This window comes from Curtobacterium sp. MCSS17_006 (genome assembly GCF_003234215.1).
GTDB classification, from domain to species: Bacteria; Actinomycetota; Actinomycetes; order Actinomycetales; family Microbacteriaceae; genus Curtobacterium; species Curtobacterium flaccumfaciens.
Map to the genome: position 1 here is coordinate 1 of NZ_QKSO01000009.1, position 57,671 is coordinate 57,671.

At 71.0% G+C, this 57,671-nt stretch carries 45 protein-coding genes, 1 other RNA gene and 1 pseudogene (1 of these 47 running past the window's edge); 16 read left to right on the forward strand and 31 right to left on the reverse strand.

The window, feature by feature from the left end; genetic code table 11:
* Positions 1–467, reverse strand: a pseudogene (locus DEJ21_RS09990) (hypothetical protein); the annotation flags it as partial.
* A gap of 23 nt (positions 468–490) precedes the next feature.
* On the opposite strand from DEJ21_RS09990, the gene DEJ21_RS09995 reads away from it, so the two are divergent.
* The 4 genes from DEJ21_RS09995 to DEJ21_RS10010 all read left to right on the forward strand — a co-directional run bounded on the left by DEJ21_RS09995 (position 491) and on the right by DEJ21_RS10010 (position 5,893).
* The gene (locus tag DEJ21_RS09995; protein WP_181435844.1) at positions 491–1,072 is read left to right on the forward strand and encodes a DUF3000 domain-containing protein; all 582 of its coding nucleotides are present in this window, start codon (positions 491–493) and stop codon (positions 1,070–1,072) included.
* On the forward strand, positions 1,069–2,406 hold the full coding sequence (locus DEJ21_RS10000) for an HRDC domain-containing protein (RefSeq protein WP_375342396.1): 1,338 nt from the start codon (positions 1,069–1,071) through the stop codon (positions 2,404–2,406). Before DEJ21_RS09995 ends, DEJ21_RS10000 begins: the two co-directional genes overlap by 4 nt.
* A 128-nt stretch (positions 2,407–2,534) precedes the next feature.
* Positions 2,535–3,752: a thiolase family protein gene (locus DEJ21_RS10005; protein ID WP_027465475.1), complete on the forward strand. Its 1,218-nt coding sequence runs from the start codon at positions 2,535–2,537 to the stop codon at positions 3,750–3,752.
* A 2-nt stretch (positions 3,753–3,754) separates the two neighbouring features.
* Complete coding sequence (locus DEJ21_RS10010) at positions 3,755–5,893, forward strand: 3-hydroxyacyl-CoA dehydrogenase NAD-binding domain-containing protein (protein WP_111093910.1); 2,139 nt, start codon at positions 3,755–3,757, stop codon at positions 5,891–5,893.
* A gap of 144 nt (positions 5,894–6,037) precedes the next feature.
* Here DEJ21_RS10010 and dxs read toward each other — a convergent pair whose 3' ends face one another.
* From dxs to dut, 5 genes are all read right to left on the reverse strand, one after another.
* Positions 6,038–7,975 carry a 1-deoxy-D-xylulose-5-phosphate synthase gene (gene dxs / locus DEJ21_RS10015; protein WP_111224481.1) on the reverse strand — a complete coding sequence of 646 codons (1,938 nt, stop codon included), beginning with the start codon at positions 7,973–7,975 and terminating at the stop codon, positions 6,038–6,040.
* A 150-nt stretch (positions 7,976–8,125) separates the two neighbouring features.
* A complete protein-coding gene (acnA, locus tag DEJ21_RS10020; protein ID WP_111224482.1) occupies positions 8,126–10,942 on the reverse strand; it encodes an aconitate hydratase AcnA in 2,817 nt (938 codons plus the stop codon).
* Between the two features lie 128 nt (positions 10,943–11,070).
* Positions 11,071–11,874, reverse strand: a complete 804-nt coding sequence (locus DEJ21_RS10025) for a DUF3159 domain-containing protein (RefSeq protein WP_111224483.1) — start codon at positions 11,872–11,874, stop codon at positions 11,071–11,073.
* Between the two features lie 32 nt (positions 11,875–11,906).
* On the reverse strand, positions 11,907–12,629 hold the full coding sequence (locus tag DEJ21_RS10030; protein ID WP_027465470.1) for a DUF3710 domain-containing protein: 723 nt from the start codon (positions 12,627–12,629) through the stop codon (positions 11,907–11,909).
* The gene (gene dut / locus DEJ21_RS10035) at positions 12,626–13,117 is read right to left on the reverse strand and encodes a dUTP diphosphatase (RefSeq protein ID WP_111224484.1); all 492 of its coding nucleotides are present in this window, start codon (positions 13,115–13,117) and stop codon (positions 12,626–12,628) included. The genes DEJ21_RS10030 and dut overlap by 4 nt, the downstream gene beginning before the upstream one ends.
* Before the next feature lie 63 nt (positions 13,118–13,180).
* Between dut and DEJ21_RS10040 the strand changes: the two genes are divergently transcribed.
* Positions 13,181–13,612 carry a DUF3093 domain-containing protein gene (locus tag DEJ21_RS10040; protein ID WP_110859581.1) on the forward strand — a complete coding sequence of 144 codons (432 nt, stop codon included), beginning with the start codon at positions 13,181–13,183 and terminating at the stop codon, positions 13,610–13,612.
* Between the two features lie 135 nt (positions 13,613–13,747).
* On the opposite strand, the gene DEJ21_RS10045 is transcribed toward DEJ21_RS10040, so the two are convergent.
* The gene (locus DEJ21_RS10045; protein WP_017886098.1) at positions 13,748–14,047 is read right to left on the reverse strand and encodes a DUF4193 domain-containing protein; all 300 of its coding nucleotides are present in this window, start codon (positions 14,045–14,047) and stop codon (positions 13,748–13,750) included.
* Positions 14,048–14,345: 298 nt separating this feature from the next.
* Here DEJ21_RS10045 and sepH point away from each other — a divergent pair, with 298 nt between their 5' ends.
* The gene (gene sepH, locus DEJ21_RS10050) at positions 14,346–15,374 is read left to right on the forward strand and encodes a septation protein SepH (protein WP_181435845.1); all 1,029 of its coding nucleotides are present in this window, start codon (positions 14,346–14,348) and stop codon (positions 15,372–15,374) included.
* A gap of 30 nt (positions 15,375–15,404) precedes the next feature.
* Here sepH and DEJ21_RS10055 read toward each other — a convergent pair whose 3' ends face one another.
* Positions 15,405–16,571 carry an alkaline phosphatase family protein gene (locus DEJ21_RS10055; protein ID WP_181435846.1) on the reverse strand — a complete coding sequence of 389 codons (1,167 nt, stop codon included), beginning with the start codon at positions 16,569–16,571 and terminating at the stop codon, positions 15,405–15,407.
* Positions 16,572–16,614: 43 nt separating this feature from the next.
* On the opposite strand from DEJ21_RS10055, the gene DEJ21_RS10060 reads away from it, so the two are divergent.
* Positions 16,615–19,101 carry a DNA topoisomerase (ATP-hydrolyzing) subunit A gene (locus tag DEJ21_RS10060; protein ID WP_111224580.1) on the forward strand — a complete coding sequence of 829 codons (2,487 nt, stop codon included), beginning with the start codon at positions 16,615–16,617 and terminating at the stop codon, positions 19,099–19,101.
* Positions 19,102–19,240: 139 nt separating this feature from the next.
* Here DEJ21_RS10060 and DEJ21_RS10065 read toward each other — a convergent pair whose 3' ends face one another.
* A complete protein-coding gene (locus DEJ21_RS10065) occupies positions 19,241–21,367 on the reverse strand; it encodes a type IIA DNA topoisomerase subunit B (RefSeq protein WP_071244557.1) in 2,127 nt (708 codons plus the stop codon).
* Positions 21,368–21,534: 167 nt separating this feature from the next.
* Here DEJ21_RS10065 and DEJ21_RS10070 point away from each other — a divergent pair, with 167 nt between their 5' ends.
* Positions 21,535–21,759 (forward strand): hypothetical protein, encoded by a 225-nt coding sequence (locus DEJ21_RS10070; RefSeq protein ID WP_017886093.1) that lies wholly within the window; start codon positions 21,535–21,537, stop codon positions 21,757–21,759.
* A gap of 133 nt (positions 21,760–21,892) precedes the next feature.
* Here the strand turns inward: DEJ21_RS10070 and DEJ21_RS10075 are convergent, their stop codons facing one another.
* From DEJ21_RS10075 to DEJ21_RS10095, 5 genes are all read right to left on the reverse strand, one after another.
* Positions 21,893–22,666, reverse strand: a complete 774-nt coding sequence (locus DEJ21_RS10075; RefSeq protein WP_111224486.1) for a type 1 glutamine amidotransferase — start codon at positions 22,664–22,666, stop codon at positions 21,893–21,895.
* On the reverse strand, positions 22,663–23,922 hold the full coding sequence (locus DEJ21_RS10080) for a MurT ligase domain-containing protein (RefSeq protein WP_017886091.1): 1,260 nt from the start codon (positions 23,920–23,922) through the stop codon (positions 22,663–22,665). The genes DEJ21_RS10075 and DEJ21_RS10080 overlap by 4 nt, the downstream gene beginning before the upstream one ends.
* 6 nt (positions 23,923–23,928) lie before the next feature.
* Positions 23,929–25,188, reverse strand: a complete 1,260-nt coding sequence (locus DEJ21_RS10085; protein WP_027465462.1) for an RNA polymerase sigma factor — start codon at positions 25,186–25,188, stop codon at positions 23,929–23,931.
* Between the two features lie 193 nt (positions 25,189–25,381).
* On the reverse strand, positions 25,382–26,701 hold the full coding sequence (locus DEJ21_RS10090; RefSeq protein WP_111224487.1) for a nitrate/nitrite transporter: 1,320 nt from the start codon (positions 26,699–26,701) through the stop codon (positions 25,382–25,384).
* A 157-nt stretch (positions 26,702–26,858) separates the two neighbouring features.
* Positions 26,859–27,788: a proteasome assembly chaperone family protein gene (locus tag DEJ21_RS10095; protein ID WP_111224488.1), complete on the reverse strand. Its 930-nt coding sequence runs from the start codon at positions 27,786–27,788 to the stop codon at positions 26,859–26,861.
* A 76-nt stretch (positions 27,789–27,864) separates the two neighbouring features.
* Here DEJ21_RS10095 and DEJ21_RS10100 point away from each other — a divergent pair, with 76 nt between their 5' ends.
* The 3 genes from DEJ21_RS10100 (at position 27,865) to sucB (ending at position 32,458) form a co-directional block, all read left to right on the forward strand.
* Positions 27,865–29,355, forward strand: coding sequence for a leucyl aminopeptidase (locus DEJ21_RS10100; protein WP_111224489.1), 1,491 nt, complete (start codon positions 27,865–27,867; stop codon positions 29,353–29,355).
* 156 nt (positions 29,356–29,511) lie between these two features.
* Complete coding sequence (gene lpdA / locus DEJ21_RS10105) at positions 29,512–30,885, forward strand: dihydrolipoyl dehydrogenase (RefSeq protein WP_111022800.1); 1,374 nt, start codon at positions 29,512–29,514, stop codon at positions 30,883–30,885.
* 70 nt (positions 30,886–30,955) lie between these two features.
* A complete protein-coding gene (gene sucB, locus DEJ21_RS10110) occupies positions 30,956–32,458 on the forward strand; it encodes a 2-oxoglutarate dehydrogenase, E2 component, dihydrolipoamide succinyltransferase (RefSeq protein WP_071403959.1) in 1,503 nt (500 codons plus the stop codon).
* 77 nt (positions 32,459–32,535) lie between these two features.
* Here the strand turns inward: sucB and DEJ21_RS10115 are convergent, their stop codons facing one another.
* The gene (locus DEJ21_RS10115) at positions 32,536–33,372 is read right to left on the reverse strand and encodes a hypothetical protein (protein WP_146247737.1); all 837 of its coding nucleotides are present in this window, start codon (positions 33,370–33,372) and stop codon (positions 32,536–32,538) included.
* A gap of 128 nt (positions 33,373–33,500) precedes the next feature.
* On the opposite strand from DEJ21_RS10115, the gene DEJ21_RS10120 reads away from it, so the two are divergent.
* Complete coding sequence (locus DEJ21_RS10120) at positions 33,501–34,217, forward strand: DUF4191 domain-containing protein (RefSeq protein ID WP_111224491.1); 717 nt, start codon at positions 33,501–33,503, stop codon at positions 34,215–34,217.
* A 453-nt stretch (positions 34,218–34,670) separates the two neighbouring features.
* Here the strand turns inward: DEJ21_RS10120 and DEJ21_RS10125 are convergent, their stop codons facing one another.
* A complete protein-coding gene (locus DEJ21_RS10125) occupies positions 34,671–35,126 on the reverse strand; it encodes an RDD family protein (RefSeq protein WP_071244549.1) in 456 nt (151 codons plus the stop codon).
* Positions 35,127–35,267: 141 nt separating this feature from the next.
* On the opposite strand from DEJ21_RS10125, the gene glnA (DEJ21_RS10130) reads away from it, so the two are divergent.
* Positions 35,268–36,692: a type I glutamate--ammonia ligase gene (glnA, locus tag DEJ21_RS10130; protein ID WP_027465453.1), complete on the forward strand. Its 1,425-nt coding sequence runs from the start codon at positions 35,268–35,270 to the stop codon at positions 36,690–36,692.
* A gap of 461 nt (positions 36,693–37,153) precedes the next feature.
* Here the strand turns inward: glnA (DEJ21_RS10130) and DEJ21_RS10135 are convergent, their stop codons facing one another.
* From DEJ21_RS10135 to DEJ21_RS10160, 6 genes are all read right to left on the reverse strand, one after another.
* Positions 37,154–38,581, reverse strand: coding sequence for a UDP-glucose/GDP-mannose dehydrogenase family protein (locus DEJ21_RS10135; protein ID WP_071403961.1), 1,428 nt, complete (start codon positions 38,579–38,581; stop codon positions 37,154–37,156).
* The gene (locus tag DEJ21_RS10140; protein ID WP_111224492.1) at positions 38,578–40,176 is read right to left on the reverse strand and encodes a glycosyl hydrolase; all 1,599 of its coding nucleotides are present in this window, start codon (positions 40,174–40,176) and stop codon (positions 38,578–38,580) included. Before DEJ21_RS10140 ends, DEJ21_RS10135 begins: the two co-directional genes overlap by 4 nt.
* On the reverse strand, positions 40,169–41,803 hold the full coding sequence (locus DEJ21_RS10145) for a glycosyltransferase family 2 protein (protein ID WP_111030163.1): 1,635 nt from the start codon (positions 41,801–41,803) through the stop codon (positions 40,169–40,171). The genes DEJ21_RS10140 and DEJ21_RS10145 overlap by 8 nt, the downstream gene beginning before the upstream one ends.
* Positions 41,804–42,351: 548 nt before the next feature.
* Positions 42,352–45,303: a bifunctional [glutamine synthetase] adenylyltransferase/[glutamine synthetase]-adenylyl-L-tyrosine phosphorylase gene (locus DEJ21_RS10150; RefSeq protein ID WP_111224493.1), complete on the reverse strand. Its 2,952-nt coding sequence runs from the start codon at positions 45,301–45,303 to the stop codon at positions 42,352–42,354.
* A gap of 36 nt (positions 45,304–45,339) precedes the next feature.
* On the reverse strand, positions 45,340–46,677 hold the full coding sequence (glnA, locus tag DEJ21_RS10155; protein WP_027465449.1) for a type I glutamate--ammonia ligase: 1,338 nt from the start codon (positions 46,675–46,677) through the stop codon (positions 45,340–45,342).
* 125 nt (positions 46,678–46,802) lie between these two features.
* Entirely contained in the window at positions 46,803–46,982 is a 180-nt protein-coding gene (locus DEJ21_RS10160) for an SPOR domain-containing protein (protein ID WP_111023013.1), read from the reverse strand.
* Between the two features lie 183 nt (positions 46,983–47,165).
* On the opposite strand from DEJ21_RS10160, the gene map reads away from it, so the two are divergent.
* From map to rnpB, 3 genes are all read left to right on the forward strand, one after another.
* Positions 47,166–48,029, forward strand: a complete 864-nt coding sequence (gene map / locus DEJ21_RS10165; protein ID WP_071403965.1) for a type I methionyl aminopeptidase — start codon at positions 47,166–47,168, stop codon at positions 48,027–48,029.
* Positions 48,030–48,070: 41 nt separating this feature from the next.
* Entirely contained in the window at positions 48,071–48,820 is a 750-nt protein-coding gene (ppgK, locus tag DEJ21_RS10170; protein ID WP_027465446.1) for a polyphosphate--glucose phosphotransferase, read from the forward strand.
* A gap of 189 nt (positions 48,821–49,009) precedes the next feature.
* Positions 49,010–49,370: RNase P RNA component class A (rnpB, locus tag DEJ21_RS10175), an RNA gene on the forward strand.
* 404 nt (positions 49,371–49,774) lie between these two features.
* Here the strand turns inward: rnpB and DEJ21_RS10180 are convergent.
* The 9 genes from DEJ21_RS10180 to DEJ21_RS10220 form a co-directional block, all read right to left on the reverse strand.
* Entirely contained in the window at positions 49,775–50,509 is a 735-nt protein-coding gene (locus tag DEJ21_RS10180; protein ID WP_027465445.1) for a zinc ribbon domain-containing protein, read from the reverse strand.
* A gap of 2 nt (positions 50,510–50,511) precedes the next feature.
* Positions 50,512–51,357 carry a Nif3-like dinuclear metal center hexameric protein gene (locus DEJ21_RS10185; RefSeq protein ID WP_111224494.1) on the reverse strand — a complete coding sequence of 282 codons (846 nt, stop codon included), beginning with the start codon at positions 51,355–51,357 and terminating at the stop codon, positions 50,512–50,514.
* Positions 51,358–51,491: 134 nt separating this feature from the next.
* Positions 51,492–52,577: a hypothetical protein gene (locus DEJ21_RS10190; RefSeq protein ID WP_111224495.1), complete on the reverse strand. Its 1,086-nt coding sequence runs from the start codon at positions 52,575–52,577 to the stop codon at positions 51,492–51,494.
* A 106-nt stretch (positions 52,578–52,683) separates the two neighbouring features.
* Complete coding sequence (locus tag DEJ21_RS10195) at positions 52,684–53,283, reverse strand: alpha/beta hydrolase (protein ID WP_111224496.1); 600 nt, start codon at positions 53,281–53,283, stop codon at positions 52,684–52,686.
* 64 nt (positions 53,284–53,347) lie between these two features.
* A complete protein-coding gene (locus tag DEJ21_RS10200) occupies positions 53,348–54,331 on the reverse strand; it encodes an AraC family transcriptional regulator (RefSeq protein WP_111224497.1) in 984 nt (327 codons plus the stop codon).
* A 129-nt stretch (positions 54,332–54,460) separates the two neighbouring features.
* Positions 54,461–54,874 carry an ATP-binding protein gene (locus DEJ21_RS10205; protein WP_035808261.1) on the reverse strand — a complete coding sequence of 138 codons (414 nt, stop codon included), beginning with the start codon at positions 54,872–54,874 and terminating at the stop codon, positions 54,461–54,463.
* Positions 54,874–55,209, reverse strand: coding sequence for an STAS domain-containing protein (locus DEJ21_RS10210; RefSeq protein ID WP_017886068.1), 336 nt, complete (start codon positions 55,207–55,209; stop codon positions 54,874–54,876). Before DEJ21_RS10210 ends, DEJ21_RS10205 begins: the two co-directional genes overlap by 1 nt.
* Before the next feature lie 59 nt (positions 55,210–55,268).
* A complete protein-coding gene (locus tag DEJ21_RS10215) occupies positions 55,269–56,459 on the reverse strand; it encodes a multidrug effflux MFS transporter (RefSeq protein ID WP_258374998.1) in 1,191 nt (396 codons plus the stop codon).
* Positions 56,460–56,657: 198 nt separating this feature from the next.
* A protein-coding gene (locus DEJ21_RS10220) for a phosphoenolpyruvate carboxylase (protein WP_111224499.1) crosses the window boundary here: on the reverse strand, positions 56,658–57,671 show its final stretch. The gene runs 1,644 nt beyond the window's last position; the window shows 1,014 of its 2,658 coding nt (coding positions 1,645–2,658); the start codon falls outside the window, past its right edge — the gene reads right to left on this strand; the stop codon is at positions 56,658–56,660.

The following is a 57,671-nucleotide window of genomic DNA, read 5'->3' on the forward strand; positions in this document are numbered from 1 at the left end:
GGGCCGTTCGGGGTGGGGATGTCGACGTCCTCGACGGGCACGTCGAGCTCGCCGGGGGTCAGGTAGAACCAGCCGCCCCAGCGACCGCGACGGGCGGCGGTGGGGTCGCCGGCGTCGATCGCGATGATGCGGCGCGTGACGGTGGTGTCGGTCGTGCCGAGGACCTCGCCGACGCGCATGTGGCCGGTGCCGCCGCCGAACCAGAGCGAGTAGCGGCCCTGCAGCTCGGTGTCGGCGGTGCGCTCGATCGTGACGGTCTTCCGGACGGGGTCGACGGCGTGGATCGGGACGCGTTCGTTGCGCTTGCGGTCGGGGGTGACGACGGCGCGGGCGACGGCGGCGACGAAGCCACCGATGACGGCCGTCCCCACCGCGGCAGCTGCCAGACCGGCGCCGAGTGCGATGAACCCGGCCGATCGAGCGGTCTCCTGGACGACGTCCTCGGCGGGTCGCGCGGATCGGGACATGGCCCGGAGCCTAGTCTGCATGTGTGTCCGAAACCCGAGAGCCCGACGCCTTCGCGCGGCTCCGCGCGTTCGTGTCCGGCGGCAGCGGCCGTGCCGAGACCACCGTCACCGAGATCCCCTCGCCGACCCGGATCGCACCGTTCTCGATCGCCCTGGCGGCGGACGTGTCCGGCACCGCGCACGGCGTCGAGTCGGACCTGGGCACCGGACGGTTCATCGCCCTGTACGACCCGGAAGAACCCGAGGGCTGGGGCGGCGCGTTCCGTGTCGTCTCGTTCGCGCAGGCGCCGCTCGAGCCGGAGATCGGGGTCGACGAGTTCGTCGCCGACGTCACCTGGAGTTGGCTCGTCGACGCGCTCGAGTCGCACGGTGCGACGTACGACCACGCCTCGGGCACGGCCACCAAGATCATCTCGCGCGGGTACGGTGACCTCGCCGCACAGGGCGACGGCGCCCAGCTGGAACTCCGCGCGTCGTGGACACCACGCGGCGACGACCTCACCGCACACGTCTGGGCCTGGCAGGACATCGTCGCCATGCTCGCCGGTCTGCCGCCCGCATCGGACGGCGTGACCCTGCTGGCCCCGAGGAGGCTCGCCAAGTGACCGACCCCGCTCCCCAGGACGCCGCTGGATCGACCGGCCCGGCTGCGTCCGCAGCCACGGCTGCCGGCTCGACTGCTCCGGCTGCCGCTGCCGGCCCGACTGCTGCCGCCGCCGGCCCCGCCTTCGAGGCATCGCACGACGCCGTCAAGGTCATCGACACGCGCGAGGACTACCTCGCGGCGGTCGCCGCCATCGCCGCCGGCCACGGCCCAGTGGCGGTCGACGCCGAGCGCGCCAGCGGCTACCGCTACTCGCAGCGCGCCTACCTGATCCAGGTGTTCCGCCGCGGTGCCGGTGCGTTCCTGTTCGACCCGATCCCGATCGGCGACTTCTCGGAGCTGCAGGCCGCCATCGTCGACGAGGAGTGGCTGTTCCACGCCGCCTCGCAGGACCTGCCGTGCCTGCAGGAGGTCGGCCTCGTCCCGACGCGGATCTTCGACACCGAGCTCGGCGCCCGGATCGCCGGGTTCCCCCGCGTCGGCCTCGGCGCCGTCGTCGAGCAGCTGCTCGGCATCACCCTGGCCAAGGCGCACTCGGCCGCCGACTGGTCGACCCGTCCCCTGCCGCAGTCGTGGCTCGTCTACGCGTCGCTCGACGTCGAGCTGCTGCCCGACCTCCGCGACGCCCTCGCCGAGAAGCTCGACGAGGCCGGCAAGACCCGGATCGCCCAGGAGGAGTTCGACGCGGTCCTGCACCGTGCGCCGAAGCCCGCCCGTGCCGAGCCCTGGCGTCGCCTGTCCGGCATGCACGCGCTCCGTGGTGCGCGAGCACTGGCGATCGCCCGGTCGCTCTGGCTCGCCCGTGACGAGTACGCCCGACAGGCGGACATCGCCCCCGGGCGCACGATCCCCGACTCGGCGATCGTCGCCGCCGCGGCCGCTGCACCCGAGTCCCGCGCCGAACTCGGTGCGCTGAAGACCTTCACGGGCCGCGCCAGCCGTTCCGAGCTCGACCGCTGGTGGGCCGCCGTCGAGGAAGGCCGCACCACCGAGGACCTCCCCCGTCTCCGCGGTGCCGGCGAGGCGACGCTGCCCCCGCCCCGCGCCTGGGCGGACCGCAACCCGGCCGCCGACCGCCGGTACAAGGCCGCGCGTGCCGCGGTCACGAAGCGTGCCGAGGAGCTCGACATCCCGCTCGAGAACCTGCTCACGCCGGAGACGCTCCGGCTCGTGTCGTGGGCCCCGCCGTCGCCGGTGTCGACCGAACTGGTCGGCGCAGCCCTCGCCGAGCACGACGCCCGCCCGTGGCAGGTCGAAGAACTCGCGTCGATCATCGCCTCGGCCTTTGTGGCTGCTGCACAGCGGCCCGCGGCGACGGACGACGACGAGTCGTAGGAACTGCCCAACCGGCATGCGGCCGCCCAGGCTGGGGGCATAGCGTCGGGAGGGTCGCCGGGCGAGGCCCGGCCAGGCCGGAGCGACCTGCGTTCCGGCCCGATCGATGAGGATCTGGGAGGCCCGGATTGCCAAAGGCATCAGACGTCGTGTTCGTGGATGGCGTTCGCACACCGTTCGGACGAGCCGGCGAGAAGGGGGTGTTCTGGAAGACCCGGTCCGACGACCTCGCGGTGCACGCGATGCGCGGACTGCTCGACCGGAACGCCTTCGACACCGCAGCCGTGGACGACGTCGCCGTCGCGGCGACCACGCAGCAGGGTGACCAGGGGCTGACGCTCGGCCGCACCGTGGGCATGCTCGCGGGTCTGCCGAAGTCGGTGCCCGGCTACGCGATCGACCGCATGTGCGCCGGTGCCATGACGAGCGTCACGACGCTCGCGGGTGCCATCGCCTTCGGCGCCGCCGACATCGCGATCGCCGGTGGTGTCGAGCACATGGGCCGGCACCCGATGGGCTTCAACGCCGACCCGAACCCGCGCTTCGTCGCGGAGCGCATGGTCTCGAGCGACGCCCTCGTCATGGGCGCCACCGCCGAGCGCCTGCACGACCGCTTCCCCGCGATCACGAAGGACCGCACGGACGCCTACGCGGTCCAGTCCCAGCAGCGCTACGCCGCCGCCTGGGCGAACGGCAAGCTCCAGCCGGACGTGATCCCGGTCGAGGTCAACAAGGGCGACGGCTGGGACGTCGTCAGCACCGACGAGCCGCCGCGGCCGGGGACCACCCTGGAGGCGCTGGCCGCGTTGAAGACGCCGTTCCGGCCCCACGGACGGGTCACCGCCGGCAACGCCGCCGGTCTGAACGACGGTGCCACCATGAGCCTGCTCGCGTCCGAGGACGGCGCGAAGCAGCACGGACTGTCGACGAAGATGCGCATGGTCTCGTTCGCCTTCGCCGGCGTCGAACCAGAGGTCATGGGCGTCGGCCCGGTCCCCGCGACCGACAAGGCCCTGTCGAAGGCCGGCCTGTCGATCGACGACATCGGCCTGTTCGAGATCAACGAGGCGTTCGCCGTCCAGGTGCTCGCGTTCCTCGACAACTACGGCATCGCCCAGGACTCCCCGAACGTGAACGCCTGGGGCGGCGCGATCGCCGTCGGCCACCCGCTCGCGTCGAGTGGTGTCCGGCTGATGAACCAGCTCGCCGCACAGTTCGCCGAGCGACCGGACGTCAAGTACGGCATCACCACGATGTGCATCGGGCTCGGCCAGGGCGGCACCGTCATCTGGGAGAACCCGAACCACAGCAAGTCGGCCGAGCGTTCGGCTCGGAAGGGGGCGTGACCATGACCATCGTCGACAACGACCGACTGGCCGAACTCAGCGAGGACGAGGTCGTCACGCACTCGTTCGTCAAGCACGTCACGATGCCCTCTGGTGGCACGCTGGCGCTCATCACGCTCGACAACGGCAAGGACTACAAGCGGCCGAACACCCTCGGGCCCCGCACGCTCCGTGAGCTGTCCGGCGTGCTCGACACCCTGAAGACCGAGGCCGCCGCCGGCACGATCCAGGGCGTCGCCATCACCGGCAAGGAGTACTGCTTCGCCGCCGGTGCCGACCTGTCCCAGGCAGCGGCGGTCCCGTCGCGTGAGGCCGCCCACGACCTGGCCGCCCTCGGGCACGCCACGCTCCGCAAGTTCGCCGACCTGGGGGTGCCGTCGTTCGCGTTCGTGAACACCCTGGCGCTCGGCGGTGGGCTCGAGATCGCCCTGCACTGCACCTACCGGGCGTTCTCGTCCGCGGCGCAGGGCATCGGCCTGCCCGAGGTGTTCCTCGGCATCATCCCCGGCTGGGGCGGCGCGACACTGCTCCCCCGCCTGATCGGCCCGGAGCGCGCGCTCCGCGTCATCGTCGAGAACCCGCTCAAGAACAACCGCCTGATGGACGGTCCGGCCGCGGTCGAGATCGGCATCGGCGACGTGCTCGTCCCGTCCGTCACGTTCCTGCCCTCGGCCGTGGCGTGGGCGGACGGCGTCATCACCGGAACGACCAAGGTGGTTCGGAAGAACGAACCGGGCATGCTCGAGAAGGCCGCCTGGGGCACCGTCGTCAAGGTCGCCCGCGGACAGGTCGCGTCGAAGATCGGCACCGTGCCGAAGTCGCCGTTCCGAGCGCTCGACCTCGTCGCCGCCGCCAAGTCGGGCTCGCTCGACGAACGGTTCGCCGACGAGGACGAGGCCCTCGCCGACCTCATCTCGGGCGACCAGTTCGCCGCGTCGATGTACGCCTTCGACCTCGTGCAGAAGCGTGCGAAGAAGCCCGTCGGCGCTCCCGAGGGCGTCGAACCGAAGAAGATCACGAAGGTCGGCGTCCTCGGCGCCGGGCTGATGGCGTCGCAGTTCGCGCTGCTGTTCGCCCGACGTCTGGGCGTCCCCGTCGTCATCACCGACGTCGACCAGTCCCGTGTGGACGCCGGCGTCGAGCGGATCCGCGGCGAGGTCGCGAAGCTGCTCGACAAGGGCCGGATCTCCCCCGACGACGCGAACCGCATCACCGCACTCGTCAGCGGCTCGGTGTCCTACGACGCCTTCGCCGACGCCGACTGGGTGATCGAGGCCGTCTTCGAGGAGATGACCGTCAAGCAGGAGGTCCTCCGGAAGATCGAGCAGGTCATCGCACCGGACGCCATCCTCGCCACGAACACGTCGTCGCTCTCCGTCGACGAGATGGCGTCGGTGCTCACCAACCCGGAGCGGCTCGTCGGCTTCCACTTCTTCAACCCGGTCGCGGTCATGCCGCTGCTCGAGGTGGTGCGCGCGGCGAAGACCTCGGACGAGGCCCTCGTCACCGCCCTCGCCGTCGCGAAGACCCTGAAGAAGACCGCGATCATCACCGCGGACCAGCCGGGCTTCGTCGTCAACCGGGTGCTCGCCCGGGTGCTCGGCGAGGCGATGCGCGGCGTCGAAGAGGGCACCTCGTTCGACACCGTCGCCCAGGGTGCCGCACCGCTCGGCCTGCCGATGTCACCGTTCGAGCTGCTCGAGCTCGTCGGGCTGCCGGTCGGCGCGCACGTGCTCGACTCGCACCACGCGGCCTGGCCGGAGCGCTTCTACCCCGGTGACGGGCTGAAGAAGATCGCCGAGCACGGGACGATCCTGACCCGCGACAAGAAGGGCAACGCGACCGGGTACGACCCCGCCGCCGTGAAGCTCGTGGCGCCCTCCAAGAAGGACGCGAAGCCGGTCGACGCCGCCGAGATGCAGCGCCGGTTCGAGGACGCCCTGGCCGACGAGCTGCACCGCATGCTCGAGGACCGGGTCGTCGAGCACGTCGAGGAGATCGACCTCGGGCTCATCCTCGGTGCCGGCTACCCGTTCCAGGCCGGTGGGATCAGCCCGTACCTCGACCGCTCCGGTGCGTCCGAGCGCGTCTTCGGCGGCACGTTCCACGAGCCCCGGATCGTCGGCCCCGCTTCCCGCTAGGGCCCAGCACGCAAAACACCGGTGTTCGCGCACCGAACACCCGCAAACCGCGGCGTGGAGCGCGAACACCGGTATTTTGCTGACCAGACCCGAACCAGCCGGCCGCGGCCGAGCCGTCAGCGGTCGGAGGCCGCGGCCGAGCGGTCAGCGGTCGGACGCCGCCGACTCGCGCGAGCGCGCGGGCTTCGCCTGCGGCAACTTCGTCCCGACGACCTGGTCGATGACGTCGCGGGCGATGGCCTGCGCCGTCAGCCCCGCGTCGGCGAGGATCTGCGACCGGGTCGCGTGGTCGATGAACGCGTCGGGCAGCCCGAGCTCGTTCACCCCGGTGTCGACCCCGGCGGCACGGAGGTCCTGCCGCAGCCGGGTCCCGACGCCGCCGACCCGCACGCCGTCCTCGATCGTGATGACGAGCCGGTGTGAGCGCGACAGCTCGATCAGCGACGCCGGGATCGGCACCACCCAGCGCGGGTCCACGACGGTGACGCCGATGCCCTGCGCCTCGAGCAGGGCCGCGGCCTCGAGTGCCACCGGCACCATCGACCCGACGGCGACGAAGAGCACGTCCTCGACGTCGTCCGCGGCGGCGTGCAGGACGTCCACACCATCGGGGAGACGACGGACCGCGGGGATGTCCGGCCCGACCTGCCCCTTCGACCACCGCAGCACGGTGGGGGCGTCGTCGACGGCGATCGCCTCGCGGAACTCCTCGCGCAGGGTCGCAGCATCGCGGGGCGCGGCGATCCGGATCCCCGGCACGACCTGCAGCAGCGCGAGGTCCCACATGCCGTGGTGCGAGGGGCCGTCCGGGCCGGTGATCCCGGCACGGTCGAGCACGAACGTCACGCCGGCCTTGTGCAGGGCGACGTCCATCAGCACCTGGTCGAACGCGCGGTTCAGGAACGTCGCGTAGAGCGCCACCACGGGGTGGAGTCCCCCGTAGGCCAGACCCGCGGCGGTCGTCACGGCGTGCTGCTCGGCGATGCCGACGTCGTACACCCGGTCGGGGTGCTGCTCCTGGAACAGGTGCAGCCCGGTCGGCCGGAGCATCGCCGCCGTGATCGCGACGATCCGGGGATCCGCGGCGCCGGCATCGGCCAAGGACGACGCGAACACCGAGGTCCACGACGGGCCCGATGCGGCGTCGAGCGACTCCCCCGTCTCCGGGTCGATGTGCCCGACGGCGTGGAACTGGTCGGCCTGGTCGCGCAGGGCGGGCTCGAAGCCGTGGCCCTTCTCGGTGATCGCGTGCACGATCACGGGAGCGCCGTACTCCTTCGCCTGCCGGAGTGCTGCCTCCATCGCCTGCTGGTCGTGCCCGTTCACCGGGCCGATGTACTTGATGTCGAGGTTCGAGTACAGCGCCTCGTTGTTCGTCAGCCGCGACAGGAAGCCGTGCAGGCCCCCGCGCATGCCTCGGTACACCGCACGACCCGGGGCGCCGAACCGCGCCGCCACGGCCTGCGTGCCCTCGTACAGGGCCCGGTACTCGCGGCGGGTGCGCACGGAGCTCAGGAACCGCGCCATTCCACCGATCGTCGGGGCGTAGGAGCGGCCGTTGTCGTTGACGACGATGACCAGGCGCCGGTCGTTGTCGTCGGAGATGTTGTTCAGCGCCTCCCACGTCATCCCGCCGGTGAGGGCGCCGTCCCCCACCACCGCGACGACGGTGCGGTCGGTCTGCCCGGTCTGCCCGAACGCCCGGGAGATGCCGTCGGCCCACGACAGCGACGACGACGCGTGCGAGGACTCGACGATGTCGTGCTCGGACTCGCTCCGCTGCGGGTAGCCGGCGATGCCGCCGCGTTCGCGCAGCTTCGAGAAGTCCTGGCGCCCGGTGACGAGCTTGTGCACGTACGACTGGTGCCCGGTGTCGAAGACGAACGGGTCGTTCGGCGAGTCGAACACGCGGTGCATCGCGAGCGTCAGCTCCACGACGCCCAGGTTCGGCCCGAGGTGCCCACCGGTCTTCGCGACCTCGGCGACCAGGAAGCGCCGGATCTCGGCGGCGAGGTCGGTCATCTGCGCGTCGGAGAGACGCTTCAGGTCGCGCGGCGACGTGATGCTGGCGAGCAGGCTCACGGGCGCTCCTTTCGTGGGGCTGTCGGCCCACTCTATGCGCGGAACCGGCAGACGGACTGGAGGCCCGTGGCGGGTTCGCCACGGGCCTCCAGTCCGTCCTGTGGTCGCGTCAGCGACCCGTGCGCACGTCGCTCCTGTCGTTCAACGGACTCAGACGAGCGAGCGGAGCACGTACTGCAGGATGCCGCCGTTGCGGTAGTAGTCGGCCTCGCCGGGGGTGTCGATGCGGACGACCGCGTCGAACTCGATCGGCTGCTTGCCGGCCGGCGAGTGCTCGCTCGGCGTCGCGGTGACGTGCACCGTCTTCGGGGTGCGGCCCTCGTTCAGCTCGGTCAGCCCGGAGATCGAGACGACCTCGGTGCCGTCGAGCCCGAGGGACTCGACCGTCTCGCCCGCCGGGAACTGCAGCGGGACGACGCCCATGCCGATGAGGTTCGAGCGGTGGATCCGCTCGAAGCTCTCGGTGATGACCGCACGGACACCGAGCAGGTTCGTGCCCTTGGCCGCCCAGTCGCGGGACGAGCCGGAGCCGTACTCCTTGCCACCGAAGATGACGAGCGGGATGCCCTGCTCCTGGTAGTGCTGCGAGGCGTCGTAGATGAACGACTGCGCACCGTCCGGCGTCGTGAAGTCACGGGTGTAGCCGCCCTCCACGCCGTCGAGCAGCTGGTTGCGCAGACGGATGTTCGCGAACGTGCCGCGGATCATGACCTCGTGGTTGCCGCGACGCGAGCCGTAGGAGTTGAAGTCCTTGCGGTCGACGCCGTGCTCGGCGAGGTACTGGCCGGCGGGGCTGTCGGCCTTGATCGAACCGGCCGGCGAGATGTGGTCGGTCGTGACCGAGTCGCCGAGCTTCGCGAGCACCCGGGCGCCGGAGATGTCCGACACCGCATCGGGCTGCATCGTCATGCCCTCGAAGTACGGGGGCTTCCGGACGTAGGTCGACTCCTGGTCCCACTCGAAGGTGTCGCCGGTCGGGGTCGGCAGGTTCTTCCAGCGGTCGTCGCCCTCGAACACGGAGCCGTACTCGTGGGTGAACATCTCGGTGTCGATCGACTCGTCGATGACCTGCTGCACCTCGGCCGCGTCGGGCCAGATGTCGGTCAGGTAGACGTCGTTGCCGTCCTGGTCGGTGCCGAGGGCGTCCTTGTCGAAGTCGAAGTGCATCGACCCGGCGAGGGCGTAGGCGATGACCAGCGGCGGGGACGCCAGGTAGTTCATCTTGACGTCGGGGTTGATCCGGCCCTCGAAGTTGCGGTTGCCCGAGAGCACCGCGGTGACGGCGAGGTCGTTGTCCTGCACGGCTTGCGAGATCTCCTCGGGCAGCGGGCCCGAGTTGCCGATGCAGGTCGTGCAGCCGTAGCCGACCGTGTAGAAGCCGAGCTGCTCGAGGTAGGTGGTGAGACCGGCCTTCTCGTAGTAGTCGGTGACGACCTTCGACCCGGGCGCGAGGGTGGTCTTCACCCAGGGCTTCGCGGTGAGGCCCTTCTTCGCGGCGTTCCGGGCGAGGATGCCGGCGGCCATCATGACCGACGGGTTCGACGTGTTCGTGCACGAGGTGATCGCAGCGATCGCGACGGCACCGTGGTCGATCGTGAACGGGTCGGCCCCGTCCATCGCGACCTTCGTCGGCGCCGAGGCGGTCGACGGTGCGCTCGACACGTGCACGTGCTCGTGCAGCGCCGTGTCCTCGTTGGTGGAACCGGCGGCGATCGGGTCGGAGGCCGGGAACGTCTCCTCGACCGCGTCGTCGAGGTCGGTCTGCTCGGACGGCGTCGTGTAGTTGTTCAGGTCGAGCTCGAACTGGCTCTTCGCGTTCGTCAGCTCGATGCGGTCCTGCGGACGCTTCGGGCCCGAGATGGAGGGAACGACCGTGGAGAGGTCGAGCTCCATGTACTCGGAGTAGTTCGGCTCGACCGAGGCGTCGTGCCACAGGCCCTGGGCCTTGGAGTACGCCTCGACCAGGGCGATCTGTGCCTCGTCGCGACCGGTCAGCCGCAGGTAGTCCAGCGTGACGTCGTCGACCGGGAAGATCGCCGCCGTCGAACCGAACTCGGGCGACATGTTGCCGATCGTGGCGCGGTTGGCGAGCGGGACGGCACCGACGCCCTCGCCGTAGAACTCGACGAACTTGCCGACCACGCCGTGCTTGCGGAGCTCCTGCGTGATGGTGAGCACCACGTCGGTCGCGGTCACGCCGGCCGGGATCTCACCGGAGAGCTTGAAGCCGACGACCTTCGGGATGAGCATCGACACGGGCTGTCCGAGCATCGCGGCCTCGGCCTCGATGCCACCGACGCCCCAGCCGAGCACGCCGAGGCCGTTCACCATCGTGGTGTGCGAGTCGGTGCCGACCAGGGTGTCCGGGTACGCGTAGGTCTCGCCGTCGAAGTCACGCGTGTAGGTGACCTTCGCCAGGTACTCGATGTTCACCTGGTGGACGATGCCGGTGCCCGGCGGGACGACCTTGAAGTCCTCGAACGCGGTCTGGCCCCAGCGGAGGAACTGGTAGCGCTCACCGTTCCGCTCGTACTCCAGGTCCGTGTTGCGCTGCAGGGCGTCCGTGCTGCCGAACAGGTCGGCGATGACGGAGTGGTCGATGACCATCTCGGCCGGGGACAGCGGGTTGATCTTGTTCGGGTCGCCGCCGATTTCCGCCATGGCCTCGCGCATGGTGGCGAGGTCGACGATGCACGGCACACCCGTGAAGTCCTGCATGACGACGCGTGCCGGCGAGAACTGGATCTCGGTGTCGGGTTCCGCGTCGGGCCGCCAGGAGCCGAGCGCCCGGATCTGTCCCTCGGTGACGTTCTTGCCGTCCTCGGTGCGGAGGAGGTTCTCGAGCAGCACCTTCAGGCTGTAGGGCAACTTCTCGTGCCCGGGAACCGAGTCGATCCGGTGGATCGCGTAGTCGACACCCCCAACCGACAGTGTGTCCTTCGAGCCGAAGCTATTGACTGCAGCCACCGTGCCGCCTCCCTACTGATCGGTTTGCCCTCATCCTCGCGGGCCGTGGACCGTCCCACCAGCAAGGCAAACCTAATCCCGAGGACGCGTGCGCGCCCTGCGAGAACTATCTTGATGTCGAGAGAACTCTACACCGGGGTGACGTCGTCGCGTCGGACGAACACGGTGCGGACCAGCAGCCAGGTCACCCAGAGCACCGCCGCGTACAGCGGCACGCCGAGGATGAGCTTCAGCCCGGCGAGCAGTTCGACCTGCGCCGTCAGGTACAGCGGGACCTCCACCGCGAGCCGGACCGCGAACAGCCCGACCCAGATCCAGGTGGCGACCGTCAGCACGCGGCGCTTGACGGGGTCGGCGCGCCAGTCGACGTGCGAGCCGTCCTCGTTCGCGGGCAGCAGGAACCCGACGACGAGCCCGATGAGCGGCCAGCGGATCGCCAGCGTGATCAGCAGCCCGACGAGCCAGACCGCGTTGATGACGATCCCGGGGATGAAGTTGCTCTCCGCGCGGCCGGTGATGAGCGCCAGGCCGGCAGAGACGGCGACGCCGAGGATGCCCGCGAACGACATCGTCACCGACTGCCGCTGCAGCAGCCGGAGCACCACGAAGACCAGCCCGACGGCCACCGGGATCACGACGCTCGGCACGAGCTCCTTCGTGATCGCGTAGACGACCAGGAACGCGAACCCGGGCAACACCGACTCGGCGAGCCCGCGCACTCCGCCGACCGCGCCGAGCAGCGCCCGGCCGGACGGTGCCTCACCGGGTGCCACGCGGGCGATGCCCGCGTTCTGCACGGCGTCGCGGAACTGCGCGGAGAAGGACGGCGCCACCGACGGCTCGGCCGCCGGCGCCACCGATGACTCAGCAGCCGGTGCAGCGGGGTCGGAGCCAGCCGTCTCGGGTCGTGGGGTGTCGTCGTGGTCCGGCACCGTGCCTCCAGGCGGGGTTGGTCGTCAGTCGGTCAGATCGCGGTCTGCGTCGACTTGGGCATGTGCAGCGGGATGAGGTCGCGCGGCGGCATCGGCGTCGTGCCGCGCACGACGACGACGCTGCGGAACAGCTCCTCGATCTCGCTCGCGTCGTCGGGCTGCTCGGCGGCCTTGCCGGCGATCACGCCGCGCAGGAACCAGCGCGGGCCGTCGACGCCGACGAAGCGGGCCGGCCGGGACCCGGCGGTGCCACCGTCGCCGTCCACGGCGACCGGGACGGACGCGCGGAGCTCGGGGCCGAACGGACCGTCGACCTCGGTCACGACACCGCCCTGGCGCTCGATCTGCTCGGCGATCTGGGCGCGGATCTCGTGCCAGAGGCCGGTGGACCGGGGCGCAGCGAACGGCTGGACCTGCAGCGTGGACTCGTCGTAGTCGAGCCCGACCGCGACGACGCGCTGCGAGCCCTCCTCGACCTCGAGGCGCAGGTGCAGGCCCTCGCGCGGGAGCACCTTCACCCCGCCCAGGTCGACGTAGGGGCGGACCAGGTTCGCCTCGGTCTCGTCGTGGGGGCCGTTCTCGGCCCGGTCCTCCGGAGCGGACTTGTCCGTCGGGGCGACCGCGTCGACCTCGTCGAGGTCCGCGTCGGCATCCGTCGCGATGTCGACCTCGGGGGACGTGTCCGCGACCTCGATGTCGTCGGCGACGGCGTCCGCCACCTCGACCTCGTCCCGCTTGCGTCGGCCGAACTTCATGCGCGCGTTCCTTCCTGAGCGTCTGCGGCGGCACCGGTCACGGCGTCGCTCCGGTCACCGTAGCCCGACGAGCCGAACCCGCCCTGTCCGCGGACGCTGTCCGGCAGGTCGTCGACCCGGGTGTAGGTCACCCGCGGGACCGGCATCACGATCAACTGGGCGATGCGGTCGCCGACGTGCACCTCGTACGGTTCCGTCTGGTCGGTGTTGAGCAGGGCGACCTTGATCTCCCCGCGGTAGCCGGAGTCGACGGTGCCGGGGCTGTTCACGATCGTGATGCCGTGCTTCGCCGCCAGGCCGCTCCGCGGGACCACGAACGCGGCGTACCCCTCGGGCAGCGCGATGCGCAGCCCCGTGGCGGCCAGGTGTCGCTCCCCCGGCTGCAGCACGAAGGCCTCGGTGGAGACGAGATCGGCACCCGCGTCGCCGGGGTGGGCGTGGCCGGGAGCGTGCTCCCCGGTCCAGAGGACGTCGACTGGTTCGGTCACGTGACGAGGGTAGTGCAGCCGTGACCGTTCCGTGACCTCGCTCGCTCGTGATCGAATGGACCCGTGACCCTGTACCGCGAACGACTCTGGGCCCCGCCCGCCCTCTACCTGGCGACGGCGCTCGTCATCCCCGCCACCCTGCTCGTCTTCCTCCCCATCAGCGTCCTGGCCGGCGTCCTCGTGGCGATCGGGATGGAGCTCGGGGTCCTCGTCCTCCTGTGGGCACTCGCACCCACCATCGAGGTCACCGACACCGAGTTCCGCGCGGGCAAGGCACACCTCCCCCGCACGCTCGTCGGCACGACCGAGGCGTTCGAGGGCGCAGCGGCCACCGAGCAGCGCGGGCCGGCACTCGACGCCCGCGCCTGGACCCTCTTCCGCGGCTACGTCCGCGGGGTCGTCAAGGTCGAGGTGCGCGACGACGCGGACCCGACGCCCTACTGGCTGGTCAGCGTCCGGCACCCGGGCAAGGTCGTCGAGGCGCTGCGGTCCTGACGGACCACGGTCCACGGGCCACGGCCTGGAGGCGCGGCTCGGCCCCGCCTCGCAGCACACGACGAAGGCCCCGCATCCCTGGAGGATGCGGGGCCTTCGCTGATCGTTGCGTCGAGAGCGACGCGGCTGTGCTCGCTAGAGCGAAGCGCACTCCGCGCAGACCGGTCCGAGCTTCGACTCGTGGTCGAGCTGGGAGCGGTGCTTCACGAGGAAGCACTCGACGCAGGTGAACTCATCGACCTGCGGGGGCAGCACCACGACGTCGAGGTCGACGTCGCTGAGGTCCTGCCCGGCGAGTTCGAAGCTGCCGGGGTTGTCGGAATCATCGTCGACGACCCCCGACATCTTGTCGGGAACGCGCTCCTTGAGGGCCTCGATCGACTCTGAGTCAGAGTTGTCGTCGGTCTTCCGGGGGGCGTCGTAATCGGTGGCCATGCCCATCCATTTCTCGTATCGAGAGGTCGTCGCCGGGTGATCGGCGGCGACAGTTTGCACCACGCCCCGCCAGAGCGCAAACCGAGTGCTGCGGCGGGTCGTGCTGGCTGTGCAACCCATGACCGGAACCGGACATTCCCGACACCCGTTGCCGGAGCGCCGCGCGCCCGGGATCGGCCGTGCGGATGTCCGCGGCACGCCCGTGCGCCTCCCCGGAAACCGCCCGTCGTCCCTGCATACTCACGGGGTACGACAGCAGGACCGTACGCGACGCTGGGAAGGCGGAACCATGCAAGACGTGAGAGTCATCGGAGTCGAGTCCGGCGCACTCCTCCTGGCGACCGACGGCGGCACCGAGTTCCGGTTGCCCGTCACGTCGTCGCTGGCAGGCCAGGTGCGCCAGGCGAACCCCGACGTCGGTCCGCAGAAGCGGGTCTCCCCCAAGGACGTCCAGGCGCGCATCCGTGGTGGCGCCGACGCCGCCGACGTGGCCGCCGCGCTCGACGTCGACGTCGAGTACGTCCGCCGCTTCGAGGGCCCGGTCCTCGCCGAGCGTGCCTTCATCCTCGACGCCTCGCACCGTGTGCCGGTCGCCCCGGTCGACAACGAGGCCCCCGACACCTTCGGCCCCGCGATCACCGCGAAGCTCGAGGCCGGCGAGGCCACCGCGATCACCTGGGGCTCCTGGAAGCACCCGGAGAGCGGCTGGCAGGTCCGCGTCCGCTACACCGCCGGCGAGGTCGAGCACGACGCCCAGTGGCACTTCGACCCCAAGACCTCGACCCTCGTGCCGGACAACGGTGATGCGCACCGGCTGTCGCACACCGACGACGAGGGCATCGCCCCGCGCCTGCGTGCGGTCGAGTTCGAGCAGCAGGACGACGACGGCACCCGCTTCGACTCGGGCGCCTTCCGCGTCGACGAGCCGGAGCAGCCGGCCGCCGAGCCCGAGCCGTCCCAGCACGCGCCGCTCCGTGCGCCGCTGCCCCGCATCGGCCAGGCCGCCGTGGAAGAGCGCGCTCCCGGCAACGAGACCGCCGACCTGCTCGAGGCGCTCCGCCGTCGCCGCGGTGAGCGCGAAGCAGCGTCCTTCGGCGAGCAGCGCGACGAGCCCGCACGCGGGACCTCCATCAGCGTCGTCGACATCCCGCTGCAGGGCTTCGAGGACGGCGGCGCGCACGACACCGCACCGCAGTCGACCGATGCCCGTCCGGCCTCGGCGCCCGAGCCCGAGAGCCGTGGCGAACGCAAGAAGCGCAACCGCCGCTCGATGCCGAGCTGGGACGAGATCGTCTTCGGCACCCGCCCGGACGACGACCCCGCCTGATCCGCACGTCGCCCGTCGGCGCTGGCGCCCTCAGTGGGCGAACGCGCCGGCGAGCCGGAGCGGCACGATCGTCTCTTCGTCGGTCATCGCCCCGTGCTGGCCGATCATGCGCTTCGGCGTCTCGTCCTCGCGCAGGGCACGGTCGTCGTTGAACGCCCACGAGCCGCGCGCCACGACGAGCACGTCGCCGATGCGCGGTACCACCTGGTCGGACACCTGCCCGAACCACCCGGCCTCGATCGCCTCGGCACGGCTGGCGACGGACGCCTTCTTGCCGTAGCGCGCCCGGAACGCACCGACCAGGGCTCGGACGTCGGTACCGGGTGCGACGGTGAGCTGCCGGCAGCGCGGGTCACCCGCGACGCCGACGACGTCGGTGAGCAGCAGCGGGTCGATGGCGATGTTCGCGTGGTCCGGCACGTCGAGCACACCGTGGTCCGCCGTCACCAGGACCCCCACGTCGTCCGCGGTCCGCGCATCGAGGCGGGCGAGTTCCCCGTCGAGCAGCTCGAGGGCGGCCGTCCACCGGTCGGACTGCCAGCCGTACTTGTGCCCGATCGAGTCGAGCTCCGGCACGTACAGGTAGACGAGCGAGCGGCCGGTGGCGGTCTCGGCCAGTGCGGCGTCGACACGCTGCGGGATGGTGTCCGCCGACACGTACCGGGCGCCGCCGAGCACGTTCGCGGTCATCCCGGACGAGCGGTACCGGTCCGGCCCGACGACGACGGGGTCGAGTCCGAGCTCCGCGGCCCGGGTGAACAGGGTCTGCGTCAGGAACCAGTCGGCGGGCACCTCGGTGTCCCAGCCGCCGAGCAGGTTCATCACGGCACCGGTGTCCGGGTTCCAGCCGCTGTACCCGACGACGCCGTGGGTGCCGGGCGAGCGGCCCGTGGTCAGGGTGCTCAGCGCCGCCGCGGTCGTCGTCGGGAATCCGCTCCGGAGCTTCTTCGCGGTGCCGGTGCCCTTCGCGCCGGTCAACCAGCGGGCGTGCCCGGCGCGCGCCGCCAGCGCGGCGGAACCGAGGCCGTCGACCAGCACGACGATCGCCGAGCGGGCGGGGCGGAGGGTGATCCGGGCCTCCAGGCCGTCGTTCCGCAACCACGCGTCGTCCGCAGCGCCGAGCGCCACGAGGCAACTCGGGAAGACGTCGGCGAGGTTCGCGACGGCGTCGGGGGCCGTCGGTACGCTTGTTCCCATCCCACGAGTCTCCCAGACGACTCCGGTTCTCCAGAAAGGTGCCATGGCACGCACGGACGTAGTCGGCCTGCCCGACGGTGAGCGCATCGAGGACGTCGACGTCTCCGAGGAGATGCAGGGCTCCTTCCTCGAGTACGCGTACTCCGTCATCTACTCGCGGGCACTGCCCGACGCCCGCGACGGCCTGAAGCCGGTGCAGCGTCGCATCCTGTACCAGATGGCCGAGATGGGGCTGCGGCCCGACCGCGGACACGTCAAGAGCGCTCGCGTCACCGGCGAGGTGATGGGCAAGCTGCATCCCCACGGCGACGGCGCGATCTACGACGCGCTGGTCCGCATGGCCCAACCGTTCACGATGCGCGTGCCGCTCGTCGACGGCCACGGCAACTTCGGCTCGCTCGACGACGGCCCCGCTGCCGCCCGGTACACCGAGGCGCGGCTCGCCGAACCGTCGATGGCGATGACCGAGGGTCTGGGCGAGGACGTCGTCGACTTCGTCCCGAACTACGACAACCAGATCATGCAGCCGGGCGTGCTGCCGGCGGCGTTCCCGAACCTGCTCGTCAACGGCGCCTCCGGCATCGCGGTCGGCATGGCGACCAACATGGCGCCGCACAACCTGGGCGAAGTGGTCGAGGCCGCGAAGCACCTGCTCATGAACCCGCAGGCCAGCCTCGAAGAGCTCATGGAGTTCGTGCCCGGCCCCGACCTGCCGTCCGGCGGCACCATCGTCGGGCTCTCCGGGGTCCGCGACGCCTACGCCACCGGCCGTGGTTCGTTCCGCACCCGCGCCAAGGTGAGCGTCGAGAACCTCACCCCGCGCAAGGTCGGGCTCGTCGTCACCGAGCTGCCGTACCTGGTCGGCCCCGAACGCGTCATCGAGAAGATCAAGGACGGCGTCCAGTCCAAGAAGCTCGTCGGCATCTCGGACGTCAACGACCTGACCGACCGCAACCACGGGCTCCGGCTCGTCATCGGCATCAAGAGCGGCTTCAACCCCACCGCCGTGCTCGAGCAGCTCTACAAGCACACCCCGCTCGAGGACGGCTTCGGCATCAACAACGTCGCCCTGGTCGGCGGGTCGCCGCGGACCCTCGGTCTCCGTGAGCTGCTCGACGTCTACGTGCAGCACCGGCTCGACGTCGTCACGCGCCGGTCGCAGTACCGGCTGGCACGTCGCAAGGAACGGCTGCACCTGGTCGAGGGCCTGCTCATCGCGATCCTCGACATCGACGAGGTCATCCAGGTCATCCGCACCTCCGACGACTCCGAGGCGGCGCGCAACCGCCTGCGCGACGTCTTCGACCTGTCCGAGGTGCAGGCCGAGTACATCCTCGAGCTGCGCCTGCGCCGCCTGACGAAGTTCTCGCGGATGGAGCTCGAGGCCGAGCGCGACCAGCTGCTCGCCGACATCGCCGCCCTCGAAGAACTCCTGGCGTCCGACGAACGGCTCCGCGCGCAGGTCGCCCTCGAGCTGACCGAGGTCTCCGACAAGTTCGCGACCCCGCGGCGCACGCTGCTCACCGAGGCCGACGCCCCGGTGAAGGGCGGTCGGAAGGCCGCGGTCGACCCGGAGTCGCTGCAGATCGCCGACTCGCCCTGCCGCGTGCTGCTCTCGACAACCGGACGGCTCATCCGCGTCGACATCCCGACGTCGGAGCTCGGCATCGTCCGCGTGCCGAAGCGCTCGAAGCACGACGCCGTCCGCTCTGCCGTGGTGAGCACGGTGCGGGGACAGATCGGCGCGATCACCTCGACCGGGCGGGTCCTCCGGCTCTCCCCCGTCGACGTCCCCGCCGTACCGCCCGCTGCGGTCCGGCTCGACGCCGGCGTCCGGGTCACCGACTTCCTGGCGCTCACCAAGGGCGAGACGGTCGTGGCGATCGTCGACTTGTCCGGCGCGTCGTCCGACTCGCTGGCGATCGGCACCGCACACGGCGTGGTGAAGCGCGTCGTGGCGGGTGCGTGGCCGGACAAGCCCGAGTTCGTCGCCATCGGCCTGAAGCCCGGTGACCAGGTGGTCGGCGCTGCCCAGGCCCCGGAGTCCGACGACCTCGTGTTCATCAGCTCGAACGCGCAGCTGCTGCGGTTCCCGGCGTCGGTCGTCCGGGCGCAGGGGCTGCCCGCCGGTGGTGTGGCCGGCATGGCCCTCGCCGACGGCGCCTCGGTGATCTGGTTCGGCTCGGTCGCACGCTCCGACGACGCCGTGGTCGCCACGGTGTCCACCACCTCGACCGCACTGCCCGGCACCGACGCCGGTCGCGCCAAGGTCTCCGCCCTGTCGGAGTTCCCGGCGAAGGGCCGTGCCACCCAGGGTGTCCGGGCACACGCGTTCCTGAAGGGCGAGGACGGGCTCACCGTGGGCTGGGTGGGCATCGCGCCGCCGCACGCCGTCGGCACGGACGGCGCCGCGCGGACCCTGCCCGACTGGCTGTCGAAGCGTGACGGGTCGGGCGCACCGCTCGAGGCGGTCATCGGCTCGATCGGTGGCAGCGCTGCGACACTCGACGGCACCGCCGGCGAGGCGTAGGCGCGCGCTCGTTTCGCGCCTGGCGACACCTCACGCTCTGCGGACGCCGTGAGGTGTCGCCCAGCGCGTGAGAACGCAGGGCGCACTTCCGCAGGATGGACCGCGCGCGTCGGCCGAGCGGTGTCGCTTTCGCGACGCGCTACGCGTCGATGCGGTCGCGGTCCAGGCCCTCGCCGGCCAGGATGAACTCCTTGCGCGGCGCGACGTCGTTGCCCATGAGCAGCTCGAACACCTTCGCGGCCCCTTCGGCATGGGTCACGTTCACCCGGCGCAGCGTGCGGTGCGCGCGGTCCATCGTGGTCTCCGCCAGCTGGTCGGCGTCCATCTCACCGAGGCCCTTGTACCGCTGGATCGGCTCCTGGTACTTCTTGCCCGTCTTCTCGAGCTTCTTCAGCACCGTCTGCAGCTCCTGTTCGGAGTACGTGTAGAGCGTGTCGTTCGGCTTGCCGCGGTTCACCACGACGACCCGGTGCAGCGGCGGCACGGCGGCGAAGACCCGGCCCTGCTCGATCATCGGCCGCATGTACCGGAAGAACAGCGTCAGCAGCAGCGTGCGGATGTGGGCGCCGTCGACGTCGGCGTCCGACATGATGATGATCTTGCCGTAGCGGGCCTGGTCGATGTCGAACGTGCGGCCCGAACCGGCGCCGATGACCTGGATGATCGACGCGCACTCGACGTTCGAGAGCATGTCCGACACGGACGCCTTCTGCACGTTGAGGATCTTGCCGCGGATCGGCAGCAGCGCCTGGTACTCGCTGTTGCGGGCGAGCTTCGCGGTACCCAGGGCCGAGTCGCCCTCGACGATGAAGAGCTCCGTGCCCTCGGTCTCCTGCGAGCGGCAGTCGGCGAGCTTCGTCGGCAGCGACGAGTTCTCGAGCGCGTTCTTGCGGCGCTGCGTCTCCTTGTGTGCCCGCGCCGAGATGCGGGTCTTCATCTCGGACACGACCTTCTCGAGCAGGGCGGCCGACTGTGCCTTCTCGGTGCGCTGCGTCGAGGTGAGGATCTCGGTGATCCGCTTCGACACGACCTGGTCGACGATCTTCCGCACCGCCGGGGTGCCGAGGATCTCCTTCGTCTGCCCCTCGAACTGCGGCTCGGGCAACCGCACGGTCAGCACAGCGGTCATGCCGGCGAGCACGTCGTCCTTGTCGAGCTTGTCCTGCCCGACCTTGAGCTTGCGGGCGTTCGCCTCGACCTGGGCACGGACGGCCTTGACGACGCCCGACTCGAACCCGGCCTGGTGCGTGCCGCCCTTCGGCGTCGCGATGATGTTGACGAAGCTGCGGAACACGGTCTCGTAGCCGCTGCCCCAGCGGAGCGCCAGGTCGACCTCGCACTCGCGCTCGACCGAGGTGGAGACCATGTGGCCCTTGTCGTCGAGCATCGGCACGGTCTCGGTGAAGGTGCCGGTCCCCTGCACGCGCCAGACGTCGGTGAGGGGGCTGTCGACGGCGAGGTGCTCGACGAATTCGCCGATGCCGCCCTCGTACCGGAAGCGCTCCACCACCGGCCCGGCGGCCACGGTGGTGCCCGTCGCCTCGGCCCGGGCAGCAGCGGCGTCGATCGAGGCCGCGCGCTCGTCGGTGATGGTGATGCCGAGCCCGGGCACGAGGAACGCGGTCTGCCGTGCCCGCGTGACCAGGTCGTCGGTGCTGAACCGGGCGTCGGCGGTGAAGATCTGGCGGTCCGCCCAGTACCGGATCCGGGAGCCGGTGACGCCCTTCTTGACCTTGCCCACCACACGCAGTTCGCTGCCCGAGGTGAAGGGCGCGAACGGGGCGTCCGGGCCGATGCCCTTGCTGTCGTCGAAGATGCCGGGCTCGCCGCGGTGGAACGACATGGCGTAGGTCTTGCCGCCCCGGTCGACCTCGACGTCGAGGCGCTCCGACAGCGCGTTCACGACCGAGGCGCCGACACCGTGCAACCCGCCCGAGGCCGCGTACGACCCCGAGCCGAACTTGCCGCCGGCGTGCAGCTTGGTGAACACGACCTCGACCCCGGTCAGGCCGGTCTTCGGTTCGACGTCGACGGGGATACCGCGGGCGGTGTCCCGGACCTCGACCGAGCCGTCGGCGTGCAGCACGACACCGATCTCGTCACCGTGCCCCGCGAGGGCTTCGTCGACCGAGTTGTCGATGATCTCCCACAGGCAGTGCATGAGGCCCCGGGAGTCCGTCGAGCCGATGTACATGCCCGGCCGCTTCCGGACCGCCTCGAGCCCTTCGAGGACGGAGAGATGGCGTGCGGAGTAGTCGGAGCTCACCGTCGGAGTTTACCGAGCGGCACCGACAGCACCGTGTGGACACTCGCACTGGGGCCAAGCGATCCGCGCTGAGCGAAACAGGCCCCGACAATGCGTCGCTCTCAGGCATCACGTGTTGAAATGGTGCAACCACCCGGCACCACCTGCGATCCGTGAGGAGCACAGCAATGACCCAGACCGTGCAGGACCCCTCCATCGACGAAGTCAGCAACCACCAGCTGACCGCCGCCGACCGTTGCGACAGCTGCGGGGCGCAGGCCTACATCCGAGCCACCATGTCGAGCGGCGAGCTCTACTTCTGCGCCCACCACGGCGCCGAGTTCAAGGACAAGCTCGCGGCGACCGCCATCGAGTGGCACGACGAGAGCAGCCGACTCTACGAGTCGAAGTAGTCGCGACCGACAGACAGACAGGAGGCGCGGTGCCAGCTGGCACCGCGCCTCCTGTCTGTCTGCAGCCCGGTTCAGAACGCGCGGAGACGACGAAGGCCGGGCCCCGTCGGGACCCGGCCTTCTGCTTCGTGCGTCAGGCGATGCGCTTGAACGCCTTGTCGACGTAGCGGTCGACCGTCGCGCGCGCTTCGCGTGCGTAGCGGTCGATCGTCGCCGTCTGCTCGGCGTCCGGCGCGTAGTCGCGGCCCAGCCGTGCGGCGGCCGCGGCGAGGACACCGTCGGTCAGCTGCGGGTTGAGCGGCAGGACCGGACCCTGCGTGTGCGTGCCGAAGGAGTTCCCGACGATCGCGCCCTCGACCGGGGTGCCGGCCTGGTTGCCGCCTCCGGAGATGACGTCGGCGAAGGGGGTGACCCCGGCTGCGAGCTCGATGCGGGTGGCGTGGTCCTCGAAGCCGGCGAGACGCTCCGGTGCTCCCGGGAGCAGCGGGTACCGGGTCTCGAGGACGAAGTAGTTCACGCGACGTTCGGCACCACGGACGGCCCGGGCGTCGAACACGCCGAAGCCCGCGACCGGCGCACCCTCGGTCGGCACGACCTCGTTCGTCGCGAGGTCGAACCCACCGCCGACCGCGAGCACCGGCACACCATCGGTCGCGAACGCGCGGAGAGCGCCACCGATGCGTGTGACGTCGTCGCCCAGGGAACGCATCGCGCTGAGCGGACCGTTGCCGATGACGACGACGTCCGCCGTGGTCGGCAGGTCGTCACCGGGCACGTACTCGAGGACCTGGGTCTCGATGTCCGCGGCGGCCGCACGGTGGACCAGCGCCGCGACGTTGCCACGGTCGCCCGAGACGCCCATCTGCCGGGGGTAGACGTGCAGGATCGTCAGCCGATCGGCCGTCATGCGGTCTTCTCCATGTCCGGGTGGCCGAGGGCCTTGCGGGCGATCATCATGATCTCGTAGTTGACGATGAAGTTCTTCGTCCCACGGGTCGTCGAGCCGAGCTGCTCCATGTGCTTGATGGCCGCTTCGACGTCGGGCTCGACCCGGCCGATGCGGACACCGGCGTGCTCGAGCGCGATCGCGATCTGCCACGCCTTGTCACCGGACACGACGTCCACGTGGTCGAGCTTCGAGAAGTCGATGTCGTAGATCCAGGAGATGTCGGGCGTACCCTCGTCGATCGCCATGAGGACCTGCTCGGGCTGGTCCGGCAGGGCGTCGAGGTTGAGCTGCAGGCTCGCGGCGTTCTTGAACATCGTGAACTCGGCGGACTCGCCCGCGATGGGCAGTCGCTCACCGCGGCCGTACGCGGGCTTCATCGTGCCGAAGGCCTTGGTCACGGCATCGGCGCGGAACTGCGCGCCGAGGGCCGCACTCGCCGTCGCGGTGGCTGCAGCGGCGTCGACCGCGTAGTGCAGGCCGCGGGCGGGCAGCCGGACCGGGATCTCGGCGCCGTCGAAACGGATCGTCGCGCCGTCGCCCGTGTGGGCCACGACCTCGGCGTCGGCGGTGTGCTGGGCACGGTCACCGGCGTCGAACGAGTCGGCGTTCTGCAGGCCGTTCGGCGCTGCGGCGATGACCTCGTCGCTCGCACCGAACCGCAGGACACGCTGCCCGGGGGTACCGGAGTAGCCGTCGAGGAACTGGTCGTCGTGGTTGGTGATGACGTTCGCCGTCGACAGTGCGGCGGTGTCGAGCATCATCGTCGCCACGCGCTCGGTCTCGAAGAACCGGTACAGCTGGTCGACCTGCACGTTGAGCATCGTCACCGTCGAGGGCGACAGGATGCCGGCGAGCTCGACCGCGAAGGCCTCGTCGACCTCGAGGATGCCGATGTCCGCCTTCAGGCGACCGGTCAGCGAGACCTCGGACAGCAGGGCCGACGCGATGCCCTGCGGCAGGTTCGCGCCGGACGGGTTCGTGAAGACCCGCAGCCCGTGGGCCCGCACGATGTCGGAGATCATGTGCGTGGTCGTCGACTTGCCGTTCGAGCCGAGCACGAAGACGACGCCGTTCGGGAACTGCTTCGTCACGTGCTGCAGGAAGTCCGGCACGAGCTTCAGGACGATGAACCCCGGGTAGGCGGACCCGCCGCCCCGCGCACGAGCGAGGGCACGGAGGATCCGCCCGATCAGGATCGGGATGAAGAAGCGCATGCCGGCTTACTCGAGGTAGTCGCGCAGCGACTGCGACCGCGACGGGTGGCGGAGCTTCGCCATCGTCTTGGACTCGATCTGACGGATGCGCTCACGCGTCACGCCGAACGTGTCACCGATCTGGTCGAGGGTCTTCGGCTGGCCGTCACCGAGGCCGAAGCGCATGCGGATCACGCCCGCCTCGCGCTCGGACAGGGAGTCGAGCAGGCTCTCGAGCTGCTTCTGCAGCATCGTGAAGCCCACCGCGTCGGCCGGCACGACCGCCTCGGTGTCCTCGATGAGGTCACCGAACTCCGAGTCGCCGTCCTCGCCCAGGGGCGTGTGCAGCGAGATCGGCTCGCGGCCGTACTTCTGGACCTCGACGACCTTCTCCGGGGTCATGTCGAGCTCGCGGGCGAGCTCTTCCGGAGTGGGTTCGCGACCGAGGTCCTGCAGCATCTGCCGCTGGACGCGGGCGAGCTTGTTGATGACCTCGACCATGTGCACCGGGATGCGGATGGTGCGGGCCTGGTCGGCCATGGCGCGGGTGATGGCCTGACGGATCCACCACGTCGCGTAGGTCGAGAACTTGAAGCCCTTGGTGTAGTCGAACTTCTCGACCGCACGGATCAGGCCCAGGTTGCCCTCCTGGATGAGGTCCAGGAACTGCATGCCACGACCGGTGTAGCGCTTCGCGAGCGAGACGACCAGGCGGAGGTTCGCACCGAGCAGGTGCGACTTCGCACGCTGACCGTCACGGGCGACCCAGCGCAGTTCACGCTCGGCGGGCTTCGAGAGCCCCGTCGCGTGCTGCAGCTTGTCCTCGGCGAACAGGCCGGCCTCGATGCGCATCGCGAGCTCGACCTCCTGCTCGGCGTTGAGCAGGGCGACCTTGCCGATCTGCTTCAGGTAGTCCTTCACCGGGTCGGCGGTGGCACCCGTGATGGTCGTCGAGTAGACCGGCGCCTCGTCGTCGTCGGTCTGCGAGATGACGAGCGCACCGGCGGCGACCGCGGCAGCGGCGTCCGGCTTGGCCGTCTTGTCGTCGGTGTCGTCGGCCTCGTCGGTCGGCTCCTCGACGGGCTCGTCGGAGGCGATCGCCTCGTCGACGGCGTCGGTCTTCTTCGCCTTGGGTGCCGCCTTCTTGGCGGGCGCCTTCTTGGCGGGGGCCTTCGTGGCGCGCTTCTTCGGCGCTGCGGTGCCCTCGGTGTCCGTGGCGTCCTCTGCCACAGCGCCCTCGGGCTCGGTGTCCTTCGTGGGATCGATCGTCGTGCTCCGGGCAGCCATGCGATCACCTCTCTCGTCGTGCCACGTTCGTGGGGTCGTGGCCTCCCTCGCCGCCCAGGTCCCGCGCCGCAGTCCCCCGCGTCGTACGAGTCCTACCGTTCCGGGCAGCACTAGGACCCATGTCAAGTCCCCCGAGTTCACCGGCGCTCCGAAGTGCTCCGACAGACAGGGGTCCCGAACGGGTCCGTGATCATTATTGCACGTGCCGCTTCTGCAGGCGTGCAACGAGTGCAACCCAGAGTGGCCCGACGCGTATTCCCTCTTCCGAGTGCAGCACGCGGCGGGTCCGACGGCGGGCGTGCAGGAGCATCCCGACGCCGAAACCGACCACGACGTACTGCACGGTGAGGGCGATCCGGAAGTTCTCCCAGGCGAACACCTCGGTGCCCGAAGCCCGCGCAGCGACGTCGAGGACGACGCCGATCAGGTACATCATCACGAAGGCCGCCAGGAAGCCGCCGACGTTCACGACACCGTTCGCCGAGCCGAGCGATCCGACCGGGTTGAAGGTCCGGGCGAAGTCGAAGCCGATCAGGGAACCGGGCCCACCGATCCCCATCGCGACGACGAGCAGCACGAGCAACCACGTCGGCGGGTGCCCGGGCCAGAGCAGGATCGCCGTCCAGAGCACCGCGAGCAGGACGACCACGCCGAGCACCAGGTTCGACCGGCGCATCGGGAACCGCGCGCAGAGCACGCCGAGCACCGGGCCGGCGACGAACCCGACGACCACGATGATCGTGAGGAACCCCGCCGCCTCACCCGGGGAGTACCCGAGCCCCCGGAGCATCGGCACGCCCCACAGCAGCGAGAACACCGTGCCCGAGGACTGCGTGACGTAGTGCGACCAGAACCCGAGCTGCGTGCCCGGGCGCCGGAGCGCGTGCCCGAAGGTGCTGAACGCGGCACCCCACGAGTGCGGCAGCGGGATCGTGTCCGTCCGCACCGGCACGGGACCGTTCCGCACGAAGACCGCGGCGAGCACCAGGCCGACCGCGCTGGCCGCGGCCGCGACGCCGAACGCCGGGGTCCAGCCCACCGTGTGCAGGAGCACGGCGAACGGGAACGCCGACAGGATCTGGCCGATCTGCCCGAGGTTGCCCGTCCACTGCGAGATCTGCGGCAGGATCCGGCCGCTGAACCACATCGGAACCAGGCGGATCACCGAGATGAAGGTCATGGCGTCACCGGCACCGACGAGCACCCGCCCCGCGATGGCCGGCCCGATCGACGGGGACACCGCGACGATCGCCTGTCCGACGACCAGCAGCGCGGCGCCGAGGAGCACCAGCCGGCGGGGGCCCACGCGGTCGAGGGCGATCCCCACCGGGATCTGCAGCCCCGCGTAGACGGCGATCTGCACGACGGCGAGAGTCGAGAGGACGGCGGCGGAGACGGCGAACCGGTCCTGCGCATCGACGCCGGACACCCCGAGCGAGGACCGCTGCACCACGGCGAGGACGTACGCGAGGACCGCGACGCCCCAGATCAGGAAGGCACGACGGGAGTTCACCGGTCCAGGCTACCGACGCGTCCCCGCGTCGATGCGCGACGAGCGTCGTCGAGGTGCGTCACGTCGTGCGGGCGGCCGGAGGACGGCCTGGAGGCGCGGTGCGGGGCCGCCACGGGCCTCCAGGCCGCCCTGTGGGGACGTCCGGATCCCGCGACGGTCAGTCGGTCGCGTCGCCCTGGGTGCGCCGGTCGGCGAGGAAGCGTTCGAGCTCGGCCGCGATGGCGTCGGCGGTCGGCACCTCGCCGTCGACGCCGGTGAGCGGCGACGCGACGGGGTTGCCCTCCATGTACGTGTCGTGCCGCTCCTCGAGCACGGAGACCAGGCGCTGCAGCTCGGGGTTGCCGGCCACCTGCTCCTCGACGCGGGTGAGGAACTCGCGGCCCGACTCGCGCAGGGCGTCGGTCGGGAAGATGAGCCCGGTCGCGGCGGCGATGCCGGACAGGGCTGCGACGGCGGCGTCGGGGAACTCGGTGTCGGACAGGTAGTGCGGCACGAGCAGCACGAGCCCGGTGACCTGGGCACCCGTCTCGGCGAGGCGGTGCTCGACCAGGTGCAGGACGTTCGCCGGCGCCTGGGTCTCGGGCTTCCAGACGCTCATCTGCTCGACGAGGTCGGCCCGGGTGCCGGAGACGGTCAGGCTGATCGGACGGGTGTGCGGGACCGGCATCGGGATGGACTGCACCCACGTGGTGTCGGCGACGTGCAGGTCGGCGGCGAGCCCGGTGACGGCGCGGACGAAGCGGTTCCACTGGAAGTCCGGCTCGTAGCCCGACAGGAACAGGAACGGCTGGCCGATCTCGTCGCGCACCAGGTGCAGCGCCAGACGGGGCGGCTCGACGGCGCTGATGTGGTCGTGCTCGAAGGTGATGACGGGGCGACGGGCCCGCCAGTCGAGCAACACGTCCGGGTCGAACTCGGCGACGAGCTCGGTGTCGAGGTCCTCGAGGATCGAGTTCGTCACCTGCGCGACGGCCGATCCGGCATCGGCGAAGCCGGTCAGCCCGGCGATCAGGTGCAACCCTGCTGGCACGGTCGGGGCGTCCGCGTCGAACGTGTAGAGCTCCTCGGGGTGGTTCACCGTCCCCATGCTAGGCGGGGCCTCCGACGTCCCCGGTGCGAGACGACCACGCCGACAGCGAACAGGCCGTCGGTAGGGTTGGAGCATGGTCCGACCGACGCTCTCCACCACCAGTTCACCCCCCGAGACCACCACCGCCGACGTGCTCGTCGTCGGGGTCCGTCCGGGCTCGTCCGGCGAGGCCGACAGCGCCGCTGTGCTCGCCCCCACCGCCCTCGGCACGCTCGACGCCCTCGCCGGCCTCGACCTCGCCGCGATCGGGGTCACCGGCGCGAAGGACCAGCTCGTCCGCCTGCCCGCCACCGGCGTCGGTGCGAAGTCGGTCGCGCTGATCGGGCTCGGCTCCGCCACGGGTGCCGCGGCGATCCGCGCTGCGGCCGGCAGCGCCGTGCGACAGCTCCCCCGCGTCGACTCGATCACGCTCGCCCTGCCCACCGACTCGGCCGAGCTCGTCGACGCCGCCCTCGAGGGCGCGGCGCTCGGCGCGTACGCCTTCACCCGGCACAAGGGCACCGGCACCAAGGCCCCGGCCCGCGGTGACCAGCGCATCGAGGTCGTCGCCCCGGCCGACGTCGCAGCCGACGCCGCCGTGCGCCCCGCGATCGTCGCCGACGCCGCGTCGCTCGTGCGTGACCTCGTGAACACCGCAGCCGGCGACCTCGGGCCGCAGGACGTCGCCGACGTCGCGACCGGGTTCGCCTCGGACCTGCCGCTCACCGTCGAGGTCCTCGACGAGCAGGCGCTCGAGGAGCAGGGCTTCGGCGGCATCCTCGGTGTCGGCCGCGGTTCGGCGCGTCCCCCGCGCCTGGTCGTCGTCCGGTACGCGCCGGAGTCCGCCACGAAGCACCTCGCCCTCGTGGGCAAGGGCATCACCTTCGACTCGGGCGGCCTCTCGCTCAAGCCCGCGGCGTCGATGCTCGGCATGAAGACCGACATGACCGGTGCCGCCACGGTGCTCGCCGCGACCGTCGCCGCCGCCCGCCTGGGGCTGAACGTACGCGTGACCGCGTGGCTCGCCCTCGCCGAGAACATGCCCTCCGGCACCGCGACCCGCCCGGGCGACGTCCTGACGCTGAAGAACGGCACCACGGTCGAGGTCACGAACACCGACGCCGAGGGCCGCCTGGTGCTCGGCGACGGGATGGCCGCCGCGTCGCTCGAGGAGCCCGACGCGCTCGTCGACGTCGCCACGCTGACCGGCGCCCAGGTCGTCGCGCTCGGCGACCGCACCACCGGCCTGATGGGCAGCGACGACCTCGTCGCGAAGGTCCGTGCCGTCGCCGAGGGCGTCGCGGAGCCGATCTGGCCGATGCCGCTGCCCGAGGAGCTCGAGGCCCGGCTGTCCAGCGACGTCGCCGACATCGTCAACGCCACGGTCGGCAACCCGGCCGGCGGCATGCTGCTCGCGGGCAAGTTCCTCGAGCGCTTCGCCGGCGAGGGTGTCCCCTGGGCGCACCTCGACATCGCGGGTCCGTCGGAGAACAAGGGCGGCGGGTACGCCTGGTTGGGCAAGGGTGCGACGGGCGTAATGGTCCGGACGCTCATCGCTCTCGCAGAAGACCTCCAGTCCGAGTAGTAGGTTTGGTACCGGTGGGAACGGCGCACTGACGCGCCTCCCACCGGTACTGCACGGGACGGGACCGGAACCACGCGGTCCGACCGTCGGACGCCGCCCTCCGCGGTGTCCACGTAGGGCCCGATCGGCCCGACACGCACGAGGGAGTTGCACCAGGTGACGGAACAGACTTACGACGTCGTTGTCCTCGGTGGCGGGAGTGGTGGGTACGCCGCTGCGCTCCGGGCCGCCGAACTCGGCATGAGCGTCGCGCTCATCGAGGGCGACAAGCTCGGAGGGACGTGCCTGCACCGCGGCTGCATCCCGACGAAGGCACTGCTGCACGCGGCCGAGGTCGCCGACGCGACGCGCGACGCCGAGAAGTACGGCGTGGTCGCGGAGTTCGCCGGTGTCGACGTGCCCAAGGTCATCGACTACCAGCAGGGCATCATCAACTCCAAGTACAAGGGCCTGCAGGGCCTGATCAAGGCCCGCGGCATCACCGTGGTCGAGGGATGGGGTCGTCTGACCTCGCAGAACACCGTGCAGGTCGGCGACCAGACCGTCACCGGCAAGAACATCGTGCTCGCGACCGGCTCCTACTCGAAGTCCCTGCCGGGGCTCGAGATCGGCGGCCGCGTGATCACCTCCGAGACCGCGCTCCGCATGGACTACGTCCCGAACAAGGTCGTCATCCTGGGCGGCGGCGTCATCGGCGTCGAGTTCGCCAGCGTCTGGAAGTCCTTCGGGGCCGAGGTCACCATCGTCGAGGGCCTGCCACACCTGGTCCCCGCCGAGGACGAGTCGATGTCGAAGCAGCTCGAGCGCGCGTTCCGCAAGCGCGGCATCGAGTTCTCGCTCGGTGTCCGGTTCCAGGGCGTCGAGCAGCACGAGAACGGCGTCGTCGTCACGCTGGAGGACGGCAAGACCTTCGACGGTGACGTCCTGCTCGTCGCCGTCGGCCGTGGCCCGGTCACGCAGAACGTCGGCTACGACGAGGTCGGCGTGGCGATGGACCGCGGGTTCGTCACCACGAACGAGCGTCTCGCCACGAACATCCCCAACGTCTACGCCGTCGGCGACATCGTCCCCGGCCTGCAGCTCGCGCACCGCGGCTTCCAGCAGGGCATCTTCGTCGCCGAGGAGATCGCCGGCCTCAACCCGGTGGTCATCGAGGACAAGAACATCCCGAAGATCACCTACTCCGACCCCGAGGTCGCGTCGGTCGGGCTCTCGCAGGCCAAGGCCGAGGAGCAGTACGGCGCCGACAAGGTCGACTCGTACGAGTACAACCTGGCCGGCAACGGCAAGAGCCACATCATCGGGACCTCCGGCTCCGTCAAGGTCGTGCGCGTCGTGGACGGCCCCGTCGTCGGCGTCAGCATGATCGGTGCCCGCGTCGGCGAGCTCATCGGCGAAGCCCAGCTCGCCGTGAACTGGGAGGCCTACCCGGAGGACATCGCTCCCCTGGTGCACGGTCACCCGACCCAGAACGAAGCCCTCGGCGAGGCGTTCCTGCACCTCGCGGGCAAGCCGCTGCACGCGCTGTGACCGGCACCGGCCGCACTGTGACAATGACATCAACAACCACTGCAATCCCCCGCGAAGAGGAGTCCACCCGATGAGCGAATCCGTCAACCTCCCGGCGCTCGGCGAGAGCGTCACCGAGGGCACGGTGACCCGATGGCTGAAGAACGTCGGTGACCGGGTCGAGGTCGACGAGCCGCTGCTCGAGGTCTCGACCGACAAGGTCGACACCGAGATCCCGTCGCCGATCGCCGGCGTCGTCGAGGAGATCCTCGTTCCCGAGGACGAGACCGTCGAGGTCGGCACCGCCCTCGTGAAGATCGGTGACGGCTCCGGCTCGTCCGACGGCGGTTCGGACTCGTCCGACTCCGGCGCCGACGACGCGAACGCCGCCGCTGCCGACGCCGAGGAGCCCGAGGCCGCTCCGAGCACGGAGCAGGAGGCCGAGACCCCCGCGCCCGAGCCCACCGAGCCCGAGCCCGCTCCCGCCGGACAGACGCAGCCCGCCGCCCCGCAGGCACCGTCCGCCCCGCCCGCGGCAGCGCCGGTCCCGGCCGCCGCACCGGTCCCGCCGCCCGCAGCCGCTCCGCCGGCAGCCGTGCCGGCCCAGGCAGCTCCGGCTCCGGCGTCCGCGCCGAGCACCACGGCCGCCGCAGCGGTGCCGAACCCCACGCAGGACGGCGCAGCCTCCGGCTACGTCACCCCGCTGGTGCGCAAGCTCGCCAACGAGCAGGGTGTGGACCTGTCCACGGTCACCGGCTCCGGTGTCGGGGGGCGCATCCGCAAGGAGGACGTCCTCGCCGCCGCCGCGAAGGCCCCGGCCGCCTCGGCAGCAGCAGCACCCGCCGCCGCGTCCGGCCCGTTCGTCGCCGAGGTCTCGCCGCTGCGCGGAACCCGCGAGAAGATGACCCGCCTGCGCAAGGTCGTCGCCGAGCGTGCCGTGCAGTCGATGACCTCGACCGCACAGCTCACGAGCGTCGTCGAGGTCGACGTCACGAAGGTGGCGCAGTTCCGCGACGCCCACAAGGCGGAGTTCCTCGAGAAGACCGGCTCGAAGCTCTCCTTCATGCCCTTCTTCGCCCTCGCGGCGTCCGAGGCGCTGAAGGCCCACCCGAAGATCAACTCCACGGTCGAGGGTGACGAGATCGTCTACCCGGAGTCCGAGAACGTCTCCATCGCGGTGGACACCGAGCGCGGTCTGCTGACCCCGGTCATCAAGGACGCGGCCTCGCTGGACCTGGCGCAGTTCTCGAAGTCCATCGCGGACCTCGCCGAGCGCACCCGGAACAACCAGCTCAAGCCCGACGAGCTGGCCGGCGGCACGTTCACGCTGACCAACACCGGTTCGCGTGGCGCGCTGTTCGACACCCCCGTGGTGTTCCTGCCGCAGTCGGCGATCCTCGGCACCGGCATCGTCACGAAGCGTCCGGCGGTCGTGAAGGTCGACGGCCAGGAGGCCATCGCCATCCGCTCGTTCGTCTACCTGGCGCTGTCGTACGACCACCGGATCATCGACGGTGCGGATGCCTCGCGGTACCTCGTCGCGGTGAAGAACCGTCTCGAAGAGGGCAACTTCGCCCCGAACCTCGGGTACTGATCCCAGCGGCACGGCCGACGGCCCCGGTTCCCCTCGTGGGAGCCGGGGCCGTTCCCCGTTCACGGGCGGGTTCGGCGTCACCCGCCGCCGAGCAGGGTCAGGACGGCGACCACGAGCCCCACGAGCACGCGGCGGAGCGGGAGCCGTCGGTCGGCTCCGAGCGGGACGCCGTGCTCGACCACGTCCCGCAGGCGCCCGAGCAGTCCGTCCTGCCCGTCCGATGTCGGCGGTTCGGCGAACACGAGGTCGCTCGGCACAGGGGTCCAGCGGAACGGCCGGGGCGCGGCGGTGCCGTGGACGACGTCGAGTGCCGTTCGTGCGCTCGGTCCGTCACCGTCGAGGGCGTCCTGCAGCGCGTCGAGCACCGGTTGCTGAGCGGGATCGGCCGGGTCGACGCGGTCCCACACCGTCCGGGCTGCGAGCACGAGGGTCCGGGTCGCGTCGGTCGAGTGCGCGGTGCGCGTCGGGGGTGCGGTGCGCGTCGGGGTCCTCGCGTTGGTTTGGTTCATCGGGTTCGTCGGGTTCGTCGGGGTCGTCGGGTTCGTCGCGTTCGTCGGGCGGTCGCAGAGCACGACGGCACCGGAGTCGTCCACCAGCACGTCGTCGATGCCGGCTGTACCGAGCAGGACCGCGCCGTCGTGCACCGCCACCAGGAGCTCCAGGAGCGGGACCGTCAGGGTCACCGCGACGCCGGTGGTCGGGGTGCCGAGCCGGTCGAGCGCCGCCACGAGCGGTGTGCCGGTCGGCCGGTCGAGGTCGACCACGAGATGCCCCGTCGCGGTCCGGCCGACCGCGGCCACCGGGACGAGGTGCCGCTCGATGGCGGCGGAGCGGTCGGCGACCCAGGTGAGCACGTCGTGCTCGTTGCCGGTCGCGATCCAGCGATCCGGGTGGTCGTCGGTGCTCGTCTCCATGGTGACCAGCGTGGCGGTGGCGCGGTGGGCCTCCAGGCTTTCCCGCACCACCTGTGGACAAGACGTGTTCGCGCACAGCCGGACACGCGACGGTCTCCCCCGGGGCACGGAGGCCGTATCCTGTTCGCATGGCACGCAGCTCTTCCACAGACAAGAAGGCGAAGGAGCCGGGGCGTCTCAAGCAGATGTTCCAGGTCTTCCAGATGACCCGAAAGGCCGACCCGTCGTCGGTCTGGTGGTTCGCCCTCGCCTTCGTCGGTCCGGTCGTCCTCGGTGTCCTGCTGGCGCTGCTCCTGCCGGGGCAGAACTGGCTCGCGATCGTCCTGTGGATCGTCGCCGGGTTGCTGCTCGGTGTGCTGCTCTTCCTCATCGTGCTCGGCCGTCTGGCCGAACGCGCCGCGTACTCGCAGATCGAAGGCCAGCCCGGCGCCGTCGGGGCCGTGCTGTCGAACTCGCTCCGTCGCCAGTGGCGCTCGAGCGAGATGCCCGTCGCGGTGCACGGTCGCTCGCAGGCAGCGGTCTACCGCGCCGTGGGTCGCCCGGGTGTCGTCCTGATCACCGAGGGTCAGCGTGGCAACCTCAACCGCCAGGTCGACGAGGAGCGCCGCAAGGTGCAGCGCATCGTCCCGAACGTCGCCGTGCACGTGCTGCACGTGGGTGACGGCACCGGTGAGAGCCTGACGCTGCACAAGCTGCCCCGTGCCATGAACAAGCTCAAGAAGTCGCTCAACCGCAACGAGGTCCTGGCGGTCGCGAACCGTCTCGACTCGCTGACGCAGAGCCCTGCAGCCTCGATCCCGAAGGGCATGGACCCGATGCGGGCCCGCGCCGGACGGCCGCGCTGACCGAAGTCCGCACAGACGAGGACGCCCCCGACCAGTTCTGGTCGGGGGCGTCCTCGTGTGTGCGTGGAGTGCCGGCGGGGGCGGGGGTGTTCGCGAAGCACGCACCGTGCGACCTTCGCTGAACCGTGCGAGGTTGCCAGCTCGGTGCGGGACTCCGACGGCGCACGGGGCGGGCAAACTCGCACCCGATGAGCAACCCCGCACGGTGCGAGGGCGAGCGGCGCATGCCCGGCGCCCTACCTCGCACGGTGCGAGGGCGAGCGGCGCATGCCCGGCGCCCTACCTCGCACGGTGCGAGGGCGATCGGCGGAGGCCCTGCATGGTGCGCGGTTGCGTACTCGGTGCGAAGGGACGGAGCACGCACGGAGTACGCAACCTCGCACCCGACGAGCAACCTCGCACGGTGCCGACGGCCACCGCCCGCGCGCCGCACCAGCCATCCGGCAGACGCGATCAGCGGCGGACGAGCACCGTCCCCGCGATGCGGTCGTGCGCACCCCGGCTGTCGCGGTCGATGATGAGCGCCGGGACCACCAGGCAGAGCAGCACCGTCCGGAGGATCGGCCGCCACACCCCCACGTAGCCTCCACGCATCGGGACGACCCGCAACCCGACGCAGATGTGACCGAACGACCCGGACAGCAGGCAGATGAACACGATCTGCAGCACGGCGAAGATGGCGATCTGCACCCAGGAGTGCGCGATGTCGCCCGAACCGTTCACCGGCGACCACACACCGGTGACGTAGGCGACCAGGTCAGCAAGTGCGCCGTCGATCAGCAGCGCGACGACCCGCCGCCCGATCCGCCCGACACTCCGGGGCCCGGACTCGGGCAGACCGAGGTCCTTGCCCGGCCATCCGTCCGGGTGCTCGGAGGGCGCGGACGGACTGGGGGTGCTGCGGGCCATGGTCCCCAGCGTAGGCGACAGCCCGGGCGTAACACGCCCGAAACAAACCAGTCATGTCCGGGAAACCCCGTGTCAATAGCCTCGTCGGAGGTGCCTTGACCGGTGCCTCCGACATCACCCAACCCATTGGAGATCGGCCCCATGTTCAGCGATTCCTCCGAGGTCCTGGCCTTCATCAAGGACACCGACGTCAAGTTCCTCGACATCCGCTTCACGGACCTGCCCGGTGTGCAGCAGCACTTCAACATCCCGGCATCCACCGTCGACGAGGACTTCTTCTCGGTCGGCCAGCTGTTCGACGGCTCCTCCATCCGCGGCTTCGCGTCGATCCACGAGTCCGACATGCAGCTGATCCCCGATGTCACCACGGCGTACGTCGACCAGTTCCGCGCCGAGCGCACGCTCATCATGATCTTCGACATCTACAACCCGCGGAACGGCGAGATCTACGGCCGCGACCCGCGCCAGGTGGCGAAGAAGGCCGAGAAGTACCTCGCGTCGACGGGCATCGCGGACACCGCGTTCTTCGCCCCCGAGGCCGAGTTCTACATCTTCGACGACGTCCGCTACTCGGTCACACAGAACGAGTCCTTCTACGCGGTCGACTCCGAAGAGGGCGCCTGGAACACCGGTCGTGACGAAGAGGGCGGCAACCTCGCCAACAAGACCCCGTACAAGGGCGGCTACTTCCCCGTGTCGCCGGTCGACAAGACCGCCGACCTGCGCGACGACATCACCCTCAAGCTGATCGACGCCGGCTTCGAGCTCGAGCGCTCGCACCACGAGGTGGGCACCGGCGGCCAGCAGGAGATCAACTACAAGTTCGACACGATGGTCCACGCCGCGGACGACATCCTGAAGTTCAAGTACATCGTCAAGAACACGGCCGACCAGTGGGGCAAGGTCGCCACGTTCATGCCGAAGCCGCTCTTCGGCGACAACGGCTCGGGCATGCACACCCACCAGTCGCTCTGGTCGGACGGCAAGCCGCTCTTCTACGATGAGAACGGCTACGGCGGTCTGTCGGACCTCGCCCGCTGGTACATCGGCGGCATCCTGAAGCACGCCTCGGCGCTGCTCGCCTTCACCAACCCGTCGATCAACTCCTACCACCGTCTGGTCAAGGGCTTCGAGGCTCCGGTCAACCTGGTCTACTCGGCCGGCAACCGCTCGGCGGCGATCCGCATCCCGATCACGGGCACCAACCCGAAGGCCAAGCGCATCGAGTTCCGCGCGCCCGACGCCTCCGGCAACCCGTACCTCGCCTTCGCCGCGCAGCTGATGGCGGGCCTCGACGGCATCCAGAACCGCATCGAGCCGCACGAGCCGGTCGACAAGGACCTCTACGAGCTCCCGCCCGAGGAGGCCAAGGGCATCCCCCAGGTCCCCGGCTCCCTCGACGAGGCGCTCGACGCGCTCGAGGCGGACCACGAGTTCCTCACGAAGGGCAACGTCTTCACCGAGGACCTCATCCAGACCTGGATCGACTACAAGCGCGAGAACGAGATCCTCCCGCTGGCCCAGCGCCCGCACCCGTTCGAGTACGAGCTGTACTTCGGCGTCTGAGTCCCGCTGACACCACACGAAGGGCCCCGCACCGTCAGGTGCGGGGCCCTTCGTGTGTATGCCAAAGCGACAGTGCGCTGACGGCCTGGGCGCTGGCACCCGCGAGAGCGACGGAACGCCGCGAACGTTCCGCGGGATTCTGTCGCTTTCGCGAGAGGACGCTGCCACCGTGCGCGCGGGGTGCGGACGCGACCGCCTGGAGGCCCGGTGCCGGTCCGGCGGGCGGGTGTCGGGCCTCCAGGCGGTCGCGACGCACGTTCCTTCCCATAGCAGCCGGACTGGAAAGCGGAATCGGGCGTACCTGGTCAGAACTCCCGACCAGGTACGCCCGATTCGACCAGGTACGCTCGATTCGACCCGGTACGCCCGATTCGACCAGGTACGCCCGAAACGACAAAGCCCCGGGCGCACGGGAACGGGGCCCGCGCCGCCCGGCACGGACCCCGTCTCGCGAACGGTGACTAGCGGCTCGTGGCCAACGCGTCGTTCGTCCCCGCTGCGACGCTCACGGGTGCACCCGTGACCGGCGTGGGACGTCCCAGGGAACGGACGGTCCACCCCGCTTTCACCCAGTCGAGGACCGGGAGGCAGTTGCGCGCGTCGATCACGACGCGGCGCCCGACGAGGTCGCCGAGGGCGACCGGGTCGGCGGTGATGATGTCGTCCCACTCGGTGAGCACGAGGACGACGTCGGCGCCCTCGATCGCGTCCGTCATCGAGGCGGCGTAGCTCAGCGTCGGGAACGAGCGCTTCGCGGGCTCCATCGCCTCGGGGTCCCAGAGCGTCACCTGCGCGCCGCGGAGGTGCAGCGCGGCAGCGACGTTCAGCGCCGGGGAGTCACGGACGTCGTCGGTCAGGGGCTTGAACGCGGCACCGATGACGGCCACGCGACGGTTGAGCACTGATCCCCCGGCCGAGTCGATCGCCATGTCGATGACCCGCTGGCGCTGCCCCATGTTGATCTCGTCGACCTGCTGCATGAGGCCGACGACCTGGCCCGCGCCGATCTCGTTCGCGCGGTACATGAGCGCCCGGATGTCCTTCGGCAGGCAGCCGCCGCCGAAGCCGAGGCCGGCGTTCAGGAACTTCCGGCCGATGCGGGCGTCGTGGCCGAGGGCGTCGGCGAGCGTGGAGACGTCGGCGCCGGTGATGGCGCACATCTCGGAGATCGCGTTGATGAACGAGATCTTCGTCGCGAGGAACGCGTTGGCGCTCACCTTGACGAGCTCCGCGGTGGCGAGGTCGGTCGTGATGACCGGGGTGCCCTCGCTGATCGGTGCGGCGTAGACCTCGCGGATCACGGCGTCGGCGGCCTCGGAGGCTCCGCCCCAGACCAGACGGTCCGGGTGCAGGGTGTCCTCGACGGCCTTGCCCTCACGCAGGAACTCGGGGTTCCAGATGAGTTCCGCGTCGATGCCGGCGGGGGTGAACTCGCGGACGATGCCGCGGAGTCGCGCTGCCGTGCCGACCGGGACCGTCGACTTGCCGACGATGAGGCCCGGGTGGGTGAGGTTCTCGGCGACGCCACGGGTGGCGCTCTCGACGTAGGCCAGGTTCGCGGCGTGCGACCCGGCCTTCTGCGGGGTGCCGACGCAGACGAAGTGGACGTCCGCGGCGGCGACGGCCGAGGCGATGTCGGAGGTGAACCGGAGCTTGCCGCTGGCGACGTGCTTCGTGATGAGCTCGGGCAGCCCGGGCTCGAAGAACGGGACCTCACCGGCGGACAGTGCGGCGAGCTTCGACGGGTCGATGTCGACACCGATGGTCTCGAAGCCCATCTCGGCCATGGCGGCCGCGTGGGTGGCGCCGAGGTAGCCGGTGCCGATGACGCTGATGACGGGTGCGGGACGGGTGTCGGCCGATGCGGTCGACTTCTTGGACTCGCTCATTGCGTGACCTCCTGCAGGTCGTAGTCGATGTCGTTGCGCTTGATGCCCTCGGCGAAGGCCTTGAGGGAATCGGCGCGGGAGTTGAGACGCCAGTCGTTCGTGGTGCGCTTGCCGTCGATGATGGTGGTCGCGGTCTCGCTGAAGTACGCGAAGCCGACGATGTCCTTGTTGGCGGGGTCCGCCAGCGCATCGAAGAGCGAGTTGATCCACTGCGTCTTCTGCGGGTTCGCGACACTCGTGCCGGTCTCGGTCGCCCCGATCTCGTTGAGCATGATGCCCTTGCCCGGTGCGATCTGGCGGAGCTGCGCGAGCGTCGCTCCGAAGGTCGTGCCGAACGTCGGCTGCTCGGTGGCGTCGCGGTAGTAGCCGCTCATGCCGACCCAGTCCACGTAGTCCGCACCCGGGTAGTACTGCCGCATGTAGTCGAGCGTCTGGTACTTCGGGTTGCCGAGCTTGTCGATGCGGCTCGGGGACCAGTCCCAGATGACGTACTTGTTCGCGCCGTTCGCCTGGAAGACGTCGTGCACGTGCTGCCACATCTTCACGTAGGAGCCGGCCGGGTTCTTCTGGTCGTCACCCTCGGACCAGTTGTACCAGGAGCCGTTCATCTCGTGGTCGAGACGGATGACCATCGGCTGCCCGTTGGCTGCCAGCGCCTTGGCGTACTTCGTCAGGTAGGCGTCGAACGACCCACCGGAGATGTCCTCGTTGGTGTACCCGGGGACGTACTTCTGGTCGTTGCCGGTCTGCGCCGGCACCGTCTCCCACGTCATGAGCGGGACACGGCCGTTGGCCCAGGAGCGCTGCACCGCAGGGGCGTTGAACTCCTGGTCGAAGCCCTGGAAGAAGCCGGTCATGTTCGACGCGGTGCCGACCTGACGGGAGACCTCGTCGTACTCGGCCCAGTTGAACGGGGACTGCGCGGTGTACAGGCCGTACCAGCGCGACTGCTGACCGAGGATCTCGGCCTTGGTCGGCGTGACGACCGGGGTGGCACCCGGGTCGGTCGAGGGACCGGGGTTCGGCTTCGAGCCGCCACCGTTGCCGGAACCAGAGCCGCCACCGTTGCCGGAACCAGAGCCGGAGCCGTTGCCGGACCCGGAGCCGTTGCCGGAGCCGTTGTCGGACGAGCCCGAGCCGGACCCGGCGGCCGAACCGGCACCGGACCCGCCGGAACCCGAGCCGCCGCTGCCGGAACCCGCGGTGTTGACGTTGGACGAGCCTCCCGAGTCCTTCGCGGAACCGAGCTGGGACTGCAGCGACGCGATCTGCGCCTTGAGTTCCGAGATCTGGTCGCCACGCGACCCGGCCTGGGCCGTGCGGGAGTCGAGCTTGCCCTCGAGCGACCAGATGCGCTCCTGGGCGGCGTCGAGCTGCGTCTGCAGCTCGGCGGCGGACACCTTCTTGGCCTTCGGCGCCTCGACGCCCAGCGCCTGGTGCACGGCGGTCGAGACGGGGCCGGAGGGCGAGATCCACACCGACCAGGTGATGAGGCCGAGCGCCAGCACGATGGCCGTCGTGCCGATGGCCGTCCGGCGGGCGTGCTTGCTGGACTGCGCCCACCAAGCACTCGAGGAACGGATGAAGTCAGACAATGAGGAACGCCTCCAGGGCGAAGATCGCGATGCCGATCACGTACGGGATCGCTGCGTACGGGTTGTACCGGCGGGCTCGGGCGGGGGCCGGCGCGGCTGCTCGCTGAGCCTCCTGCTGCGCGACCGCTGCTGCGGCCTCGCGGCGGGTGGCGAGCACGGTGGTGGTGGAGTTGGTCGCCGCGTCGGCGCCGAAGAGCTCGTCGAACGCACGGTCCACGGCCACCTGGTCGACGGTCTCGAGCGGAGCGGGCGAACCAGCGCCCGAACCCGCCTGCCCGGACCCGGCCGACCGGGCACGCTCGGCGTCGATCGGGCTGACCGGGACCTGCGCCGTGGAAGACAGCGGCTGGACGGCGTCCGCAGGGTCCTCCTGCATCGGACCACCGGCGTAGGCACCGGCCCGGGTCCCCCAGCCGGACGCGTGCGCCAGGCGGAAGAAGCCGATGAGCCGGATCGGCATCAGGAAGAACGTCGACACGATGATGAACATCGGCAGGCGGAAGAAGTCGCTCGGCTTCTCGGACAGGTGCCGCATCTGGCGGATCGCCATGCTCAGCACGCTCGAGATCACCATGAGCGCCGCGACGTAGACGAACCCGGTCGAGAAGCCGTACTGCGACAGGATGCCCTGGTACAGGTTCTCGCCCTGGCCGGTGAAGGCACGGTAGATCCAGCCTGCGATCACGCCGAAGAGCATGAACGGCAGGATGATGTCGGTGATGAAGAACGCCGCGAGGACCGGCGCGTGGCCGAGCATCCACGGCAGCATCCGCAGCGTGTTGTACTGCGAGCCGCGGGCCCAGCGGAGCTGCTGCTTGAACAGCTTCTTCACCTGCAGCGGGGCGTCCGTGTAGACCAGCGACGTGTACTGGTAGACGGTCCGGTACCCCTCCTTGAGCGTGAGGTTCGTCAGCGTCCGGTCGTCGGAGACCTCGAGGAACACGCCCATGAACTTCTCGTGCATGAACCGGTCCATCACCCGCATCAGGATGCTCCGGCGGAACGCGATGGTGCGCCCGGGCAGGCAGCCGATCTGCCCGAGGACACTCTGTGCCGGCATCGAGTAGAGCGCCCGCGAGTTCTCGAGCCAGTCGGCCCAGCGGGTGATCCAGCTGCGCTCCGGTTCGAGGATGCGCTGCCGGGTCGTCACGCCACCGACCGACTCGTCGGCGAACGGCTTGAGGAGTTCCTCGAGCGCGCCGGGGGTCCAGACGGTGTCGGAGTCGACCAGCACGGTGATGTCGCCGTTGGACATCTCGGTGCCGACCTTGACGGCGTTGCGCTTGCCCGGGATGGGCGTGTGGGTCCAGCGGACGAGCGGGGCGAACTCGTCGCAGACCTCCTCGAGCGCCTCGTTGCGGGCACCGTTGATGACGACGATGATCTCGCCGGGCTGCTGCTCGACCATGCGGCCGATGACGTCACGGAAGAGGTCGAGCGGTTCGTCCACGACGGGGACGACGACGCTGGTGGTACCGACGAAGGTGCCGGTGAAGGGGCGGTAGCGGGCGGAGATGACGACCTTGAGCAACCAGAGCAACCAGATCACCGCGGAGTACACGGCGAACAGGTAGAACTCGGGGTGGCCTTCGACCATCTGCCTGATCTGCAGAATGAAGGTGAACACTGATCCCTGCTTCAACGTTCGAGGTGGAGATTCCGCTTCATCGGGGAATCAGGGCCGGTTCGGGTGATGCAATTGATGCAGAACCTGAACGCGCGCGCAACGCGGCCCCCGTCCGGGGGCGTTACGGGCGCGTTACGGGGTACACACCGGTCCCCCTCTCGGCCGGTCGGAGTGGTCCCCCGTGGTGCTGACAGCACTCCTGCGGACCACGCCTCGACGCAGGGTCGCCCCGATGGGCGACAGGTGCGGCCTGGAGGCACGGGTCGGGTCCGACGGAAAGCCCAGGTCAGCAGGTGGTCACGCGGCGTGTCGGGGGACGTCGGAAAAGGTCCCCTGGCGGTCCGGTGGGAGTTCGGTCACGGCCCGGTAACGAGCGGGGCTCTGTTTCGAACAGGGGTACGAAGAGGGTGCCGTCGGGGGACGTCGTGCGACACGGAGAATTAACCTTCGATGGCTGCTCAGGTCGGGTCCGTCCGCGGACGCTCGGGCGTGTCGCGGGGTGCTCGGCGCGGCGTCGCCGGCGGGTCAAGCGCTGCGTCGGCGGCGGGTCAGGCGCCGTAGAACTCGCGCTCGAACACCTGGCGGGCGCGCCGCGTGACGCCGAGGTAGTCGTCCTCGAGGCGGCTCGCGGAGCCCGGCGGGTACTCCATCAGGCGGGCGACGCCCTCGAGCTGCACGCGGTCGACGGGCAGCACGTCGGTGGTCTTCCCCGACCACAGCACGAGGGCACTGCGCGTGCGCGACGCGAAGCGCCAGGCAGCCCCGAGCCGCTCGCCGTCCTCGGCACCGACGAGTCCGGCGTCGACCGCGGCGTCGAGCGCCTCGAGCGTCGACGTGGTCCGGAGCGACGGGATCTCGAGCGCGTGCTGCAGCTGCAGGAGCTGCACGAACCACTCGACGTCGCTGAGCGACCCGCGGCCGAGCTTGAGGTGTCGGGCCGGGTCCGCGCCGCGGGGCAGCCGCTCCGACTCGACGCGAGCCTTGATGCGGCGGACCTCACGCACCTGGTGGTCGTCGATCCGCTCCGGGTACCGGGTGCGGTCGGCGAGGTGCTCGAAGTCACGCAGGAGCTGTGCGTCACCGACGGCACCGCGGGCACGGAGGAGCGCCTGCGCCTCCCACGTGAGCGACCAGCGGGCGTAGTAGGCGCCGTAGGACTCGAGCGTCCGCGCAACGGGACCGTTCTTGCCCTCGGGGCGCAGGTCGATGTCGAGGTCGAGCGGGTGGATGGTGTCCTCGGTCAGGCGGTTGAGCTCGCGCACGATGGTCTGGGCGGTCCGGGACGCGACCTCGGGGGCCAGGTCGGGTGCGCGGTACACGTACAGCACGTCGGCGTCCGACCCGAAGCCGAGCTCCCGACCGCCGTACCGGCCCATCGCGATGATCCCGAACTCGAAGCCCTCGGGGGCGTCCCGGCGGGCGAGCGCGAGGGCGCCGGCGAGAGTGGCCTCGGTGACGTCGCTCAGGGCCGGGCCCAGGCCGTCGACGTCGAGGGAGCCGAGCACGGCGGCCATGCCGAGCCGCAGGGTCTCGCGCCGTCGGGCCGACCGGAGCAGCGCCGCGGAGCCGTCGACGTCGTTGCCGTGCCGGGCGGTGGTCGCGGTCATCTCGGCGAGCAGGGAGTCGATCGGCCGCGGACGCAGGAGCGCCTCGGGTTCGTCGAGCCAGGCCACCGCCTCCGGGAACCGTTCGAGCAGCCCGGACAGGAACGCCGACTCGGACAGCACCGTGGTGAGCGAGTGTGCGGCGCCGGACGAGTCGCGCAGCATGCGGAGGAACCAGCTCGACTCCCCCAGGCCGTCGCTCAACCGCCGGAAGGCCAGCAGCGCACGGTCCGGCGCCGGTCCCTCGGCCATCCAGCGCAGCAGCACCGGGAGCAGGTTCCGCTGGATCGCCGCGCGCCGGCTCGTGCCCTGCGTGAGGGCGCGGATGTGGCCGACGGCTCCGGCGGGGTCGACGAACCCGACACCGGCGAGCCGGTCGACGACCTGGTCGTTGGTCAGGACGATCTCGTCCTCGGTCGACGCCACCGCGGACAGCAGCGGCCGGTAGAACAGACGCTCGTGCAGCCCGCGGACCTCGAGCTTCACGGCGCGCCAGCGGGCCTCGAGCGCCGGGGCCGACGCCGCGACACCGCTCGACCGGGCGAGCACCCGAAGCTCCTCTTCGTCGGAGGGCATCAGGTGCGTCCGCTGCAGGCGCCGGAGCTGGATGCGGTGCTCGAGCACCCGGAGCAGGGCGTAGTCCGGGCCGAACCGAGCGGCCTCGGCGCGCCCGACGTACCCGGCGTCGGTCAGGGCGTCCATCGCCTCGAGCGTCGACCGGACCCGCACGGACGGGTCGTCGCGGCCGTGCACGAGCTGCAGGAGCTGCACGGTGAACTCGACGTCCCGCAGGCCACCGGGGCCGAGCTTGAGCTGCCGTTCGACGTCGGCGTCGGGGATGTGCTCGGTCACCCGCTCACGCATGCGCTGCACCGACTCGACGAACCCCGGCCGGGTGGAGGAGTTCCACACGAACGACGCGACGGCCTCGGCGTACCGGGCACCCAGGTCGGCGGACCCGGCGATCGGGCGGGCCTTGAGCAGCGCCTGGAACTCCCACCCCTTCGCCCAGCGCTCGTAGTACGCCACGTGCGAGTCGAGGGTGCGGACGAGTGCGCCGTCCTTGCCCTCGGGCCGGAGGTTCGCGTCGACCTCCCACAGGGCGGGCTCGGCGGCGAGGTCGGTGATCGCGTGCATGGCGGCGATCGCGATGCGGGTGGAGACGAGCACGGCCCGGTCGGTGGGGACGTCGTCGGTGGGCTCGGTGACGAAGATGACGTCGACGTCGCTGACGTAGTTGAGCTCACGGGCGCCGGCCTTGCCCATCGCGATCACCGCGAGCGGCGTCGCCGCGACGTCGGCCGCGGGGAACGGGACCTCGCGCCGGGCGATGTCGACCGCGGCGTCGAGGGTGGCGCCCGCCAGGTCGGCGAGGCCCGCCGCGACGGCCGGGAAGGCATCGGTCGGCACGGCGTGCAGCACGTCGAACAGGGCGATCTGGGCCAGGTGCCGGCGGTAGCGCACCCGCAGGCGCATCCGGGCGTCCTCACCCGTGGCACCGTCGACGGCCTCGGTCAGCGACGCCGTGTACCGCTCCTGCGACCACGGTTCACCGACCGGTTCGAGCAGCAGTGCGAGCTCGGCCGGACGCCGGTGCAGGAACTCCCCGAGCCCGATCGAGGCGCCGAGCAGGCGGATCAGGCGCTCGGTCGCGGCGTCGTCGGTCAGGACGGGGCGGAGCTCGTCCGGCGCGCGCTCGAGCAACCGCGCGAGCATCCGCAGGGCGCCGTCCGGATCAGCGGTGCCGCCCCAGAGCGCGGCAGACCCGGCGACCGGCAGCGGCACGTCGGGGCCGAACCGGGCCTCCAGGTCGGCAGCCCGCTCGAGGCTCTCCGACAGCCCGGCGAACCCCAGACGGGCCAGCTCCGAACGTGACGTCGTCGTCCGACCGGTCATGTGGAACGTGCTCCCGAGGGGTCAGGGCGCTCGGTTCTAGAGCGCGCCGAGGTTGGTGTCGAGCTCGAACGGGGTGACCTGGTCGCGGTAGCGCTTCCACTCCTGCCGCTTGTTGAGCAGCACGAAGTTGAACACCTGCTCGCCGAGGGTCTCGGCCACCAGCTCGGAGTCCTCCATGAGGCTCAGGGCGTGGTCGAGGCTCGCGGGCAGCTGGCTGTAGCCCAGGGCCCGGCGCTCCGAGTCGCTGAGGCTCCAGACGTTGTCCTCGGCCTCGGCGGGGAGCTCGTACTCTTCCTCGATGCCCTTGAGCCCGGCCGCGAGCAGCAGCGAGTACGCCAGGTACGGGTTCGCCGCCGAGTCGATGCCGCGGTACTCGATCCGCGAGGACTGGCCCTTGTTCGGCTTGTAGAGCGGCACGCGCACCAGGGCCGAGCGGTTGTTGTGGCCCCAGGTCACGAAGGACGGGGCCTCGTCGCCGCCCCAGAGCCGCTTGTACGAGTTGACGAACTGGTTCGTCACGGCGGTGATCTCCGGCGCGTGCTTGAGCACCCCGGCGATGAAGTGCTTGGCCGTCTGCGACAGCTGGTACTGGCCACCGGCCTCGTAGAAGGCGTTCTGGTCGCCCTCGAACAGCGAGACGTGGGTGTGCATGCCGGAACCCGGCTGGCCGGAGATCGGCTTCGGCATGAACGTCGCGTAGACGCCCTGCTCGATCGCGACTTCCTTCACCACGGTGCGGAAGGTCATGATGTTGTCCGCCATCGTCAGTGCGTCGGCGTAGCGGAGGTCGATCTCGTTCTGCCCGGGGCCGGCCTCGTGGTGCGAGAACTCGACCGAGATGCCGAGGTCCTCGAGCATCCGGACCGACCGGCGGCGGAAGTCGTGCGCGCTGCCGCCGGGGACGTTGTCGAAGTAGCCGGCCTGGTCGACGGGCTGCGGGCCGCCGTCCTTCCACTCGCGGCTCTTCAGCAGGTAGAACTCGATCTCAGGGTGCGTGTAGAACGTGAACCCGCGATCGCTCGCACGCGCCAGGGTGCGCTTCAGCACGTTGCGGGGGTCGGCCACGGCGGGCTGCCCGTCCGGCGTCGTGATGTCGCAGAACATCCGCGCGGTGGGGTCGATCTCGCCGCGCCACGGCAGGATCTGGAAGGTCGAGGGGTCCGGGTGCGCCAGGACGTCGGCCTCGTAGGAACGGGTGAGGCCCTCGATCGCGGAGCCGTCGAACCCGATGCCCTCGGCGAACGCGCCCTCGACCTCGGCCGGGGCGATCGCCACCGACTTCAGCGTCCCGATGACGTCCGTGAACCAGAGTCGGATGAACTTGATGCCGCGCTCCTCGATGGTGCGGAGCACGAAGTCCGTCTGCTTGTCCATGCACGACCTTTCCGTGTATCGGGTGGCCGCTGGCGGGCCTCGTCCCAGGCTAGTGGTCCGGCGGTGTGCGCGGGGCCGTGCGACGCGCCGTCACCGGGGCGCCGGCGGAGCGCCGGCCGCGGTGCTCAGCGGTCCTCGGCGTCCCACTTCTCGTTGTTCGCGGCGATGCGGTCGAGCGCGTGCTGCGCCTCCTCGCGCGTCGCGAACGGGCCGATCCGGTCACGCTGCGGGGACTGCGGGCCCTGCTCGACCTGGCCGGTCTTGTCGTTGAACCACCACTGGGACTCGATGCGTTCTTCGCTCATGTCGCCCACCGTACCCACGTGACCGCCTGGAGGCCCGGTGCCGGTCCGGCGGACCGGCACCGGGCCTCCAGGCAGTCACGTCCACCACGTCGGGCCGCACCCCGGGCGGTCGCGCTCGGCGCGTCGGGCCGCACCGTGGGGCGGTTGCGCTCGGCGCGTCGCGCCGCGGCTAGAGTGGTCCGCATGCCCCGGGACGAACACGGACACCTGACCGCCGGCCGCATCTCCCCGCACCGCGCCGTCCCGAAGGACATCGAGCGTCCGGAGTACGTCGGGAAGGTCGAGCCCCACGAGCACGGTCTCGGTGACACCTACACGCCGGACGAGGTCGAGCGCATCCGGGTCGCGGGACGCATCGCGTCGCAGGCCATCGACGCCGTCGGCGAGGCCATCCGCCCCGGTGTGACCACCGACGAGCTGGACCGCATCGGGCACGAGTTCGTCGTCGCACACGGCGCCTACCCCTCCACGCTCGGCTACCGCGGCTACCCGAAGTCGCTCTGCTCGAGCCTCAACGAGGTCATCTGCCACGGCATCCCCGACGACACCGTCCTGCAGGAGGGCGACCTCGTCAACATCGACATCACCGCCTACAAGGACGGCATGCACGGCGACACGAACCGCACGTTCGTCGTCGGGCAGGCCGCGCCCGAGGTGTCGGACCTGGTGACCCGGACCGAAGAGGCACTGCGTCGCGGCATCAAGGCCGTCGCCCCGGGCCGGCAGGTCAACGTGATCGGCCGCGCGATCGAGGCGTACGCGAAGCGCTTCGGCTACGGCGTCGTCCGCGACTACACCGGACACGGCGTCGGTCGGGCGTTCCACTCCGGCCTGATCATCCCCCACTACGACGCACCGCAGTACGACACGGTGATCGAACCCGGCATGGTGTTCACCATCGAACCCATGCTCACGCTCGGCGGCATCGAGGCCGACATCTGGTCCGACGACTGGACGGTCTCGACCCGTGACAAGTCGTGGACCGCGCAGTTCGAGCACACCCTCGTCGTCACCGAACGCGGCGCGGAGCTCCTCACCGTCTCCTGACCGGACACCTCCGGCAGGCAACCGAAAGGCACGACAACCTCATGACCTCCCTCGCAGTCGGCGTCGACATCGGTGGTACGGGCATCAAGGGCGCGATCGTCGACGTCGCGTCCGGCGCCCTCACCACGGACCGCATCAAGAAGGCCACGCCCGAGGGCGGGAAGCCCCAGGACATCACGGCGGTGGTCAAGGAGATCATCGGCGAGCTCGCCCCCGGTGACGACGTGCCCGTGGGCGTCTGCTTCCCGGCGATCGTGCGGGACGGCAAGACGATGTCCGCCGCGAACGTGTCGAAGAAGTGGATCGGCTTCGAGGCCGAGGCACTGTTCGAGAAGGAACTCGGCCGCTCCATCCACTTCGTCAACGACGCCGACGCCGCCGGGTTCGCCGAGCAGCAGTTCGGTGCGGCCAAGGGCAAGGACGGCCTGGTCATCGTGACGACGCTCGGCACCGGCATCGGCACCGCGCTCATCAACGACGGCGTGCTCATCGTCAACTCCGAGCTCGGGCACCTGGAGATCGAGGGGCACGACGCCGAGTCGCGCGCCTCGTTCGCCGCCAAGGAGCGCGACGACCTGTCGTGGAAGCACTGGGCGAAGCGCCTGCAGAAGTACTACTCGACGCTCGAGGCCCTGCTCTCCCCCGAGCTGTTCGTCGTCGGCGGCGGGGTCTCGAAGCAGTACGAGGAGTTCCTCCCGCTGCTCGACCTGCAGGCGGACATCATCCCCGCGACGCTCCGCAACAACGCCGGCATCATCGGTGCCGCGACCCTGGCGGCGCGCAGCGTCTAGTCCGGGTCGGGCGTACCGGTCGCGGGCGTAACTGGTCGCGCGCGTACCTGGTCGCGGGCCTACCTGGTCGAATCGGGCGTACCTGGTCGGAACTTCCGACCAGGTACGCCCGTTCTCATCAGGTACGCGTGTGCGTGGGGCTCCCCACGCATCGGGCACCGCGGAGCCGGGTAGACTCGCTCCAGCGAATGGGTCGGTGAGACGGTCGCGTCGCTCCCCCGGGAGCGCCGAGGAACGTCCGGGCTCCACAGAGCAGGGCGGTGGGTAACACCCACCCGGAGCAATCCGCGAGACAGTGCCACAGAAAGCAGACCGCCGGCGGCAACGTCGGTAAGGGTGAAACGGTGGTGTAAGAGACCACCAGGGGTCCGGGTGACCGGATCCGCTCGGTAAACCTCGCCCGGAGCAAGGTCAGACAGAGGACGTCGAGGCTGCTCGCCGAGTCCTCGGGTAGACCGCTGGAGGCCGACGGCAACGTCGGTCCGAGAGAGATGGCCGTCACCGCCGTGCAAGCGGCGGGACAGAACCCGGCGTACGGCCGGCCCATTCGCCCCTCCTCCTTGCCGCGTTGGTCGGCGCGCGGACGGCGTGCGCGGCGCGCGCGGTCACGACTCCCCGCTCAGGTTCACCGAGCGGTCACCAGCTGTCGGCCGGCACGGCCGCAGCCGACAGATCGTGACCGCTCGGCGCCAGGCGAGCGACGCGTTGCGACCAGCCCACGACGGACAGGAGGCGCGGTGCGGCGCCGCCACGGGCCTCCCGTCAGGCGGCGCGCGCGGTCACGACACCCCGCTCAGGTCCGCCGAGTGGTCACCAACCGTCGGCCGGCACGACCGCAGCCGACAGTTCGTGACCGCTCGGCGGCACGCACCCGACGCGTTGCGACCAGCCCCCGACGGACAGGAGGCGCGGTGCCAGCTGGCACCGCGCCTCCGCCACGGACGTCGCTCGCGTCTACAGCCCGGACTCGGCCGTCCGCACCAGGATCGCGTCGCTGTCGGGGCACAGCACCACGTCGTCGGGCGCAGCCCGGCGGATCGTCTGCAGGTCGGAGTTGTTGAGCGCCACGCCCGAGGCCGTCGACACGCCGCCCTGCAGCAGCGAGGCGCCGAAGCCGTAGCGCGCACGCTGCCGGTCGTACAGGGCGAGCAGCTCGGCCGGCACCTTGGCGGCGACGTCGGCGCGGGCCTGCTCGGCGGACTCGCGGTCGGCCGTGAGCCGGGCGATCTCGGCGTCACGCTCGGCGACCAGGCCACCGCGGGCGGCCTCGACGTCGGCGAGCTTGGCCTCGATGTCACCGACCCGGGCGCGGAGGCCGTCGAGGTTCTCCATGATCTCGAGCTCGGCGGTCTCGAGGCCGCCGATGCGCCGCTGCAGCGAGTCGAGCTCGCTCTGCAGTCCGGCGGCGTCCTTCGCGTTCGCGACGTTCTGCAGCATCGTGGTGTCGCGTTCGACGCGGGCCTGCGCCACTGCGGTGTCGGATTCCAGGCGGGCGAGGTCGCGCTCGGCGTCCTCGACCTCGCCGGTGGCGGCGACGAGTTCGCTCCGGAGCGCCGCGGCCTGCTTGCTCAGCTCGGTCAGCTGGTCGCCCTTCTGCAACGACGTGATGCGGTGCGCGATGCGGGTGACGTCGTTGTCGAGACGCTGGACGTCGAGGAGGATGACCTGGTCCTCGGGTGCTGCCTTCATGGTCAGGCTCCTTCTGTGGGGGTGGTGGGTTCGGCGGCCGGCAGGACGGCGAAGTCCCACGGGTCGGTGCGGAGGTCGCTCACGGTGACGCGGACCCCGGCCCGGGTGCACAGCTGCTCCGCGGCGACGTCGAGCCAGAGCCACTCGGTGGCCCAGTGCGAGGTGTCGATGAGCGCCGGCCCGCCGCCGAGGAGCGCCTGTTCGCGGAACTCCGAGGCCGGGTGGTGCCGCAGGTCGCTCGTGATGTAGACGTCGGCGTCGAGCACGGCGGGGTGGCCGAGCAACGAGTCGCCGGCACCCGCACAGAGCGCCACGGTGCGGACGGGCTGGTCGAAGTCACCGGAGACACGGACGCCGGTGGCCGTGGGCGGCAGCAGGTCGACGAGCTTCCGGGCGAGGGCGCCGAGGGTCGTCCCCTCGGGCAGCACGCCGACGCGACCGATGCCCGTGTCGGGGTCGGCTCCGGCGTCGAGCGGGCGCTGCTCGGTGAGCCCGAGGCGGTCGGCGAGGACGGCCGAGGTGCCGGTCGTCACGACGTCGGCGTTGGTGTGCGCCGCGAGCAGGGCGCTGCCGCCACGCACCAGCGTCGCGAGGACACTGCCCTTGTAGGTCGACTCGGCGATCGTCGTCACCCCGCGGAGCAGCAGCGGGTGGTGCGTGAGCAGGAGCCCGGCACCGAGTTCGACGGCTTCACGGGCGGTGGCGGGGACCGCGTCGACGGCGAGGTGCACGTGCTCGACGGTGGCGTCCGGGTCGCCCGCGACGAGGCCGACGGAGTCCCACGACTCGGCACCGGCGGCGGGCCACAGGTCCTCGATCACGGCCTGGAGTTCGCGGAGCGTCGGCATCCCGTCAGTCTACCGAGGCGACCGCCCCGCACGGGGCAGCCGGTCCGTGTGGGGTGATCCGGGCCTCCAGGCAGTGCGGCCGGAGGCGGGGTGACCGGAAGCGGTGCAGCCGACCGCGCCGCGGCCGCGGGGCGTCAGCGACGACCGAGCAGGCCGAGCAGGCGGTCGACGAGTCGCGACCACCAGCCGGCCGGGGCCGGTGCTGCCGCGGTGTCGGTGTCGGTGTCGGCTTCCGTCGCGTCCGCGACGGGGGCCGGGACGACGGGTGCGGCGACGGCGTCCGGCAGGACGACCGGCGTGCTCGCGGTGACGCCCTGGTGCGCGGTGAGCGCGGCGGCGAAGGCCGCGCGGTCGATGACCGTCGGCCCGGTGGCGGGCAGGACGAGCGGGGTGGGTCGCGTGGCCGCGGACACCGGGGACACGGCCGGGAGGCCCAGCACCGGTCGGACGGGTTCGTGGCGTTCCGGGGTGACGAGTGCCACCACCGGCGCGGCTTCCGCGGTGGGTGCGGCCTGCGCTGCTGCGGGGACGCTCGGTGCTGCGCGGGTCGGCACGGGTGCCGGCCGGGTGACGAGCGCCACCAGCGCGGTCGCTGCGCGGCGGGCTGCGGCACGGTCGCGGCGGTCCGCCTCGGCGGCGGCGTCGGTGAGCAGGTCGGCGAAGACGGTGTGGGCGAAGGCGCGGGCGGCGGTCACCTCGGGGTCGTCGGATCCGGCGACGGTGGCCTCCCACGCGGCGAGGCGAGCGAGGTCCTCGTCACGGCGGCGGACCTCATCCTCGAGCAGGACGATGCGCTCGATGCTGCTGCGGCCCGTGGACGACGACACCTCGACCGCGAGGTCCTCGATGCGCAGGGCCAGACGCTCCGGCGGCTCCGGGAACGACGGGGCGCAGACGGCGGCGTGGCGGGCGCGGTCGCGACGGAACGCGGGGGCGGCGACGGGTGCCGACCGGGTGGTCTCGTCGGCCGGGGCGGGGGTGGCGACGTGCGCCGGGGCGGTCGTCGGGTCGGCAGTCGTCGCGTCGGCGGTTGCTTCGGCGGCCGCGGTGGTGGTGCTGCTCGCGGCGTGTCCGGGGCGCTGCACGGGGCCGGTGACGGGCGGGACGACGAGGTCCGGCACGTAGGGGGCACGGGTCGCCGGTGCGTCGCGGAGCCACTCCTCGAGCTCGCGGCCGAACGGGTCCACGAGCGGGGTGCGTGCGCCGGACTGGGTCTCCATGTCCGAAGGATAAATATCGCGCGACCCGAAACGCGGGACATCCGCGGTGTGTCGCTGCACCGCCTGCCATATCGCGGCGGAGTTGAGCGGCGTGTCGCGCCCGTCGTCACCGAGGTGGGCGGAGGCCGCCCTCGAACGCCCGCAGCAGTTCCCGCCCCGCGGGCCATGCACCGACGCCGCTGGCGACGTTCACGTGCCCGAGGGCACCGACACGGACGACGTCCGCGCCCATCGCGTCGGCGAACACGAGCGCCCGGTCCGCGCTGCAGTAGGGGTCGTCGTCGCTCACGACGAGGCGTGTCGGGACCTGCTGGGCCGGGGGCACCTCGCGCGGTGTCACGAAGCCCGATGCCTCGTCCGGGAACGTGTCGCCGAGCGGGTCGGGCGGGGCGACGAGGAAGGCACCGGCGACGAGCGTGGAGGCATCCGCCGTGGTGGCGAGCCAGTCGGCGACGGCCAGGACGCCGAGGCTGTGGGCGATGAGGACCGGCGGCTCGCTGCACTCGGCGGCGGCATCCGAGATCGCGGCGCGCCAGTCATCGGCGTCCGGCTCGCTCCACGAGGTGGGGGCGATGCGGACCGCGGCGCGCTGCTGGTGGTGCTGGTCGTGCTGATCTTGCCGGTCCCGCTCCCAGATGGACTGCCAGTGGTCCGGGTCCGAGTTCCAGATGCCGGGGACGATCACCCACGGTCGCGGTCTGCTCACCCGGGCAGCGTAGCGAACCGGCGAGCCACCGTTCCGGAGTGTGACGCGCGGTGCACTGCCCGGCTCAGAGCTGCGGGACCGCGCCGCGGGGCTGCTGCAGCGTGTCGCGCGGGTACTGCCCGAAGCGCGACGCGTAGGCCGCCGAGAACCGGCCGAGGTGCGCGAAGCCCCAGCGCAACGCCACGCTCGCCACCGTCAGGTCGCCCGCCGACGCGCGGCGGAGTTCCTCGTGCACGCGGTCCAGCCGGATCCCCCGCAGCAACGCGTTCGGGGCCGTTCCGACCTGCCGCTGGAACGCCTGCTGCAGCCCCCGGACGCTCAGGCCGACGTGCTCGGCGACGTCCGTCGTCGTGATGGGTGTGTGGGCGAAGGCGTGCATGAACTCCACGGCCTCGCGCACGCGGCCCGTGGCCCCCTGCGGCAGCGCGACGTCGGGGGCGATGGTCTCGTGCGGGAACGTGTCGAGGAACGCTAGCGCGGTCTCGCGCACGGTCTCGGCGAGGGCCAGCTCGGTGAGCGGTGCCGGTCCGAGCACCACCGCGGCCGCACGCTGCACCCGGGCGTTCCAGGCGCGGAGGTCCTCCGGCCGGGGTGCCGCGGTGTGGTCGAACACGAGGGGCCCGGGCCGGGTGCCGTGCACCTCGGCGGCGACGCCCTCCAGGTACGTGCGGTCGAACTGCACGAGGCTCTGGCGGACGTCCTGCAGGTCGAACACGAAGGGACGCCGCGTCGGGAACACCCGCGGGGTCCCCGGTGCGAAGTCGACCTCCTGGCGACCGACGTCGACGCGGCCACCGCCGTCCGACGTCCACATCACGACGTACTCGTCGGGGACCTCGACCTCGCCCTGCATTCGCCCGTCGAACCGGGTGGAGCGGAACGTCATCGATCCGTCGCCCACGACCTGGAACCGGTACGCGAACGGACGATCGGTCCGGGACGCCGAGAACCCCGTGCTCTCGTAGGCCTCTTCGTACAGTTGCACGGCCGCGTCGAGTCCGGCGCCGGACGTCTCGAACCGGATCCGGGGATCAGGCTCGACAGTCATCGCGCGAATCGTGACACGGTGTCCGGGAAACGCGACAATCGCCGACCCGTCATTGCGGTTTGCGGCCCACGGAGTGCGCTGGGCGGACGACCGGGGACCCCCGTCGGTGTGTGACGGGCTTGCTCCCGCTCAGTGCCGAGAGCGCAGCACCGTCCAGCGGTTCCGGTCGGCGACGCGTTCGTACCGCAGGTCGTCGACGACCATGCGGACGAGGGCGAGCCCACGACCGCCTTCGGCGAAGTCGTCGGGCAGCACGGCGGCGTCGGGATCCACCGTCGCCGCGACCCCGTCGTCGGACAGCAGCGCCTGGAAGCGTTCGTCGCCGATCTCGAGCCGGAGCTCGCACGAGACGCCGTCCGGGCGGGCGCCGTGCTCGATGACGTTCGAGGTGAGTTCGACGAGGGCGAGTTCGAGGGCCATCCGGTCCTCGGCGGCGACGGACGGCTCGTGCTGCCACACGCCCGCGAGGAAGTCGTGCACGGCGGACACGTCGTCCGGAGGGCACGCCAGTGCGAGCATGTGCTCGGCGACGGGGGCGGTCATCACCAGTCGGTCACCGCGGCGTCCCCGTCGGGGTACGTCCGCAGGATCTTGTCGATGTTGGAGAGCTTGAGAACCATCTGGACCTGTTCCGACGGTGCCGCGATGCGGAGGTCGCCGCCGGCCTGCCGCGCGGTCTTCAGACTGCCGACCAGGGCGCCGAGGCCGGAGGAGTCCATGAACTCGACCCCGGAGAGCTCGACCACGAGCCGCGATCGCCCGTTGCCGACGATCTGGGCGACGGTCTCGCGGAACGTGGGCGCGGAGACCATGTTGAGCCGGCCGCTGCACTCCAGGACGGCGGTGTCGGTCTCCGCCTCGTGTACGACGATGTCCATCTCGGTGGGTCTCCTCAGATCGGTGCGCCTTGCAACCAGCAACCTACCGGCTCAGACCGTCAGTTGTGGGACCGGTTTCGCCGCGTCGCCGTCACCTGGACCACGACGGCCGCGGCCATCAGCGCTGCCATCACCCCGCCCATCGCCAGTGCGGTGCCGCCGAGGGCGCCGGCGAGCGGGGTGCCGAGACCGCCGATGCCGAAGGTCAGGCCGCCCTGCAGGGCAGCCGCCGTGCCCGGGTGCGCCGCGCCGACGTGCTGCGTGCGGGTCATCGCCGCCGGCAGGACGAAGCCCCACGCAGCCGTCACCACTGCGAGCGAGCACCACACCGGCACCGGGCCGAACCCGAGGAGCGCCGACGCCAGCACGGCCGTGGCTCCGACCGTCCCGACGACCAGGCCCAGGGTCAGCAGGGCGTCCTCGCTGAACCGCCCGACCAGCCGACCGAACAGCAGCGTCGTGACGATCATCATCGACGCGTTCGTGGCGAAGACGAGCGTGTACAGCCCCTCGGAGAACCCGAACTCCGACTGGAACACGAACGAGCTCGTCGCGATGTACGCGAAGAACCCCACCGTCGACAGCACCCCACTCAGCACGTAGGCCCGGAACCGCGGGATCGCCAGGAGTTCGCGGATCCGCTGCCCGTTGGCCGCGAACCCGACGCCACCGCGACGCTCCGGCGACAGGGTCTCGCGGAACCGCAGGACCACGGCCACGAAGAACACGGCGCCGAGCACGGCCAGCACGACGAACATGAGCCGCCACGTGCCGATCGTCAGCACCGCTCCCCCGGCCAGCGGGGCGACCACGGGTCCGATCGCGTTGATGGCCGCGAGCGTGCCGAACACCTTCGCCATCCGGGTACCGCTCGTCACGTCGGACACCATCGCCCGGCCGGCCACGGCACCCGCGGCTCCGGCGAGTCCCTGGGCGACGCGGGCCACCACCAGCGTCACGACGTCGGGGGCGAGCGCGCAGCCGACCGACGCGAGGGCGAACAGGGCGGTCCCGACGACGAGCATCGGCCGACGACCGATCCCGTCGCTCACCGGTCCGACGAGCAGCTGGCCGACCGCGAAGGCCACGAGGAACGCCGTGAGCGACAGCTGCACGGCGCCGGGCGTGGTGCCGAGGTCGCGCGCGATGGCCGGGAGTGCGGGGATGTACATGTCCGTCGCGAACGGCGAGACCCCGACGATGAGCGCCAGCGGCACGATCGGGGGCAGCACGGTCGTCGTCGGTCCCACGCTGCGCTCCGTCGTCACCTCGGACACGCTACGCGTCCCCGAATCGATTCGACGGGCACTTCGTGAGCAGGAACGGTCGGGTCGCGGTGCCGGAGGCGACCGTTCCTGCTCACGAAGTGCGGCACGGGACGTGCGCGCGGACGGACGGGAGGCCCGGTGCCAGCTGGCACCGGGCCTCCTGTCCGTCGGGTGGGGGCGTCAGCCCGTGTTCTGCAGGCCGGCCGCGATCCCGTTGACGGTGAGCAGCAGGAGCCGGTGGTCGGCGTCCGTCGGGTCCGTGCTGCCGGACGTGCGGATGGCGCGTAGCGCACGGAGCTGCAGGTGCGACAGTGCGTCGACGTACGGGCTGCGGAGGCGCACGGCGCGGGCGAGGACGGGTCGGTCCTCGAGCACGTCGCTGCCGCCGGAGACGCGGAGCACCCAGTCGCGGGTGCGGACCATCTCGTCGAGCACCTTCGCGGCGAGGTCGTCGCGGTCGGCGAGCTCGAGGTACCGGCGGGCGATGTGCTCGTCGGTCTTCGCGAGCGACATCTCGACGTTCTTGATCATCGCGGCGAAGAGCGGCCAGTCGGCGTAGGCGGCGCGGAGGACATCGACGTCGCCGACGGCCTCGAGCGCGGAGCCGAGCCCGTACCAGCCGGCGAGGTTGATGCGCGCCTGCGTCCACGAGAACACCCACGGGATGGCGCGGAGGTCCTCCAGCGACTCCACCGACAGGCCACGACGGGCCGGGCGGGAGCCGAGGGGCAGCAGGCCGATCTCCTCCATCGGGGTGACCCGGGCGAACCAGGGCGCGAAGCCGTCGGCCTTGACCAGGTCGTAGAACGCGACGCGCGAGACGTCGTCGAGCTGCTGGGCGAGGTCGGCGAACCGGGCGGCCGCGGCGGCGGTGCGCGCCTCGTTCGACGGCGTCGACGCGAACAGCGTCGCCGAGGCCATCTGCTCGAGGTGGCGCGCGGCGATGTCCTGGTCGCCGTACTGGGCGAAGATGACCTCACCCTGCTCGGTGAGCTTGAGCCGGCCGTCGATCGATCCCGGCGGCTGCGCGAGGACGGCCTCGTTGGCGGGACCGCCGCCCCGGCCGAGCGAACCGCCGCGGCCGTGGAACAGGGTCAGCTCGATGTCGTTGTCGCGGGCCCAGTCGGCGATGCGGGCCTGGGCGTCGTACAGCGCCAGGTTCGCGGACACCGGGCCGACGTCCTTCGACGAGTC

Coding starts and splice junctions, on each gene's coding strand:
- DEJ21_RS10010 (WP_111093910.1), top strand. CDS start 3,755: ATGACCATCGTCGACAACGACCGACTGGCCGAACTCAGCGAGGACGAG.
- DEJ21_RS10030 (WP_027465470.1), bottom strand. CDS start 12,629: ATGAAGTTCGGCCGACGCAAGCGGGACGAGGTCGAGGTGGCGGACGCC.
- DEJ21_RS10045 (WP_017886098.1), bottom strand. CDS start 14,047: ATGGCCACCGATTACGACGCCCCCCGGAAGACCGACGACAACTCTGAC.
- DEJ21_RS10055 (WP_181435846.1), bottom strand. CDS start 16,571: ATGGGAACAAGCGTACCGACGGCCCCCGACGCCGTCGCGAACCTCGCC.
- DEJ21_RS10060 (WP_111224580.1), top strand. CDS start 16,615: ATGGCACGCACGGACGTAGTCGGCCTGCCCGACGGTGAGCGCATCGAG.
- DEJ21_RS10070 (WP_017886093.1), top strand. CDS start 21,535: ATGACCCAGACCGTGCAGGACCCCTCCATCGACGAAGTCAGCAACCAC.
- DEJ21_RS10075 (WP_111224486.1), bottom strand. CDS start 22,666: ATGACGGCCGATCGGCTGACGATCCTGCACGTCTACCCCCGGCAGATG.
- DEJ21_RS10080 (WP_017886091.1), bottom strand. CDS start 23,922: ATGCGCTTCTTCATCCCGATCCTGATCGGGCGGATCCTCCGTGCCCTC.
- DEJ21_RS10085 (WP_027465462.1), bottom strand. CDS start 25,188: ATGGCTGCCCGGAGCACGACGATCGATCCCACGAAGGACACCGAGCCC.
- DEJ21_RS10095 (WP_111224488.1), bottom strand. CDS start 27,788: ATGGGGACGGTGAACCACCCCGAGGAGCTCTACACGTTCGACGCGGAC.
- DEJ21_RS10100 (WP_111224489.1), top strand. CDS start 27,865: ATGGTCCGACCGACGCTCTCCACCACCAGTTCACCCCCCGAGACCACC.
- sucB (WP_071403959.1), top strand. CDS start 30,956: ATGAGCGAATCCGTCAACCTCCCGGCGCTCGGCGAGAGCGTCACCGAG.
- DEJ21_RS10115 (WP_146247737.1), bottom strand. CDS start 33,372: ATGGAGACGAGCACCGACGACCACCCGGATCGCTGGATCGCGACCGGC.
- DEJ21_RS10120 (WP_111224491.1), top strand. CDS start 33,501: ATGGCACGCAGCTCTTCCACAGACAAGAAGGCGAAGGAGCCGGGGCGT.
- DEJ21_RS10125 (WP_071244549.1), bottom strand. CDS start 35,126: ATGGCCCGCAGCACCCCCAGTCCGTCCGCGCCCTCCGAGCACCCGGAC.
- glnA (WP_027465453.1), top strand. CDS start 35,268: ATGTTCAGCGATTCCTCCGAGGTCCTGGCCTTCATCAAGGACACCGAC.
- DEJ21_RS10135 (WP_071403961.1), bottom strand. CDS start 38,581: ATGAGCGAGTCCAAGAAGTCGACCGCATCGGCCGACACCCGTCCCGCA.
- DEJ21_RS10150 (WP_111224493.1), bottom strand. CDS start 45,303: ATGACCGGTCGGACGACGACGTCACGTTCGGAGCTGGCCCGTCTGGGG.
- glnA (WP_027465449.1), bottom strand. CDS start 46,677: ATGGACAAGCAGACGGACTTCGTGCTCCGCACCATCGAGGAGCGCGGC.
- DEJ21_RS10160 (WP_111023013.1), bottom strand. CDS start 46,982: ATGAGCGAAGAACGCATCGAGTCCCAGTGGTGGTTCAACGACAAGACC.
- map (WP_071403965.1), top strand. CDS start 47,166: ATGCCCCGGGACGAACACGGACACCTGACCGCCGGCCGCATCTCCCCG.
- ppgK (WP_027465446.1), top strand. CDS start 48,071: ATGACCTCCCTCGCAGTCGGCGTCGACATCGGTGGTACGGGCATCAAG.
- DEJ21_RS10180 (WP_027465445.1), bottom strand. CDS start 50,509: ATGAAGGCAGCACCCGAGGACCAGGTCATCCTCCTCGACGTCCAGCGT.
- DEJ21_RS10185 (WP_111224494.1), bottom strand. CDS start 51,357: ATGCCGACGCTCCGCGAACTCCAGGCCGTGATCGAGGACCTGTGGCCC.
- DEJ21_RS10190 (WP_111224495.1), bottom strand. CDS start 52,577: ATGGAGACCCAGTCCGGCGCACGCACCCCGCTCGTGGACCCGTTCGGC.
- DEJ21_RS10200 (WP_111224497.1), bottom strand. CDS start 54,331: ATGACTGTCGAGCCTGATCCCCGGATCCGGTTCGAGACGTCCGGCGCC.
- DEJ21_RS10205 (WP_035808261.1), bottom strand. CDS start 54,874: ATGACCGCCCCCGTCGCCGAGCACATGCTCGCACTGGCGTGCCCTCCG.
- DEJ21_RS10210 (WP_017886068.1), bottom strand. CDS start 55,209: ATGGACATCGTCGTACACGAGGCGGAGACCGACACCGCCGTCCTGGAG.